Below are 56,665 nucleotides of genomic sequence, written 5' to 3'. Positions count from 1 at the left end.
CCGCCCGGCGTACCCGTCGAGGAGCCCGTCGTCCAGGACTGAGGACGGGGTCGCCGGCGGGGCTGTCGACGGGCCGCGTCCGAATCGTGACCATCCCGGCGGTTCACCCCCTTCCGTCGTCGGGATCCGCGGGTAGGGTCGCGGCACACGAGGAGGTGCGCCGATGACATCCGACATCCCCAGCTCGGGCAGCCGCGCTCAGGACGGTCCCAGCCCGGAGGAGCTCGCGAGCCACGTCCGGTTCCTGGAGGCCGAGGTCACCGACCTCAGGCGCCGCCTGAGCGACTCGCCCTCGCACAGCCGCGGCCTCGAGCTCCGGCTCGCCGACGCGCAGCGCTCGCTCGCCGCGGTGACGTCCCAGAACGAGCGGCTCGCCAGCACGCTGCGCGAGGCCCGCGACCAGATCATGAAGCTCAAGGAGGAGGTCGACCGGCTCGCCCAGCCGCCCGCCGGCTTCGGCACCTTCCTGGCCCGCAACGACGACGACTCGGTCGACGTCTTCACCGGCGGCCGCAAGCTCCGGGTCAACGTCAGCCCGAGCGTCGACCTCGACACCCTGCGCCGCGGCCAGGAGGTCATGCTCAACGAGGCGCTGAACGTCGTCGCCGCGCTCGAGTTCGAGCAGGTCGGCGAGGTCGTGATGTTCAAGGAGGTGCTCGCCGACGGCGACCGCGCCCTGGTCATCGCCAACGCCGACGAGGAGCGCATCGTGCGGCTGGCCGAGCCGCTGCGCGGCGAGACGATCCGCGCCGGCGACAGCCTGCTGCTGGACTCCCGCGCCGGCTACGTCTACGAGAAGGTCCCGAAGTCGGAGGTCGAGGAGCTCGTCCTCGAGGAGGTCCCCGACATCGCCTACGAGTCGATCGGCGGCCTCGGCGGCCAGATCGAGCAGATCCAGGACGCGGTCGAGCTGCCGTACCTCTACCCCGAGCTCTTCCGCGAGCACCAGCTCAAGCCGCCCAAGGGCGTGCTGCTCTACGGCCCTCCCGGCTGCGGCAAGACGCTCATCGCCAAGGCGGTCGCGAACTCGCTGGCCAAGAAGGTCGCGGCGCGGCACGGCACGGACGGGGCGGGCCAGGAGGTGAAGTCGTACTTCCTGAACATCAAGGGTCCCGAGCTGCTCAACAAGTACGTCGGCGAGACCGAGCGCCACATCCGCCTGGTCTTCCAGCGGGCGCGGGAGAAGGCCAGCACCGGCACGCCGGTCATCGTGTTCTTCGACGAGATGGACTCGCTGTTCCGCACCCGTGGGTCCGGCGTCTCCTCCGACGTCGAGAACACCATCGTCCCGCAGCTGCTCAGCGAGATCGACGGCGTCGAGCTGCTGGAGAACGTCCTGGTCATCGGTGCCTCGAACCGCGAGGACATGATCGACCCGGCGATCCTGCGACCCGGTCGCCTCGACGTGAAGATCAAGATCGAGCGCCCGGACGCCGAGTCCGCGCGCGACATCTTCTCCAAGTACCTCACGCCGAGCCTGCCGCTCCACGCCGACGACCTCGCCGAGTTCGGCGGGGACCGCGAGGCGACCGTCGCAGGGATGATCCGCGCCACCGTCGAGCGGATGTACGCCGAGACCGAGGAGAACCGCTTCCTCGAGGTCACCTACGCGAACGGCGACAAGGAGGTCCTCTACTTCAAGGACTTCAACTCCGGCGCGATGATCCAGAACATCGTCGACCGCGCGAAGAAGATGGCCATCAAGGACTTCCTCGAACAGCAGCAGCGCGGTCTCCGGGTCGCCCACCTCCTGCAGGCGTGCGTCGACGAGTTCAAGGAGAACGAGGACCTCCCGAACACCACCAACCCCGACGACTGGGCGCGGATCTCGGGCAAGAAGGGGGAGCGGATCGTCTTCATCCGCACCCTCATCAGCGGCAAGCAGGGCACCGAGCCCGGCCGGTCCATCGACACCGTCGCCAACACCGGTCAGTACCTCTGATCCGTTCGCGCCGGGGCTGTTGCGGGTAACGGTCCCGGCGCGGCGGCCACCCCCGAGGCCGCCCGGACAAAGGAGACCCCTGTGCTCAAGATCCTGCTGATCGTCCTCGTCGTCCTGGCGATCCTGTACGTCGGCTCGATGCTGCTGCGCCGCCGCTGAGGAGTCCCTAACCCGACGGCACGACGTCGGTGACGTCGGCGACCTCCGCGCCCAGCGCGACGAGGAGGTCGCCGGCCTCGACGGTCACCCCGACTCCGTGCTCACCGCCGCCGACCGAGATCCGTCCGGCGACGGACGCGTCGGCGACGACCGGGAGGGCGGTCCGGCTGCCCAGCGGCGTGATCGTGCCCCGCTCGTAGCCGGTCACCCGCAGGGCCTCGTCCGCGGACGCCATCGTCAGGCGGTTGACGCCGAGCAGCGCCCGCAGCTTGGGCCAGGCGATCTCCCGGTCGCCGGGCACCAGGACGAACCGGTGGTTCCCCTCGGCCACCCGCACCACCATCGTCTTGACGAGCCGGCGGGGCTCCACCCCGCGCGCAGCGGCCGCCTCCGCCAAGGATCGCACCGGTCCGTGCCGGGTCACCTCGACGTCGAGCCCGAGCTCGCGGGCCGCCGCGACGACCCGCTCGTGACCGCTCACCGAGCCACCGCTCGACCGACGAAGCCGTGGGTCCACGGCCGGGAGACGGCCGGGCCGGGGAGGTAGGACTCCCGGAGCTCCTCGACGACCAGCCCGGCGGCGGCGACCAGCGCGGGCACGTCGCGGCTGAGGTGGCAGCCGCCGCACACGACGCGTTGCACGGGGTCGAGCCGTCGCTGCCAGGCGGCCACCCGGGCGACCGGCGCCAGGCCGTGCTCGAGGAAGTGGAACGACCCGCCGGAGCGCAGCACCCGGCGTACCTCCGCCAGCGCGAGCGAGGGGTCCGGGATGGTGCAGAGGGTGAATGTCGACAGCACGGCGTCGTACGACGCGTCCCCGGCGTCGAGCCGCTGGCCGTCCAGCCCCGTCCGGCGCACCGGCACGCGGGCCGCCGCACGTCGGCCCGCGGACATCCGCCAGCCGACGTCGGAGGGCTCGACGGCGTCGACGGTGACCACCTCGGGCGGGTAGCAGGGGAGGTTCGCCCCGCTGCCGAACCCGATCTCCAGCACCCGCCCGGCCAGGCCTTCGCAGGCGGCCTCCCGCAGCGCGGTGACCTCCCGGCCGGCCAGCGCACGGTCGGTGAGGTGGGGGACGACCCGTTCGGTCCACAGACCCATCCGCCCAGCGTAGGCGCGTCGCCCCCGTAGGCTCGGAGCATGAGCGTCCGCCGAGTGATGGGCACCGAGGTCGAGTACGGGATCTCGGTGACCGGCCAGCCACTGGCCAACCCGATGGTCGCCTCCTCGCAGGTGGTCAACGCCTACGCCTCGGCGACGGCCAAGGCGCGCCGGGCGCGGTGGGACTTCGAGGAGGAGTCGCCGCTGCGCGACGCCCGCGGCTTCGACATGTCCCGCCAGGTCGCCGACGCCAGCCAGCTCACCGACGAGGACCTGGGGCTGGCCAACGTCATCCTGACCAACGGCGCCCGGCTCTACGTCGACCACGCCCACCCGGAGTACTCCACCCCCGAGGTCACCACGCCGCTCGACGTCGTGCGCTGGGACAAGGCGGGGGAGCAGGTGATGCTCGACGCCCAGCGCCGCGCCGCGCTGCTGCCGGGCGGGTCACCGATCGCGCTGTACAAGAACAACACCGACGGCAAGGGCGCGTCCTACGGGGCGCACGAGAACTACCTGATGCGGCGGTCCACCCCGTTCGCGGAGATCGTCAAGCACCTGACGCCGTTCTTCGTCAGCCGCCAGGTCGTCACCGGCGCGGGCCGGGTCGGGATCGGCCAGGACGGCCGCGAGCACGGTTACCAGGTGAGCCAGCGCGCGGACTTCTTCGAGGTCGAGGTGGGCCTCGAGACGACGCTCAAGCGCCCGATCATCAACACCCGCGACGAGCCGCACGCCGACCCGGACAAGTACCGCCGGCTCCACGTGATCATCGGCGACGCCAACCTCGCGGAGGTGTCGACGTACCTCAAGGTCGGCACGACCGCGCTGGTGCTGGCGATGATCGAGGACCGCTTCATCAACGTCGACCTCTCCGTCGACGGACCGGTCTCCGCGCTGCGCGCCGTGTCCCACGACCCGACCCTCGAGCAGACGGTCACCCTGCGCGACGGCCGCCGGTTGACGGGCGTCCAGCTGCAGCTCGAGTACCTCGACCTGGCCCGCAAGTACGTCGAGGACCGGTATGGCGCCGACGCCGACCCCCAGACCGTCGACGTGCTCGCCCGCTGGGAGTCGGTCCTCGACCGCCTCGAGCGCGACCCGATGCTGTGCGCCGGTGAGCTCGACTGGGTCGCCAAGCTCAAGCTGCTGGAGTCCTACCGCTCCCGCGACGGGCTGGACTGGGACGACGCGAAGCTGGCGCTGATCGACCTGCAGTACTCCGACATCCGCCCCGAGAAGGGCCTCTACGCCAGGCTCGCCGCCGCGGGTCGCATCGAGCGGCTGCTCGACGACGCCGTCGTCGAGTCGGCGATGCACGACCCGCCGGAGGACACCCGCGCCTACTTCCGCGGCCGCTGCCTGGAGAAGTACGCCGAGCACGTCGCCGCCGCGTCCTGGGACTCGGTGATCTTCGACCTGCCCGGCCGCGACTCGCTCCAGCGCGTGCCGACCCTCGACCCGTTGCGCGGCAGCAAGGCGTCGGTCGGCGAGCTGATCGACCGGTGCCGGACGGCCGAGGACTTGTTCACCGCACTCACCCGGTGACTGAGTAGGTTGGGTTTCGACCCGCCCGTCACGCGCTCGCAAGCTCGCCCGCGGGGCTCGCTCAACCTCGCGTCCCACGCCGCGCGCTCCTTCGTCGCGCTCGGCTAGGGTCGTGACATGGCACAGGAGCAGAAGCAGCCGAAGCGGTCCTCGGAGACCGAGGAGGTCGTCGAGACGGCCCCCGAGACGGACGTGGCCGAGCGCAAGGAAGCCCTGGACAGCGACGTCGACGACCTCCTCGACGAGATCGACGACGTCCTCGAGACCAACGCCGAGGACTTCGTGAAGTCCTTCATCCAGAAGGGCGGGCAGTAGGCCTTGTCCGATCCCCGTCTGCCCGCTGCCTACCTGCAGCCGGGCGTCTCGTCGTTCGCCGACTTCCTCGCCGACCAGGCTCCTGACCTGCTGCCGGCGCGCCGGGCCGTCCCGCAGGGCAACGCCGGCGACCTGGCCCCGCACGGCACCACGATCGTTGCGGCCACCTTCCCCGGCGGCGTGGTGATGGCCGGCGACCGCCGCGCCACGATGGGCAACATCATCGCCCAGCGCGACATCGAGAAGGTCTTCCCGGCCGACGAGTTCTCCGCTGTCGGCATCGCCGGCACCGCGGGCCTTGCGGTCGAGATGGTCCGCCTGTTCCAGACCGAGCTCGAGCACTACGAGAAGATCGAGGGCACCACGCTGTCGATGGACGGCAAGGCCAACCGCCTGGCCGCCCTCATCCGCGGCAACCTCGGCATGGCGATGCAGGGCCTGGCCGTCGTGCCGCTCTTCGCCGGCTACGACCTCGCGGCCGGCCAGGGCCGGATCTTCAGCTACGACGTCACCGGCGGCCGCTACGAGGAGACCGCCTTCCACTCGGTCGGCTCCGGCTCGCTGTTCGCCCGCGGCGCGCTCAAGAAGCTCTACCGCGAGGACCTCAGTCCCGAGGACTGCGTCACCGTCGTCGTCCAGGCGCTGTACGACGCCGCGGACGACGACTCCGCGACGGGCGGCCCCGACCTGGCTCGCCGCATCTTCCCGGTGGTCCAGGTGATCACCGCGGAGGGCGGCCGCCGGATGCGCGACGAGGAGGTCGCCGAGATCGCCGACCGCGTCGTCGCCGGCCGGATGGTCCGTCCCGACGGCCCGGCCGCACCGTTGACCGGCCCCTCGACCGGAGGTGACGCGCGATGAGCACGCCGTTCTACGTCTCGCCCGAGCAGCTGATGAAGGACCGGGCGGACTTCGCCCGCAAGGGCATCGCCCGCGGCCGGTCCGTGGTGGCGGTGCAGTACGCCGACGGCGTCCTCTTCGTCTCCGAGAACCCCTCGCAGGCGCTGCACAAGGTCTCCGAGATCTACGACCGGATCGCCTTCGCCGCGGTCGGGCGCTACAACGAGTTCGAGAACCTCCGCATCGCCGGCGTCCGGCTCGCCGACATGCGCGGCTACGCCTACGACCGACGCGACGTCACCGGCCGCGGCCTCGCCAACGCCTACGCGCAGACCCTCGGCACCATCTTCTCCAGCGGGGGCGAGAAGCCCTACGAGGTCGAGCTGTTCGTGGCCGAGATCGGCGACAAGGCCGCGTCCGACCAGATCTACCGGCTGACGTACGACGGGCAGGTCGCCGACGAGCACGGGTACGCCGTCATGGGCGGCGCCGCCGAGGCCGTCACGGCCCACCTCAAGGAGCACTACCGCTCGGGTGCCGCCCTCGAGGAGGCCCTCAAGACGGCCGTCGCCGCGTTGGGCCACACCGAGACCGAGGACCGCGTCATCGCGGTCGACGACCTCGAGGTGGCCGTGCTGGACCGCACGCGCATCCAGCCGCGGAAGTTCTCGCGCCTGGCGCCGGCCCGGCTCGAGGTGCTGCTCGGCGGTCGGGGCGAGACCTCGCCGTCGCAGGTGCACCCCGATCCCGAGCCGCCCGCCGCGGACCCCGAGCCTCCGGTGGCCCCGCCGATGTCCTGAGCCGACCGCTGTCGAGCGGCGGGTGCCGCGGGTCGGCCCCGCGACACCCATCCGGTGCGTAGTGTTCAGTCATGGACCGCCGGATCTTCGGGATCGAGAACGAGTACGGCGTCACGTGCACGTTCAAGGGCCAGCGTCGGCTCTCGCCCGACGAGGTCGCGCGCTACCTGTTCCGCAAGGTCGTGAGCTGGGGGCGCTCGAGCAACGTCTTCCTCCGCAACGGCGCCCGGCTCTACCTCGACGTCGGCAGCCACCCGGAGTACGCGACGCCCGAGTGCGACGACGTCGTGGAGCTGGTGACCCACGACAAGGCGGGGGAGCGGGTCCTCGAGGGCCTGCTGCTCGACGCCGAGCAGCGGCTGCACGACGAGGGCATCGCCGGCGAGATCTATCTGTTCAAGAACAACACCGACTCCGCCGGCAACTCCTACGGCTGCCACGAGAACTACCTGGTCGGGCGCAGTGGTGAGTTCTCCCGCCTCGCGGACGTGCTCATCCCGTTCCTGGTGACCCGGCAGATCGTCGTGGGCGCCGGCAAGGTCACGCACACGCCGCGCGGCGCCGGCTACAGCGTGAGCCAGCGCGCGGAGCACATATGGGAGGGCGTCTCGAGCGCCACCACCCGAAGCCGACCGATCATCAACACCCGCGACGAGCCGCACGCGGACGCGGAGAAGTACCGCCGCCTCCACGTCATCGTCGGCGACTCCAACATGAGCGAGACCACGACCATGCTGAAGGTCGCCAGCTGCGACCTGGTGCTGCGCATGATCGAAGAGGGGGTCGTCATGCGCGACCTCACGATGGAGAACCCGATCCGGGCGATCCGCGAGATCTCCCACGACGTGACCGGCACCCGCAAGGTCCGGCTGGCCAACGGGCGCGAGGCCAGTGCCCTGGAGATCCAGGGGGAGTACCTGTCGAAGGCACGCGACTTCGTCGACCGCCGCGGCATCAGCACCCCGGTCATCGAGCAGGCTCTGGACCTGTGGGAGCGCGGTCTCAAGGCGATCGAGTCCGACGACCTCGGCCTGGTGGACACCGAGATCGACTGGGTCATCAAGTGGAAGCTCATCGACGCCTACCGCGCCAAGCACGGGCTGCCGCTGGGCCACCCCCGCATCGCGCAGCTGGACCTGGCGTACCACGACATCCACCGCGGCCGCGGGCTCTACTACCTGCTCGAGAAGCGGGGCAAGGTCGCCCGGGTGACCACGGACCTGAAGATCTTCGAGGCCAAGTCCGTGCCGCCGCAGACCACGCGCGCCCGGCTGCGCGGCGAGTTCATCCGCAAGGCCCAGGAGCGCCGGCGCGACTTCACCGTCGACTGGGTGCACCTCAAGCTCAACGACCAGGCCCAGCGCACGGTGCTGTGCAAGGACCCGTTCCGGGCGTACGACGAGCGGGTGCAGCGCCTCATCGACGGCATGTGAGCCTCCCAGGACGCTCTCAGGGACCGCTTGTAGGGTGAGCGCCGCTCCGACCCCAGAATCCCGAAGGTGAACCCCGTGCTCCGACGCCCCCGTCGAACCCGTCGCCCCGCCCTTGCCCTGGTCCCGCTCCTCCTGGCCGCCTCGCTGACCGCGTGCGGCGACGACGAGGGCGACAGTGGCGTCAGTGGTGACGAGGAGCGCCTCGACGCCGTGGAGATCACCGGCGACGTCGGCAAGCAGCCGAAGGTCGAGTGGAAGGGCGTCATGGAGGCCGGCGACATCGAGGCCGAGACGGTCGTCGAGGGCGACGGCGAGGAGCTCGCCGACGGCGACCAGGTCGTCACCCACATCTGGATCGGCAACGGCTTCACCAAGACCCAGGCCTACAGCACCTACGACGAGGGCGGCCAGCCGCAGACGCTCACCGTCGGCGACGACCTCGCCCCGATCTTCGAGGACGCCCTCGAGGGGCGGACGATCGGCTCCCGCGTCGCGGTCACCGCGTCCGCGGACGAGGCCTTCGGCGAGGTCGGCAACCCGCAGCTCAACATCGCCAACAAGGACACCGTCCTCGTCCTGGTCGACCTCGTCGAGGAGTTCGTGCCGCCGAAGCCGGAGGACGTCGGCGCCGACGAGATGCCCGGCATCGTCTTCGGCGAGGGCGACGACCCGGTCCGCCTGCGGTTCAAGGGGCTGCCGAAGCCGACGGCCGACGACGACCTGAAGCGGTACGTCGTCCGCGAGGGCAAGGGCGAGACCCTCACCCAGGACAGCACCGTCAAGGCCGACTACCTCGGCATGGTCTACGGCGCCGGCAAGCCGTTTGACGAGTCGTTCTCGAAGAAGCCCGCGGAGTTCTCCCTGCAGCAGGTCGTGCAGGGCTGGACCTACGGCCTCGCCGGGGTCAAGGTCGGCAGCCGCGTCCTGCTCTCCATCCCGCCGGACCTCGGCTACGGTGACCAGGCACAGGCTGCGATCCCGGCCGGCAGCACCCTGTACTTCGTCGTCGACATCGTCTCGGCGAAGTGACGCGGCGCCCCGGCCGCGCGCCGGGGCGCACCCACGTGACGACGGGAGAGCGATGAGCGGGTCGACGGGCAAGAAGACCGAGCGCCTGCTCAACCTCCTCATCATGCTGCTGGTCCAGCGCCGGTTCGTGCCCAAGGAGCGGATCCGCTCGATCCTCTACCCGGGGGCCAGCGACGAGGCGTTCGAGAAGATGTTCGAGCGCGACAAGGACGAGCTGCGCTCGCTCGGCGTACCGATCGAGGTCGGGCAGATCGACGCCTACTTCGACGACGAGCCGGGCTACCGCATCCGGCCCGACGAGTTCGCGCTGCCGGCGATCGACCTCGAGGCCGACGAGGCGTCGGTGATCGCGCTGGCGACCAAGGTGTGGGAGCACGCCCGGCTCGCCGACGCCACGACCGAGGCGGTCCGCAAGCTGGTCGCCCTCGGCGTACCGGTCGACGTCAGCGCCCTCGACATCGTCGAGCCGCGGCTCACGGCGGACGAGCCGTCCTTCGACGTCTTCCTCGAGGCGACCACCGAGCGCACCCCGGTCGAGTTCGACTACCTCCGCAGCGGCGGGACCGCCCCCACGCGCCGCCACCTGCAGCCGTGGGGCGTCGTGCGCTACTCCGGCCGGTGGTACGTCGTCGGGCTCGACACCGACCGCGGCGCGGAGCGGGTCTTCCGGCTCTCCCGCGTGCAGGGCGAGGCGACCAAGGCCGGCGAGCCCGGGTCGTACGACGTCCCGCCGGGCACCGACGTGCGCGAGGTGGCTCGCCGGCTGGCGCCACCTCCGACGAGCGACCGCACCGTCGTGCTGGTGCGCGCAGGCTCCGGGTACGCGCTGCGCCGCAACGCCGACGAGACCCAGGCCGGCGTCCCCGGCCCGGACGAGCGGACCGCGTGGGACCGGCTGGTGCTGACCCGCGGCATCCCCGGCGCCGCCGACGAGATCCTCGCCCACGGCGCCGACGTCGTCGTCGAGGAGCCGGCCTGGCTGCGCGAGCAGGTGGTCCAGCGGCTCTCCGCGGCCATCGGCCTGACGGCGGGGCGGGCGTCGTGAGCGCGCGGCGTGCTCCTTCCGACGAGCAGCCGGCCAAGCAGCCCACCAAGCAGCCGGCGAGCGGGGCCAAGGACCAGGTGGCCCGGCTGCTGGCGCTCGTGCCGTACCTCCACGCCCACGGGCAGGTCCGCGTCGACGACGCTGCCGCGGCGCTGGGCGTCGCGCCCGACCAGGTCGTCAAGGACCTCAAGGTGCTGCTCATGGTCGGCCTGCCCGGCGGCTACCCCGACGACCTCATCGACGTCGACCTCGACTCGCTCGAGGGGCCGGAGGCCGACGGCGTCATCCGGGTCTCCAACGCCGACTACCTGGCCCGGCCGCTGCGGCTCACGCCCACCGAGGCGACCGCGATCATCGTGGCGCTCCGGGCGCTGCGCGAGGGCGCGGGGGAGGAGACCCGCGGCATCGTCGACCGGGCGCTCGCCAAGCTGGAGGCGGCCGCCGCCGAGGCCGCGCCCCAGGTGGACCCGGGTCTCGACGCCGCCGACGTCGACCTGGCGCTGCGCGCGACGCGGCTGCAGCAGGCCGCCGACGAGCGCCGCCAGGTGCGGATGACCTACTGGGTGCCGAGCCGGGACGAGCAGTCGGTCCGGGTCGTCGACCCGCGCGGCGTGGTCAACCACCACGGCTTCTCCTACCTCGACGCCTGGGACCACGGTGCCGAGGCGCCGCGGCTGTTCCGGCTGGACCGGATCCACGAGCTCGAGGTGCTGGACCGGCCGATCGAGACCGAGCCGGCTGCCCCGCGCGACCTCAGCGAGGGGATCTTCAGCCAGTCCGAGGAGACCCGGCGGGTGACGCTGCGCCTCGAGCCGCCCGCGCGGTGGGTGACCGAGTACTACCCGGTCGAGGAGGTCCGGCCCGCCGCCGACGGCTCGCTCGAGGTCGACCTCGTCGTGGCCGACGACCGCTGGCTGCTGCGCCTGCTGCTCCGGCTGGCCCCGCACGCGAGGGTGCTCGTTCCCGAGGAGTTCACCGAGGTGTTCACCGCCACGGCCGCGGAGGCCCTCGGGCACTACCGGGCACCCGGCGTAGGATGGTCCGAGCACGACCACCCAGCACCCCAGCACCCGTGAGGACCCTCATGCTTCCGCTCGTCGCAGGTCTCGGCACCACCGAGCTGCTCATCATCCTGGCCGTGCTGATCCTGCTCTTCGGTGCCTCCAAGCTCCCCGAGCTCGCTCGGGGCAGCGGTCGCGCGCTGCGCATCTTCAAGGCCGAGACCAAGGGCCTGATGGACGACGACGCCACGGACGGCGGCAGCGACAGCTCGAAGACGACCGAGCAGCGCGAGATCGAGGCCCGTCAGCAGGCGCAGCTCGACGCCGAGACCGAGCGCCAGCGCCGCGGCGACACCGCCTGACCCGCCCGGCTTGTCCATCTCCGGGGTCCTCGACCTCTTCCGGGGTCGACCGCACCACCCGGTGGGCGCGGACGGCCGCATGGCGCTCTCGGACCACCTGCGTGAGCTGCGCGCCCGCCTGCTCAAGGCGACGGTCTTCCTCCTCATCGCCTTCGTCGTCGGGCTCGTGGTCTACGACCCGTGGCTGCTCGACCTGATCCTCGACCCCTACAACGACGCCCAGGCCGCGCTCGAGGGGCAGGCCGAGACCAAGGCCTACATCGCCTCGGCCGGTGGCCCGCTGCTGCTGCAGCTCAAGCTCGCCGGGGTCGCGGCGATCGTGGCGAGCAGCCCGTTCTGGCTCTACCAGATCTGGGCGTTCATCGTGCCCGGCCTGCACGCCCACGAGCGCCGCTGGACCCGGGTCTTCGCCGCCATCGCCGGCCCGATCTTCTTCCTTGGCGTCGCCACCGGCTACTACGTGCTGCCCAAGGGCCTCGAGGTCCTCATCGGGTTCACCCCCGACGGGCTGGAGAACCTCGTCGAGTTCGGCGAGTACTTCGGCTTCTTCACCCGCATGCTGCTGGTCTTCGGCATCGCCTTCGAGATCCCGCTGTTCGTGATCATGCTCAACCTCGCCGGCGTGGTCAGCGGCAAGGCGCTGGGCCGCTACCGGCCCTGGATCATCATCAGCACCTTCGTCTTCGCCGCCGTCGCCACCCCCTCGACCGACCCCTTCTCCATGCTCATGCTCGCCCTGCCGATGCTCGCGCTCTTCGTGGTCGCCGAGGTCATCGCCCGGCTCGTGGACCGCTCCCGCGGCCGGGGCGCGCACAGCACCGACCAGTGGGACGACGACACCACCTCACCGCTGTGACGCCGCAGGGGGAGCAGGACGACCAGCACGGGCTGGACCCGGTCGACCCGTTCGACCTGCCCGAGTGGCTCGGCACCGGCGAGGTGACGTGGCACCCGGAGTCCGGGGTGCGCACCGGCCACCTGGTCCGCGGCCGGCTGACCGGCGAGCCCGCTCACGGCTCGGAGGAGCTCGCCTGTGACCTGCTCGCCGTCGACGAGGCCTGGCCCGCGCCGGTCGCCGACGAGGCCGCCCGCCGCCGGGCGCACCAGGCCTGGCGGCACGGCCAGGTCGACGTCGTACGTCGTGGAGAGCGGCTGACACTGGCCGTGCCGGGGACGTCGTTCACCGCCGACCGCGTGCTCGACGCCCTGGAGCGGCTGGCCCGGTCGGTGGGTGCGGACCCGGAGCGGTACGCCGCGCACCTGCGGATCGGCACCGAACGCCGCTCGCGGTAGGCCGCGCGCCGGTAGGGTCCGCCCGTGGCCGGCAGCTCCCGCGAGATCGCGCTCCTGACGAACCCGACCGCCGGCCAGGGCCGGGGCGCCCGGCACCGCGCCGCCGCGCTCGGCCGGTTCCGCGACGCCGGCCTGCTGGTGCGGGACCTCGTCGGCCGCGACGCCGACGAGGCGCTCGACCTCGCCCGGGACGCCGTCGCCGACGGCGTCGAGGCGCTGGTCGTCTGCGGCGGCGACGGCATGGCGCACCTGGGCGCGCAGGCGCTCGCCGGCACCGGCACCCCGCTCGGCCTCGTGCCCGCCGGCACCGGCAACGACGTCGCCCGCTACTTCGACGTCCCGCGCGCGGACCCGCTCGCGGCCGCGGACCGGGTCATCGCCGGCCGCACCCGCAGGATCGACCTGGCCCGGTCCGGCTCACGGTGGTTCGTGACGGTGCTCGCCGCCGGCTTCGACGCCATCGTCAACGAGCGGGCCAACGCGATGACCTGGCCGCGCGGCCAGATGCGCTACAACCTCGCGACCCTCGCCGAGCTGCGGGTCTTCGAGCCGCTGCCGTACACGATCGAGGTCGACGGCCGGCGGATCCGCACCGACGCGATGCTCGTCGCGGTCGGCAACGGCCCGTCGTTCGGCGGCGGCCTGCGCATCGCCGAGGGCGCCTTGCTCGACGACGGCATGCTGGACGTCGTGATCATCAAGCCGCTGAGCAAGGCGGGGCTCGTGCGGGCCTACCCGCGTCTGTTCAAGGGCACCCACACCGAGCTTCCCCAGTACGAGCACCACCGCGCCCGGACCGTCACCGTGGCGGCACCGGGGATCGTGTCGTACGCCGACGGCGAACGGTTCGGCCCGCTGCCCCTGACCGTCGAGGCCGTGCCCGGCGCGCTTACCGTTCTCGCATGAGCACCGCTGACGAGACCGACGACCAGCAGCTCACCCCCGCGCAGCGCTACGCGGCGTACCGCGCCACCAAGCAGCACCCGGTCCTCAAGGACTTCCGCGCGCTCCACGACTTCCCGCTCGACGACTTCCAGGTCCGTGCCTGCGAGCACATCGAGGAGGGCCGCGGCGTGCTCGTCGCGGCGCCCACCGGGTCGGGCAAGACCATCGTCGGCGAGTTCGCCATCCACCTCGCGCTCGCGACCGGCCGCAAGGCGTTCTACACGACGCCGATCAAGGCGCTGTCGAACCAGAAGTACAACGACCTGGTCCGGCGCTACGGCCCCGAGCAGGTCGGCCTGCTCACCGGCGACAACGTCGTCAACGGCGAGGCGCCGATCGTGGTGATGACCACCGAGGTCCTGCGCAACATGCTCTACGCCGGCTCGCGCACCCTGATCGGGCTCGGGTTCGTCGTCATGGACGAGGTCCACTACCTCGCCGACCGGGCCCGCGGCGCGGTCTGGGAGGAGGTCATCATCCACCTCCCCGAGTCGGTCTCCCTGGTCTCGCTGTCGGCGACGGTCTCCAACGCCGAGGAGTTCGGCGAGTGGCTCGAGACCGTCCGCGGCGACACCGCCACGATCGTCGAGGAGAAGCGGCCCGTCCCGCTCTACCAGCACGTCATGGTCGGACGACGGCTGCTCGACCTCTTCGCCTCCTCCGACGTCGACGCCGCCGCCGGCTTCGTCAAGGAGGGCGCACCGGTCAACGACGAGCTGATGAAGGTCGCCCGCGACGACTGGGCCGCCTCCCGGATCAAGGACCGCCGCTCGCCCCGCGGCTCAGGTGCGCGGGGTGCCCGGCAGGTCGGCAACGGCCGGCGGGTGTGGATCCCCAGCCGGTACGACGTCATCGACCGCCTCGAGCGGGAGAACCTGCTCCCGGCGATCGTCTTCATCTTCAGCCGGGTCGGCTGCGACGCGGCCGTCACGCAGTGCCTCAACGCAGGAGTCCGGCTCACCACCCCGGCCGAGCGCGACGAGATCCACACCTACGTCGAGGAGGCCACCCGCCACCTGGCCAAGGAGGACCTCCACGTCCTCGGCTACCACGACTTCCTCGAGGCGCTGAGCCGCGGCGTCGCCGCCCACCACGCGGGCATGCTGCCGGCGTTCAAGCAGTGCGTCGAGGAGCTGTTCCTCCGCGGGCTGTGCAAGGTGGTCTTCGCGACCGAGACGCTCGCGCTGGGCATCAACATGCCGGCCCGCACGGTCGTGATCGAGAAGCTGAGCAAGTGGAACGGCGAGACGCACGCCGACATCACGCCGGGGGAGTACACCCAGCTCACCGGCCGCGCCGGCCGTCGTGGGCTCGACGTCGAGGGCCACGGCGTCGTCATGTGGCAGCCGGGCATGAACCCGCGCGAGCTGGCCGGCCTGGCCTCGACCCGCACCTACCCGCTCCGCTCGTCGTTCCGCCCGTCGTACAACATGGCGGTCAACCTGGTGAACCAGTTCGGCCGGGCGCGGTCCCGCGAGCTGCTCGAGCAGTCCTTCGCGCAGTTCCAGGCCGACAAGGCCGTCGTCGGGCTCGCCCGGCAGCTGCGCAAGAGCGAGGACGCCCTGCAGGGCTACCGCGACGCCGCGCAGTGCCACCTCGGCGACTTCATGGAGTACGCCGCGCTCCGCCGTCGGATCTCCGACGTCGAGAAGGAGGCCAGCCGGTCGCGCCGGCAGGACCGCCGCGACGAGGTGATCGCCTCGCTGGCGCGGCTCAAGGTCGGCGACGTCATCGACGTGCCGTCCGGCAAGTTCGCCGGGTACGCCGTCGTGGTCGACCCCGGCTACAGCGACGAGGGGCCGCGGCCGTACGTCGTCACGCTGGACCGCCAGGCGCGTCGCCTCGCGATGATGGACTTCCAGACGCCGGTCGAGTCGCTGACCCGGCTCCGGGTGCCGCGGAGCTTCAACGGCCGCAACCCGCAGATGCGCCGGGACCTGGCGTCGGCGCTGCGGGACCGGACGCGCGACCTCCCGCCCACGGCGGTGCGCCGCCGCAAGGGCTCCCCGGACGCCGACGTCGACCCCGAGGTGGCCGAGCTGCGTCGTCGGCTCACGGCGCACCCCTGCCACGCGTGCCCGGAGCGCGAGGACCACAGCCGGTGGGCCGAGCGGTACTTCAAGCTCGAGCGGGACGCCGCCACGCTCGCGCGCCGGGTCGAGAACCGCACCAACACCGTCGCCCGTCAGTTCGACCGGGTCTGCGACGTGCTGGCCGACCTGGACTACCTGCACGGCGAGGAGGTCACCGACCGCGGCCGGCACCTGATGCGGCTCTACTCCGACATGGACCTGCTCGCCGCCGAGTGCATGCGGCACGGTCTCTGGGACGACCTCACGGCCTCCGAGCTCGCCGCCGTGCTGTCGGTGCTGGTCTTCGAGGCGCGTCGCGCCGACGACCAGTCCTCGCCGCGGATCCCGGGCGGGCGGGTGCGGCCGGTGGTCGAGGAGATGATGCGGCTCTGGGCCGACCTCGACCGGCTGGAGAAGGAGCACCGGCTCGACTTCCTCCGCCAGCCCGACCTCGGCTTCGCCTGGATGGCCTACCGCTGGGCCGAGGGCGACGAGCTCGACGACGTCCTCGGTGCCTCCGAGCTCGCCGCCGGTGACTTCGTCCGCTGGATGAAGCAGCTCCTCGACCTCGCCGGTCAGGTCGCCGACGCCGCCGGCGACTCACCCGTCCGCGCCACCGCCCGCGACGTCGTCAAGCGCCTGCGCCGCGGCGTCGTCGCCTACTCCGCCATCGCCGACTGATCCCGTCCCCGCCGAAGTGGCACTCCCACAGGTCCGAGGTGGCGCTCCCGCAGGTCCGAGGTGGCGCTCCCGCAGGTCCGAGGTGGCGCTCCCGCAGGTCCGAGGTGGCACTGCCGCAGCTCACGACCTGCGGGGGTGCCACTTCGACCCTGCCGGGGTGCCACTTCGACCCTGCCGGGGTGCCACTTCGGCCGGGAGGGTCAGGCGGAGGTGACGGCGTCGGCGACGGGCGTGTCGCCGCCGACGAGCTCCCACTGCTTGCCGATCGAGGCGTCCTCGTCGAGGCACACCGCGAGGACGGCGGCGACGTCGGCGCGGGTGACCGCGCCCCGCTCGACGGACTCGCCGAGCGTGACCAGGCCGGTGCCGGGGTCGTCGGTGAGGGCGCCGGGGCGGATGATCGTCCAGGCCAGCCCGCTGTCCCGCAGCGCGGCGTCGGCGTCGCGCTTCGCCTCGACGTACGCCTGCCAGACGTCCTCGGTGTCGTCGGGCAGCGGCGCGTCGACGCCGATGGCGGAGACCTGGACGAAGCGCTCGATGCCGGCCTGCTTCGCGCCCTCGATCGACTTCAGCGAGCCCTCGAGGTCGACGGTGCGCTTGCGCTCGATGTTGCCGTCGGCGCCACCACCGGCCGCGAACACGACGGCGTCGCAGTCCTCGAACGCCTCGGCGTACGCCGCGCCGTCCTGCGCCTCGATGTCGAGCATCCGCACGAGGGCGCCCTTCCCCTCGAGCTCGTCGCGGTACTCCTCCTTGCGGACGAGTGCGACCGGCGTGTGACCTCGGGCAACGAGGGTGGTGATGAGGTGCTGGGCCACCTTGCCGTGGCCCCCGACGATCGCGATCTGGCTCATGGCCCCACCGTACGGACGGGTCGGTGAGGCCCCAGGTGTCGCGCGCGTCAGCCGGAGAGGACGGCGGTCAGCCGCTCGACCGGGCTGGTCAGTGCCCACTGCTCGGCCAGCGCCGCGAGCCGCTCGGGGTCGCGCGGGGTGCGGGGGAGCGCGGTGCCCGACCGGTCGAGGTCGATGTCGCGAGCGACGGCGACGACGCGGGGCGCGACCTCGAGGTAGTCCGCGGCCGCCTTCAGCTTGGCCCGCGGGCCCGGCCCCATGCCCGACTCCGGGTCGAGCGCGGCCGCACGGATGCCGGCCATGTCGCCGTGCCGGCCGAGCAGGCTGGCCGCGGTCTTGTCGCCCACTCCGGCCACGCCGGGCAGCCCGTCGGAGGCGTCCCCGCGGAGCGTGGCGAAGTCGGCGTACTGCCGGGCGTCGATGCCGTACTTCTCCCGCACCCAGTCGTTGGTCACGCGCTCGTGCCGCCCCACGCCGCGGGCGATGTAGAGGACGCGGACGTCCAGCTCGTCGTCGACGAGCTGGAACAGGTCCCGGTCGCCGGTGACCACGTCGACCGGCTGGCCGGCACCGGTGGCGAGGGTGCCGATGACGTCGTCGGCCTCGTAGCCGTCGGCGCCCACGACGAGGATCCCGAACGCGTCCAGCACGTCGCGGATGATCGGCACCTGCACCTCGAGCGGGTCGGGCACCTCCTCGACGTCCGGCGAGCCGGCGACCTCCTCGACGACGCGGTGCGCCTTGTACGACGGCAGCAGGTCGACCCGCCACTGCGGCCGCCAGTCGTTGTCCCAGCAGCAGACCAGGTCGGTGGGGCGGTACTCGTCGACCAGCCGGCTGATGAAGTCCAGCAGCCCGCGCACGGCGTTCACCGGCGTCCCGTCGGGCGCCTTGATCTCCGGGACGCCGAAGAAGGCCCGGAAGTACATCGAGGCGGTGTCGAGGAGCATCAGGCGGCCGGGCTCGGAGGTCACGCGCCGCATCCTGTCAGAACGATCGCGGACGGCGACGTCGGCCGATCCGCAGGTCCGCGTCCGGTCGCCCCAGCCGGTGGCTAGGGTGACCGGCGTGAGCACCGGTGACGTCGAGACAACCGACCGACACATCCTCGAGCTGCTCGCGACCGACGGGCGGATGTCCTTCACCGACCTCGGCAAGGCGACCGGCCTCTCGACCTCCGCGGTGCACCAGCGCGTCAAGCGCCTCGAGCAGCGCGGGCTGATCCTGGGCTACGGCGCGACGATCGACCACGAGCAGGTCGGCCTGCCGCTGACCGCGTTCATCTCGATCCGCCCGATCGACCCCTCCCAGCCCGACGACTCCCCGGAGCGGCTCAGCACGATCACCGAGATCGAGTCGTGCTGGTCGGTCGCGGGGGAGGAGTCCTACATCCTCAAGGTCCGCACCGAGACGCCGTCCGCGCTCGAGGGCCTGCTCGCCCGGATCCGTGCCGCCGCGAACGTCAACACCCGGACCACCATCGTCCTCAACACCTTCTACGAGAACCGGCCCGTCAGCGCCGCCGAGCCCGACGCCGGCTGACCGAGCGCGGCGCAGTCACCCAGGTCCGTCGACGGACGGGCAGAACTGCGCGTTCGGACAGGCCCGCCTGCGGAGACGTCACTGCGATCCACGTTCTGCCCGTTCGACGACGGCGCCGCAGACACCGGCGGGTTTCGAGACAGGCGCTAGCGCGCATTCCTCAACCGGCCGGTGGACGCTCGCGCGCCTTCCTCGACCAGCCGGAGCGGTCAGGTGAGGGCGAGCTGAGCGTCGAGGCCGGCGCGGCGACGCCACCAGTCCTGGCCGGACTCGGGGAGGGTGTGGATCGGGTCGTAGTACTCGTAGGTGCGGGTGAGGGCCTCGGGGTCGGTGGCCTCGATCGAGGTGCGGTAGTTCTTGGTCCAGCCCGACACGCCGCGCTCGGTGTCGTACGACGTCACCTGGTGCACCCACCGCTTGCCGACGAACGGGACGTCGCAGACGATCCGCGGGGTCGCGAAGCCGGGCAGGTAGCCCATGATCGCGGTCTGCAACCGCTGGGCGTCGGCGAGCGAGACCCGCCAGTGCTCAGCGGCGGGGATCATGTCGCACATGTAGAAGTAGTAGGGCATCACGCCGGCACCGTCGAGGAGCGCGAAGCACAGGTCGAGCAGCGCGTGCGGGTCGGCGTTGACACCGTCGAGCAGGACGCCCTGGTTGCGCACGTCGCGCACGCCGGCCTCGAGCATCGCCCGCGCCGCGTCGGCGACCAGCGGGGTGACCGAGTGTGCGTGGTTGGCGTGGGTGTGGGTCGCCAGCGAGACCCCGCGCGCGCGGGCCAGTCCGGCGACGCGCTCCATGCCGGCACGCACGTCGTCCTGCAGCCAGTGCTGCGGCAGCCCGACCAGCGCCTTGGTCGCGAGCCGGATGTCGCGGATGTTCTCGACCTCGAGCAGGGCGGTCACGAACGCCTCGAGCCGCGGCCACGGCATGTTCGCGACGTCGCCACCGGAGACCACGACGTCCCGCACGGCGGGCGTGCGGCGCAGGTAGTCCAGCATCGCCTCGAGCCGGTCGTTCGGCTTGGCCAGGAACTTCAGCTTGTCGACAACCGGGGTGGAGTTGCCGACGAGGTCCATCCGGGTGCAGTGGCCGCAGTACTGCGGGCAGGTCGGCAGCAGCTCGGCGAGCACCTTGGTCGGGTAGCGGTGGGTGAGCCCCTCGGCGACCCACATGTCGTGCTCGTGCAGCGAGTCGCGGCTCGCGTAGGGGTGCGAGGGCCAGTCGGTGCGGCGGTCGGAGAAGACCGGGACCATGTAGTGGCGCAGCGGGTCGCCGTAGAACGCGTCCGTGAAGGAGCCGGGACCTGCGGGCACGGCGTGGGGGACCATCGTGTTGAGCATCTGCGGCGGCACGAGCATCGACATGGTCGCGCGCTCGCGCTGGTCGCGCTCGAGGTCGGCGTAGAAGCGCTCGTCGAGCAGGTCGCCCATGAGGTCGCGCAGCTGCTTGACGTTCTTGACGCAGTGGGCGCGCTGCCACTGGACCGACTCCCACTCGGCGCGCGTCACGTCGCGCCAGCCCGGGAAGCGGGTCCAGTCGGGCTCGACCAGCTCGACCCGCCGGTAGGGGTAGGGCTGCCCGGTCTCCAGGCCGATCGACGTCTCGATGCTCATGCGACCACGCTAACGGATGATCTGCGTCATATCCACGACCACGCCGCAGGATCTTCGGCTCACGCCAGACCGCTGGCCTCCAACGTCCGGCGGACGACCGGGTCCGACGCGGTCCGCCCGTACCGCCACCGGAACACCGCCTCGACCACGTCCCGCAGCGGCGCCTCGTCGCCCGACCCCAGCGGCACGTCCATGAGGAGCAGCCGGGGCGCGTGCCCGTCGTCGTGCGGCGGCTCGTAGTCGCGCACGGGCAGCAGCCGGCCGCCGAGCCGCTCGTAGAAGACGATGCGCCGGCGGTGCTCCTCGACGAGTGCGGGGGAGAGGCCGGGCTCGTCGGGGTCCTCGACGTCCCAGACCAGACGGGTGCGTCCCTCCTCCGCGAGCAGCGCGGCCAGGTCGGCCCACATCGCCGAGCCGGTGCCGCGGCCGCGTCGGCCGACGGCGTAGTAGCGCAGGAATGTCCACGACGTCGGGCCGAGGTCTCGCACGAGCGCGAGACCGGCCGGGCCGTCCGCGTCGACGTGCACCAGCAGCCGGTCGACCAGGAGGTCCTCGAACGGCGCCTGCAGCTCGTCCGGGAAGGCACCCTCGTAGATCGCCCGGACCGCGGCGAGCTCGCCGGCCGGCAGCGAGCCGGCCTCGACCAGCCGACCTCCCGGCGCGCTCATCCGTGCACCAGCCGACCGCCGAGCACCGTGCGCAGCACCTCGATGTCGCGGATCCGCGACGGGTCCACGGTCGCCGGGTCGTCGGAGAGCACCGCCAGGTCCGCCAACCGCCCGGGCAGCACCTGCCCGCGCTCGTGCTCCTGGTGCGAGGCGTACGCCGACCCGAGCGTGTACGCCGTCAGCGCCTCCAGCCCCGTCATCGCCTCCTCGCGGCCCAGCGGCCGCCCGCCTTCGGTGGTGCGGTTGACCAGGTCGTGGATGCCCAGCAGCGGGCGGCCGTCGACCACCGGCCGGTCCGAGCTGCCGGGGACCACGATCCCCGCGTCCAGCAGCGACCGGCCGCGGTAGGCCCAGCCGGCCCGCTCCGGCCCGAGCGCCCGCAGCATCCCGTCGCCGATCTCACCGACGAACCGCCCCTGCGGCACGGGCACGACGCCGAGCGCGGCGGCCCGCGCGACCTGGTCGGGCCGGGCCACTCCGAAGTGCTCGACCCGGTGGCGCACGTCCGGGCGCGGCCAGCGGCGCTGCGCCTCGGCGTACGCGTCGAGGACGAGGTCGATCGCGGCGTCGCCGATCGCGTGGGCGGCCACCCGCCACCCGGACCGGTGCGCGTCGAGGATGCGGGTGCGCAGCGCGTCGGCGTCGCCCTGCAGGTAGCCGCGCGAACCGGGTGTGTCCGCGAAGTCCTCGGTCAGCGCGCAGGTGTGCCCGATCAGCGACCCGTCCGAGAAGACCTTGACCGGGCCGAGCCGCAGCCGGTCGTCGCCGAGGCCGGTCCTGATGCCGAGGTCGAGCCCGAGCGGCATCCCGTCCGCCTCGTGGGCCGGCACGGGGTGCAGCACGTCCGCGGCGACCATCAGCTCCACGCGGACCGGCAGCCGGTCGGCGTCGCGGGCGGCCTGGTAGGCCGCGACCTCCACCGGGCTCTTGCCGATCCAGCCGCCGCCGACGCCGGCCTCGACGACGCTGGTGATGCCCTCGGCGAGGTAGGCGCGCCCGGCCCGCTCGATCGCGTCGACGAGGGTGGCGACGGGGTAGGGGAGGACCAGCCGGGAGAGCAGCGACTGCGCCTGCTCCTGCAGGAGCCCGGTCGGACGGCCCCCCTCGCCCACCACGACCAGCCCGCCCGGCACGTCGACGGGCGCGTCGGCCAGGCCCAGGTCGGCCAGGACCGCGGAGGAGACCACGCACATGTGGCCGGAGGTGTGCTTGAGCCAGACCCGCCGGCCACCCGCTGCCCGGTCGAGCGCGTCCCGGTCGGGGTGCGCGCCGATCTTGTTCTCGTCGTAGCCCGACCCGACGACCCACTCGTCGGGGCCGAGCGTCGCTGCCCGGGCGGCGACGGCCTCGTAGAGGTGGTCGAGCGACGGCACGCGCAGGTCCACCTCGGCGAGCGCCAGCCCGTGCCAGGCCATGTGGTTGTGCGCGTCGTGGAAGCCCGGCACCACGACCGCGCCGTCGAGGTCGACCACCCGTCGGGCCGGCACGCCCTCGAGCGCCACGACGCGGCCGCCGAGCACCGCCACCGACGAGGCCGTCACGGAGTGGTCCGGCCCGCCGAGCGTACGCACCCGGGCGTTGGTCAGCAGCAGGTCGGCCTGCAGCGTGCCGCTCACGCGAGCTGCGCCTTCGCGACCCGGTGCGAGGCGGTCAGCGGCAGCTCGTCGCGCACGGCCCACCGCGACGGGACCTTGAACGCCGCGAGCCGCTCGGAGCACCACGAGCCGAGCACCGCCGGCACGTCCGCCTCGGGGAGTCCCGGCGCGACGACGTACGCCATGACCTCCTCGCCGCGCACCTCGTCGGGCACGCCGACGACGGCCGCGAGCCGCACCTCGGGATGGCTCATCAGCACCTCCTCGACCTCGTGCGCGGCGACGTTCTCGCCACTGCGCCGGATCATGTCCTTGAGCCGGCCCTGGAGGAAGACCCGACCGTCCTCGTCGATCCGCGCCAGGTCACCGGTGGGGAACCAGCCGTGACGGAACGGGCTCGGGTGGCCCAGGTAGCCGGTCATCATCCCCGGCCCGCGCAGCCACAGCTCGCCGTCGACGACCCGCGCCTCCCGGTGCCCGGCGGGGCGCCCGAGGCTGCCGGTGCCCACCAGCGCGTCGTGGTCCTCGGCGGTCACGCGGATGTCGGCGCCGGTCTCGGTCATGCCGAAGGCCTCGTACCACCCCACGCCCCACCGCTCCTCGAGCCGGGCGTGCAGCGAGGGCGGGATCGCCGAGCACTGCACCGCGCGCACCCGGTGGTCGCGGTCGGCCGGGTCCGGCGGCATCTTGTGCAGCAGCACCGGCATCGAGGCCAGGCAGTAGAAGTACGTCACGCCGTGCGCGCGCACCCGCTCCCAGAACGTCGAGGGATGGAAGCCGTCGAGCACGACCAGGTGCGCACCCGAGAGCAGCGCGGCCACGACGTTCCACTGCGGGTCGACGTAGTGGAACGGCTGCGCGGTGAGCATGACGTCGTCGCGCGTCAGGTGCGGGAACTCGCTCAGCATGGAGCCGCCGAGCGTCGTCCAGTACTCGTGGGTGAGCAGGCAGCCCTTCGGCCTGCCGGTCGTGCCGGAGGTGTACTGCACGTTCACCACCGCCTCGCGGTCCACCGGCCCCTGCTCGTACGCCGCCGGCGACTCGTGCCCCGCGGCGAGCTCGTCGAGCAGCACCACGCGCGGCGGCCGGGCGAGCCCGTCGAGGACGGCCCGGTGCTCGGCCGTCGTGACGGCCAGCCGCACGCCGGCGTCGTCGACGAGGTGCTGGGCGTCGGCGGAGCGGTAGCGGACGTTCAGCGGCACGATCGCCGCGCCCAGCCGCGCCAGCGCCAGCCAGGTCAGCGGGAAGCCGGGCTCGTTGCCGACCATCACCGCGACGTGGTCGCCCGGAGCGACGCCCAGCGCCCGCAACCCCGCGGCGTACGCCGCCGTCCGGTCCGCCACCTCGGCGAAGGTCAGCACGGTGGTGCTCCCGTCGGCGGCCTCGAACGTCCACGCCGGCCGGTCCGGCCAGGCAGCGGCCGCGTGCTCGACCGCCGCGACCAGGTCGGTGGGCAGCTGCCCGGGAACCCGCTCAGCCACGGACGAACTCCGTGCGCGGCGCCTCGCCCTCGCCCGACAGCGACGTGAGGACGGCGTGGTCGACCTCGCGGGCCAGCGCCTCGCCGAAGGTCGCGTCGAGCCCCTGGTCGAGGACCTGCTTGGCCAGGCTGACCGCCAGCGGCGGCCGGTCGGCCAGCCGGTGGGCCAGGTCGAGCGCGGCCGTCTCGTGCTCGCCGGCAGGAACCGCCCGGGCGACCATGCCGATCCGAGCGGCCTCGGCGCCCGACACCCGCTCGCCGAGCAGCAGCAGCTCCTTGGCGCGGGCCCAGCCGACGAGGTGGGGGAGCAGCCGCGAGATCCCGCCGGTCACCGACAGCCCGACGCTGACCTCGGGGAAGCCGAACGCGGCGTCCTCGGTCGCGACCACCACGTCGCAGGCGAGCGCGAACTCGCAGCCCGCTCCGAGCGCGTAGCCGTGCACCGCCGCCACCACCGGCGCGGGCAGCTCCCGCACCAGCCGCGTGACGTCCTGGATCGCCTCGAGCCGGCCGCGGGTCTGGAGCACGGTCTCGACCGGCGGCTCCTCCTTGAGGTCGTGGCCGGCGCAGAACGCCCGGCCGCGGCCGCTGAGCACCACCGCGCGCACCTCCTCGACGAGCGCGCGCCGCAGCGCGGCGACCAGCCCGTCGGTCAGCTCGGCGGTGACGGCGTTGAGCCGGTCCGGCCGGTCCAGGACGATCCGGGCGACCGCCCCGTCGCGCTCGTAGTGGACGACCACCGTCCGCCTCCCTCACCTCTCGCCATCAGCACCGGCACCGCGCCGGCACTTCCGATCGATCGATCGATCGGGCATCCTGACGGTAGGCCGCGACCGGTGGCCGGCACAAGCAGGTGGGAGGAAGCGGCGTGGCGGGAGCGGCCGACCGGGTGCGCGAGGCGGCGCTCGACCTCTTCGCCGAGCGCGGCTTCCATGGCGTCGGCATCCGCCAGCTCGCCGAGCGCGCCGGGCTCTCCTCGGCCTCGCTCTACCACTACATGGGGACCAAGACCGATCTGCTCGCCGCGATCATGCGCGAGTGCCTCGGCCGCCTGGTGACCGAGGCCGAGGCGGCCGCCGCCGAGCACGCGGACCCGACGGCCCGTGTCGAGGCGCTGGTCCGCGCGCACGTGGTCAGCCACGCCGAGCAGCCCCGGGAGACCCGGGTCGTCGACGGCGAGCTGTCCGCGCTGACGGGGGAGGCGCGGGCCGAGGTCGTGGCGCTGCGCGACCGCTACGAGCGCGTCTGGCAGGACGCGATCGACGCCGGCACGGCCGCCGGCGCGTTCACGGTCGGCTCGCCCGCGGTCGCCCGGCGGGCGCTGCTGGAGATGTGCAGCGGCGTCGCCCGGTGGTACGACGCCGCCGGCCCGATGCCGCTGGCCGAGCTGGCCGACACCTACGCCGCGCTCGCCCGCCAGCTGCTCGGCGTACCGCCGGCACCTGCGGGCAGTAGGAGCGACGCCCCGGCGTAGCGTGGTCAGGTCCGGCACCCGACCTCCAGGAGGACCTTCGTTGAGTACCGACGCACCGCCGTGGGCAGGCTCGTACGCACCCGGGGTGCCGCTCCACCTGGACTACCCGGACCACTCGCTGGTCGACCAGCTCGAGCGGGCCGTCGAGCGGCACGCGGACCGCGTGGCGCTGGACTTCCTGGGCCGGACGACGACGTACGCCGAGCTGGCCGACCAGGTCGAGCGGGCTGCGGAGGGCCTGCGCCGGCTGGGGGTCGGTCCGGGCGACCCGGTCGCGCTGCTGATGCCGAACTGCCCGCAGCACGTCGTCGCCTTCCACGCCGTCGTGCGCCTCGGCGCAGTCGTGGTCGAGCACAACCCGCTCTACACGAGCGAGGAGCTGCGCGCGCCGTTCGCCGACCACGGCGCCCGCGTGGCCGTCGTCTGGGACAAGGTCGTGCCGGTGGTCGACGCGCTGCGGGAGGGGTCCGCGCTCGAGCACGTCGTCGCGGTCGACCTGACCGCCGCGCTGCCGCTGGCCAAGCGGGTAGCCCTGCGGCTGCCGATCGCGAAGGCCCGACGCGCCCGCGCCGAGCTGACCGCCCCCGCGCCGGGCGCCGTGCCGTGGGCCGAGCTGGTCGCCGCGCCGCCGGTCGCTCGCGACCACCCGCGTCCCACGGCGGACGACGTCGCCCTGGTGCTCTACACCTCCGGGACCACGGGTACCCCGAAGGGCGCCGAGCTGCGCCACCGCAACCTGGTCGCGAACTGCGCGCAGGGCCGCGCGTGGGTCTCCGGCCTGCGCGAGGGCGAGGAGACGTTCCTCGTGGCGCTGCCGCTGTTCCACGCCTACGGCGTCACCGTGTCGGTCCTGCTCGGCGTGATGCTGGGCGCCCGGCTGGTGCTGCTGCCCAAGCCCGACGTCGACCTGGTGCTCGACGCCGTCGGCCGCCGCGTCCCGACCTTCGTCCCGGCCGTGCCGCCGCTCTACCGGAGGATCGCCGAGGAGGCGCAGCGGCGGGGCGTCTCGCTGCAGGGCATCCGGTACGGACTGTCGGGCGCGATGCCGCTGCCGGCCGAGCTGGTCGAGCGCTGGGAGGCGACGACCGGCGGGCTGCTGGTCGAGGGCTACGGGCTGACCGAGACCTCGCCGGTCATCGTCGGCAACCCGATGTCGACCGGGCGCCGACCGGGCGCGATCGGCGTGCCGTTCCCCGACACCGAGGTCCGCGTCGCCGACCGTGACGACCTGGACCGCGACGTGGCGCTGGGCGAGCCCGGCGAGCTGCTCGTTCGCGGCCCGCAGGTCTTCGACGGCTACCGCGGCCGCCCGGAGGAGACCGGGGCCGCCTTCCACGACGGCTGGTTCCGCACCGGTGACGTCGTGACCATGAGCGAGGACGGCTTCCTCACCGTCGTCGACCGGGTCAAGGAGCTGATCATCACCGGGGGCTTCAACGTCTACCCCAGCGAGGTCGAGGCCGCGCTGCGCACCCACCCCGACGTGGCGGACGCCGCCGTTGTCGGCGTGCCCGACGGATCGGGCAGCGAGCAGGTCGTCGCCGCGGTCGTGGCCGCGCCCGGTCGCACCCCCGGACCCGCGGCCCTGGACGAGCACGCCCGCGCCGCGCTTACGGCGTACAAGGTGCCGCGGCGCTACGTCGTCCTCGACGAGCTGCCCACCAACCCGATGGGCAAGGTGCTGCGCCGCGAGGTGCTCACCCTCGTGCAGGAGCGCGAGGCGGCTGGACCCGCGGTCTAGCCAGCGGGTCGGGTCGTCTGGACCGGTCATCGGCGGGTCGCGGGCGCGACACGCCGCGCACCGGGAGAAATTCTCACCCGGATGGGCGGTCCGGGCACCGCCCTGACCTGCTGCTTTGCGCGTCGCCGCAGGTCAGCCGCGCGTTGACAGTGGCCGCCGCCGCCGGTGAAGGTGTCCCGTCCGCCCAGGCAGATCGTGGCCGCGGACCGACGTCCGAGTGACCGGGCCGGGGGGTGTGGTGCCCAACGCCGCTCCAGCCCTGTTCGCGGAGGTCGGTCCGCCCCACGAGGACGGACGCGGAGCAGCCCCCGACCCCCCTAGACAACTTCCCGGCGCCGGCACCCAGCAGCGGCCGGGATGGCCCGAAGGGGTTCGGGGGCGCTCCGGTGCCCCAGGGGCGGCCGGATACGGTCGTCCTCGTGCTGAAGCGGTGCCTCGCCGCCCTCGTGGCCGGCCTCCTCCTGGCGCTCGCCTTCGAGCCCGTCGCCGTGGCGTACGTCGTGCCCGTCGCCGTCGCGGGCTTCGCCCTCGCCACGCGCGGCCTGCGCGCCCGGTCCGGGTTCCTGGTGGGACTGGTCTTCGGCGTGGCGTTCTACTTCCCGCACATCCACTGGATGACCGCCGTCGGCACCGACGCGTGGCTGGCGCTGGCCGGGGTCGAGTCCGTGTTCTACGGCCTGCTCGGCGCCGCGGCCGCGTACCTCCACCGCCTGCCCGCCTGGCCGCTCTGGCTCGCGGCGGCGTGGACCACGATGGAGCTCTGGCGCAGCGGCTGGCCGTTCAGCGGCATGCCCTGGGGGCGGCTCGCGTTCGCCGCCGCCGACACCCCCGTCGCGCCGGCTCTGGCGTACGTCGGCATGGTCGGCCTCAGCGCGCTGCTGGCGCTCCTCGGCTGCCTCCTCGCGGCGCTCGTGCTCGCGATGGTGCGGGCGCGTGGTGGCGCCCCAGGACGGGGGAGCCTCGTGGCCGGTGCCGTGCTCGCCGCGGTCGCGGTGGTGACGGTGCTGCCGGCGCTGGTGCCCTTCGAGCCGGGCGACGACGGCGACGTGACCGTCGCGGCCGTCCAGGGCGACGTGCCGGGTCCGGGCAACGACATCCTCTACGACTACCGCGGCGTGACCGACAACCACGTCGACGCGACCGTCGCGCTCGCCGACGAGGTGGCCGCGGGACGGTCGCCCCGCCCGGACTTCGTGGTCTGGCCGGAGAACTCGACCGCCGTCGACCCCTTCGCCGACGCCGCGACGAACGCCGGCATCCGACGCGCGGTCGAGGCGGTCGGCGTACCGGTCCTGGTGGGCGCGATCGTCGACGCCGGCGAGACCAACGTGCTCAACCAGGGCATCGTGTGGGACCCGGTGACGGGGCCGGGGGAGCGGTACACCAAGTGGCACCCGGTGCCCTACGGCGAGTACATCCCGTTCCGCGAGTTCTTCACCGGGCAGTTCGGCCGGCTCGCGATGATCCCGCGCGACATGATGAGCGGCACCCGCGAGACGCCGCTGACGATCGCCGGCACCGCCGTCGGCGACGCGATCTGCTTCGACGTCGCCTACGACGACGGCATCCACGCGCAGGTGCGCAACGGCGCCGAGCTGCTGGCCGTGCAGACCAGCAACGCGACGTTCATCGAGACCGACCAGATCGACCAGCAGTTCGCGATCACCCGGCTGCGGGCGATCGAGACCGGCCGCACCGTCGTGGTCGCCGCGACGAACGGCGTCTCGGGGATCATCACGCCCGACGGCGAGGTCGTCACCAGCGCGGCGCCGCGCACGCAGGAGGTGCTCCTCGCGGAGGTCGGGCTGTGGTCGGGCACCACGCCGGGCGTCCTCGTCGGGCCGTGGGTCGGCCGGCTCGCCGCCGTGCTCACGGGCGTCGGGCTGCTGTGGTCCGTGCTCACGTATCGTCGGCGCCGGGAGACGCCCGAGCCGGCCGTTGGTCCGGCGGCCCGGGGGAGCGAGGAGCAGGAGAGCGTGCGGTGAGCGAGCCACGGGGCCGGGTCGTGATGGTCGTGCCGACCTACGACGAGGCCGAGAACATCGCCTGGATCATCGGGCGGCTGCGCACCGCCGAGCCGGAGGTCGACGTGCTCGTCGTGGACGACTCCTCGCCCGACGGGACCGGCGAGATCGCCGACCGGATCGCGGCCGAGGACGCCCACGTGCACGTGCTGCACCGCACCGCCAAGGGCGGCCTCGGCGCGGCGTACCTCCACGGCTTCGCCTGGTCGCTCGAGCACGGCTACGACGTCATCGGCGAGATGGACGCCGACGGCTCCCACCAGCCCGAGCAGCTCCACCTGCTGCTCGACGCGCTGGCCGACGCCGACCTGGTCATCGGGTCGCGGTGGGTCCGCGGCGGGTCGGTGGTCAACTGGCCACGGCGCCGGGAGGCGCTGTCGCGCGGCGGCAACCTCTACGTCCGGCTGCTGCTCGGCGTCTCGGTGCGCGACGCGACCGCGGGCTACCGCGTGTTCCGTCGCGAGACCCTGGAGAAGATCGACCTGTCCGACGTGCGGTCGACCGGCTACGTCTTCCAGACCGACCTCGTCGCCCGCACGCTCGCCGCCGGCCTGCGCGTCGTGGAGGTGCCCATCGAGTTCGTCGAGCGCGAGCGCGGGGACTCCAAGATGAGCGGCGCGGTCGCCACCGAGTCGCTCAAGCGGATCACGCAGTGGGGGCTCGCGGAGCGACGAGCCCAGGCCGGCCGGGCGTGGCGGAGGTGGATGTCGTGAGCGGTCTCGGTGCATCGAGGCGTACGCCGCGGCGCCGGCGCTGGACATGGGTCCTGCTGGTCGCCTTCGTCGTGATGCCGCTGGTCGAGATCTTCGCCCTGGTGCAGGTCGGCCAGGTCATCGGCGCGTGGTGGACGATCCTGCTGCTGGTCCTCAACAGCGCCGTCGGCGCCTGGCTGGTGCGCCGGGAGGGCGCCCGCGCCTGGACCGCGCTGAGCACGACCCTGGCCTCCGGGCGGCTGCCCGCCCGCGAGATCGCCGACGGCGCGCTGGTCCTCATCGGCGGCACGCTGCTGCTGACGCCGGGCTTCGTCACCGACGCCCTCGGCGTCCTGCTGATCCTGCCGGTGACCCGCCCGCTGTTCCGCGGCCTGCTCACCTCGGCGGTCACCCGACGGCTCGTCGTCCTCGGCCCCGGCATGCCGGGCTTCGGGACGCCGGGAACGCGGCGTCCCGGGCCCGGGAACGACGAACGCCCCGGACCTGACGTGGTCCGGGGCAACGTGGCCGACGAGCCGTAGGGCTCAGCCGGCCTTGCGCTTCTTCGCGTTCGCGCGGTGCAGGTGGGCGGGGCCGATCTCGCCCCCGCGGAGCAGCTCGAGCCGCTCCTTGAGGATGTCCTCGAGCTCCTTCTCCGAGCGACGCTCGAGGAGCATGTCCCAGTGCGTGCGGGCCGGCTTCTCGGCCTTCTCCTCGGGGAGGATGCCGGCGGTGCTCAGCGCCTCGGCGCCGCAGCGCGGGCACTCCCAGACCGCTGGGATGTCGGCCTCGACCGACATCGTGATCTCGAACTCGTGGCCCTGCTTGCACCTGTAGCCGACCTGCTGGCGGGCGGCGAACTCGATGCCACGCTCGTCCTCGAAGCTCTGGCCCCCGAGCCGGGCTCCCCGCAGTGTGCGCTCTGCCATGAGACGCCTCCCAAAATCTGATGCTCGATGCCTGGTACGGCCGTTGACACTCGAAGTGTTCAACGGTACTGAGCCGCCCAAGATTCCGACAATCGAGCGGCGTCCGTCACTCCGGTGCCCCGCACCGGAGGGCTCCACACGGCGGCGGCGGGAGCGAGGTTCATCGGCTGGCCGATGAAGCTGTCGCCGGTCCGCCCACACGCCGCGCGTCAGACCACGGCGGGCATCTCGTTGCCGGCGTCACGGATGCCCTTGGCGGTGTCGACGCGGAGCAGCAGCAGGCCACCGACGACGAAGAAGAGGATCAGCGCGAAGATCGCCGGCCGGTAGGAGTCGGTGAACTGGTAGACGAGGCCGAAGACGAGCGCGCCGAGCCAGGAGGTGCCGCGCTCCATCGCGTGGTAGAAGCTGAAGTACTCCGCCTCCTTGCCGCGCGGGACGAACAGCGAGAAGTACGACCGGGCGAGCGCCTGCGTGCCGCCGAGGACCACGCCGATCGCGGCGCCCAGGAGCAGGAACGGCACCAGCGCGCCGTCGGGGATGAACAGCGCCGCGGTGACGATCAGGCACCAGATGACCAGCCCGACGAGGATCACCTTCTTCGCGCCGTACCGCCCGGCGGCCCGGCCGAAGGACAGCGCCCCGCCGATCGCGACGAGCTGCACGAGCAGGTAGGTGCCGAGGACCGTGCCGGTCTCGAAGCCGAGCTCCTTCTCGCCGTACACCGCGGCCTGCCCGATCACGGTCTGGATGCCGTCGTTGAAGAACAGGTAGGCCAGCAGGAACGTCAGCGCGACCGGGTAGTTGCGCAGCTCGCGCAGCGTCACCCACAGCTGGCCGAAGCTGCGCTGCACCACCCCGCCCTCGACGTGCTCGACGTCCGTCGGCGGGTGGTTGCGCAGCCGCCGCCAGGGGATGATCGTGAACCCCGCCCACCAGACGACGGCCGACAGCATGCTCAGCCGCACCGCCATCCCCTCGGAGAGGCCGAAGGTGTCGTGCGCGCTGACCACGACGAAGTTGACGGCCAGCAGCAGACCCCCGCCGGCGTACCCGAACGCCCAGCCGCGGGAGGAGACCCGGTCGCGCTCGTGCTCGTCGGAGATCTGCACGAGGATCGCGTCGTTGAAGACCGCCGCCGCGCCGAAGCAGACGTTGGCGACCAGGAACGCCGCCACACCGAGCTGCCAGTTGTCCTCGGTGACGAAGAAGAGCAAGGCCCCCGCCGCGGCGCCGGCCCACGCGAAGCCCGCCAGCAGGTCCTTCTTGCGGGCCGTCCGGTCGGCCACCGCCCCGAGGAGCGGCAGCAGGACGGCGGCGATGAGGGTCGAGGCGGTGATCACGTACGCCGGCAGCGACCCCGGCGCCAGGCTGAGGCCGAGCAGCGAGACCCGGTCGCCGACCGCGTCCTCCTCGGCGACCGCGATCAGGTACGGCCCGAACAGCACGCCGGCGACCGTCGTGGCGAACGCGCTGTTGGCCCAGTCGTACCAGTACCAGGCGCGTTGCTCGCGGACCCGGTTCAGCGGCTTCAGGTCGGCGATCGGCGCGGGGCCGGGGGTCTGGTCGCTCGGGGTCTGGTTGCTCGGGGTCTGGGTCATGCGCGTTCCCTCCACTGTCCTCGCCGGACGAGGACGTCCTTGAGCAGGTCGGTGCGGTCGGTCATCAGCCCGTCGACCCCGCGGTCCAGCAGGACCGCCATCTCCTCGGGGTCGTCGATGGTCCACACGTGGACGTGCTTCCCGGCTGCGTGCGCGCGCCGGACCAGGCCGGGCGTCGCCACCCGCAACCAGCCACGCCGGTGCGGCACCTGCAGCGCCGCGACCCGGCGACGGGTCAGCCGGTCGGCCAGGCGGCCGCTGGGCAGCAGCCGGAACGCCAGGATCTCCGCCGGGGTCGCGGCGGTCGGCACGCGTCCGCCGGTCAGCTCCCGGAACCGGTCGGTGCGCCGCTGCACGAACGACCCGACGAGCACCCGGTCGTGGGCGTCGTGCTCCGCGACGAACGCGGCCAGCGCGTCCACCGCGCCGTCGGACTTCAGGTCGATGTTGAAGCGCGCGTCCGGGAACGCGTCGAGCAGCGACGCCAGGGTGGGGACCTCCTCGCGACCGCCGACCATCGCGCGGCGCACCTCGGCGTACGTCGTGTGCTCGATCGCCCCGCGGGCGTCGGTCACCCGGTCGAGCACCGCGTCGTGGAACGCGAGCAGCACGCCGTCGGCGGTCACGTGCACGTCGGTCTCGAGGTAGTCGTAGCCGAGCCCGACCGCGTGGGCGAACGCGGCCCGGGTGTTCTCGAGCCCCTCGATCTCCGGGTGGTACGCCCCGCCGCGGTGCGCGAAGGCCAGCACCGCCCCCGGCGTCGCCAGCACCTCGTCGAGGAAGGCGAACCCGGTCCGAGGTGCGGTCACCGGAGCAGTATGGCTGCCCCCGGTGACCGTCCGTCGGTCAGATGTCGCGGAAGGACTCGATGTTGGCGCCGAGGAGGTTGAGCCGCTCGGCGAGGTCCTCGTAGCCGCGGTGGATGACGTAGGTGCTGCGCAGCACCGAGGTGCCCTTGGAGGCGAGCATCGCCAGCAGGATGACGACGGCCGGGCGCAGCGCCGGGGGGCACATGAGCTCGGCGCCGGAGAACGACGTCGGGCCCTCGATCATCACCCGGTGCGGGTCGAGCAGCTTGACCCGGCCGCCGAGCTTGTTGAGGTCGGTGAGGTAGATCGCGCGGTTCTCGTAGACCCAGTCGTGCAGCAGCGTCTGGCCGGTCGCGACCGCGGCGATCACCGCGAAGAACGGCAGGTTGTCGATGTTGAGGCCGGGGAACGGCATCGGGTGGATCTTGTCCAGCGGGGCGTGCAGCACCGAGGGGTGGGTGGTGATGTCGACCAGGCGGGTCTGGCCGTTGAGAGCGACGTACTCCTCGGAGCGGTCGTAGGAGAAGCCCATCTCCTCCAGCAGCGCCAGCTCGATCTCGAGGAACTCGATCGGGACCCGCTCGATGGTGATCTCCGACTGGGTGACGATGGCAGCCGCCAGCAGCGACATCGCCTCGATCGGGTCCTCGCTGGGGGCGTAGTCGACGTCGACGTCGATCTCGCTGACGCCGGTGACGGTCAGCGTGGTGGTGCCGATGCCGTCGACGCGGACGCCGAGCTTCTGCAGGTAGAAGCAGAGGTCCTGGACCATGTAGTTGGACGAGGCGTTGCGGATGACGGTCGTGCCGGGGTGCAGCGCGGCGGCCATCAGCGCGTTCTCGGTCACGGTGTCGCCGCGCTCGGTCAGCACGATCGGGCGGCCCGGCTCGATCGCCCGGTTGACCTGCGCGTGGTACGACCCGTCGGTCGCCTTCACCTCGAGGCCGAAGGGGCGCAGCGCGGCCATGTGCGGCTCCACGGTGCGCGTGCCGAGGTCGCACCCGCCGGCGTACGGCAGCTCGAAGGTCTCGGCCCGGTGCAGCAGCGGACCGAGGAACATGATGATCGAGCGGGTACGCCGGGCGGCGACCTCGTCGACCGCGCCGAGCTCGAGCTCGCGCGGCGGGACGATCTCCAGGTCGTTGTCCTCGTTGAGCCAGGTCGTCTGCACGCCGAGGCTGCCGAGCACCTCGAGCAGGCGGTTGACCTCCTCGATCCGGGCGACCTTGCGCAGCGTGGTGCGGCCGCGGTTGAGCAGCGAGGCGCACAGCAGCGCGACGCCGGCGTTCTTCGACGTCTTCACGTCGATGCGGCCCGACAGGGTGGTCGGGCCGGTGACGCGCAGGTGCGTCGGACCGGCGCCGAGGGCGACGATCTCGGAGTCGAGGGCCGCGCCGATGCGGGCGATCATCTCCAGCGAGAGGTTCTGCTGGCCCTTCTCGATCCGGTTGATCGCGCTCTGGCTGGTCGAGAGCAGGTCGGCCAGCTGGTGCTGGGTGAGTCCCCGGTGCTTGCGGGCGTCGCGGATGAGGTTCCCGATCCGGCCCTTGTAGTCCAGGGTCTGCGTCTGCGTCATGCCGTCCACGGTAACTCACATGTGAGATAACGACGATCTCGTCGGCAGCGGCGTGTCGACGGCGTCGCTCGCTGACCGGGGGAGGTGCAGGATGAGCGGCATGCGCGCGACGACGATCCACGGCCCCGGTGACATCCGCCTCTCCGAGGTCCCCGACCCCACCCTCCTCGAGCCGACCGACGCGATCGTGCGCGTCACCTCGTCCTGCATCTGTGGGTCGGACCTGTGGCCCTACCGCGGGGAGAACCCGATCACCGAGGGCGCCACGATCGGCCACGAGTGCATCGGCGTCGTCGAGGAGGTCGGGAGCGAGGTCCGCGACATCCGCGTCGGGGACTTCGTCGTCGTGCCCTTCGACCACTGCGACGGCACCTGCGTCCACTGCCTGGCCGGCGTGCACTCCGCGTGCGTCAACCTCGGGATGACCACCAGCGGCCAGGGGGAGTACGCCCGGGTCGTCCACGCCGACGGCAGCCTCGTGCGCGTCGACGGGGTCGGGGACGGCGGCGTGCCGGACCCGGCCCTCGTGCCGTCGCTCATGGCGCTCTCCGACGTGATGCCGACCGGGTGGCACGCCGCCGTGGCGGCCGGGGTGAAGGCCGGTGACACCGTGGTCGTCGTCGGCGACGGCGCCGTCGGGCTCTGCGGCGTGCTGGCCGCGTCGACCATGGGCGCCGAGAAGGTCGTGGTCATGTCCCGCCACGAGCCGCGCCAGCGCATCGCCCGCGACTTCGGCGCGACGCACGTCGTCGCCGAGCGCGGCAAGGAGGGCGCGGCCGCGATCAAGGAGATCACCGGTGGCATCGGCGCTGACGCGGTGCTCGAGTGCGTCGGCACCGGCCAAGCGGTGGGCACCGCGTTCGCGGTCGCCCGGCCCGGCTCGACCGTCGGGTTCGTCGGCGTCCCGCACGGCGTCGAGCTGCCGGTGGGACGGATGTTCTCCAAGAACGTCGGCCTCGCCGGCGGCATGGCGCCCGTCCGCCGCTACCTGCCCGACCTGCTCGACCTCGTGCTCGCCGGCACCATCGACCCGGGGCGTGTCTTCGACCTGACCCTGCCGCTCGACGAGGTGGCCGAGGGCTACCGGGCGATGGACGAGCGCCGCGCGATCAAGGTGCTGCTGCAACCGTGAGCGACCTCCGGCTCGGACCCCTGCTGCGGTTCGTCGACGAGACCAGCGCGACGCTCTGGGTGGAGACCGAGCGCGCCGCCCTGGTCACGGTCCGGGCGGGCGACGCGACGGGGCAGGCGCGCACCTTCGCCGTCCACGGCCACCACTACGCGCTCGTCGAGGTCACCGGCCTCGCACCCGGCACCCGCACGGCGTACGTCGTGGAGCTGGACGGCACGCAGGTGTGGCCACCGGCGGACAGCCCCTACCCGGCGCCGGTGATCGGGACCCTCGAGGCGGGCCGGCCGCTGCGGATGCTCTTCGGCTCGTGCCGGGTGAGCGTCTCCCACGACCGGGCGGGCAACGAGCAGCACGGCGTCGACGCCCTGCGCGCCTACGCCCTGCACCTGGCCGGCGACACCAGCGCCGGCGTGGCCGACGACGAGTGGCCGGACCTGGTGCTGTTCCTCGGCGACCAGGTCTACGCCGACGACACCAGCGAGGAGATGAAGGCGTTCATCGACCAGCGGCGCGACCCGGAGCAGGCGCCCTGGCACGAGCTGAAGGACTACGAGGAGTACGCCCACCTCTACCGGCTCGCGTGGGGCGAACCCGCCAACCGCTGGCTGCTCTCGACGCTGCCCAGCGCGATGATCTTCGACGACCACGACATCCGCGACGACTGGAACACCAGCGCCGACTGGCGGGCCCAGATGGAGGCCACCGACTGGTGGCACGACCGCGTCGTCGGCGGCCTGGCGTCGTACTGGGTCCACCAGCACCTGGGCAACCTGAGCCCGGCCGAGCGCGCCGAGGACGCGCTGTGGCAGCGGATCCGGTCCCACGACGGCGCGGACGAGCTCGACGTCACCGCCGAGGTCGACGCGCTGGCCGACCGGGCGGACCGGGAGCCCGACAGCTACCGCTGGAGCTTCTGCCGCGACTTCGACACCCAGGCACGGCTCGTGGTCGTGGACTCCCGCGCCGCGCGGGTGCTCACCCCCGACCGGCGCTGCATGCTCGACGACGCCGAGATGGCGTGGCTCGACGAGCGGATGCGCGGCGACGTCGACCACCTGCTGGTCGGCACCTCGTTGCCGTTCCTGCTCGCCCCGGCGCTGCACCACGCCGAGGCGTTCGGCGAGGCCCTGGCCCAGGGCCGGCTCGGTCGGCTCCTCAAGCCGTTCGGGGAGTGGGCGCGCCAGGCTGCGGACCTCGAGCACTGGGCGGCCTTCCAGGACGGCTTCCAGAAGGTCGGCCGGATGGTCGTCGAGGTGGCCGCGGGGGAGCGGGGAAGACCGCCCGGCACGGTCACGTTCCTCTCCGGCGACGTGCACCACAGCTACGTCGCGCTGGCCGAGCCGGACCCCGCGAGCGGTCGCACCGCGCACAGCAGCATCGTGCAGGCGGTGTGCTCGCCGATCCGCAACCCGCTGCCGCGGGTCATGCAGCTGGCGACCGCGCTGGCGGCCTACGGCGCGGCGCGGCCGACCGGGCGCCTGCTCGGCGGGCGCGTGCCCCGCAGCCCGCTGCGGTGGCGGCTGCCGCGCGGGCCCTGGTACGACAACAACCTGGCCGTCCTCGAGCTGCGCGACCAGGCGCTGCACCTGGCGTGGTCGCGCGGGGTCGACCACGGCGAGGCCGAGCGGCCGGTGCTCGAGGAGGTCGCCGCGGTGGACGTGCCGTTGCGCCGCTGAGCGGGGTCGGCGGGCTCGGACGGGGTTGCTCGGTCAGCTGCGGACGAGGTCCCGGGCCGGCTGGCAGTCGCAGGTGTCGGAGCAGGCGAGGTAGGTGTGCGCGGCGTGCCCGCAGTGCCCGCACGGCAGGTCGTGCGAGATCGGTCGGGCGTTGGTCTGGACGGTGTCCCACATGGTGATGACCCCCAAAAAGTCGTCCCTGCGACGGTAGGCCGTGGGGGACCGGTGTGCGGTGCAACACACCGGAGATGACCCAGATGGGTCACACGGGCCGACCGGTCGGGCTCGACCGCAGCCGGGCCACCTAGGCTGCGGGCGTGACCACGGAGCAGGACCGCACGATCCACGACACCGAGGTCGGCGGTCCCGACGGCGAGCGGACGGTCTTCCTGCACGGGCTCTTCGGGCAGGGCAAGAACTTCACGCAGGCCGCCAAGGCGCTCGTGCCGGACCTGCACTCGCTGCTCGTCGACCTGCCGAACCACGGCCGCTCGGGGTGGACCGACTCGGTCGACTACGTCGACGTGGCCGACGCGGTGGCCGAGCACCTGCACGGAGGCTTCGCCGCCGACGGCCCGGTGAACGTGGTGGGCCACTCGATGGGCGGCAAGATCGCCATGGTGCTGGCGCTGCGGCACCCCGACCTGGTCGACCGGCTGGTCGTCGTCGACATCTCGCCGGTCGACACCGCGTCGGGCGGTGGCACGGGGGAGTTCGAGCACCTGCTGGACAGCCTCGCGCGGCTCGACCTGGCCGCCGTCGTACGCCGTGCGGACGCGGACCGCCTCCTCGCCGAGGACATCCCCGACGAACGGGTCCGCGGGTTCCTGCTGCAGAACCTCCGCTCGCACGGCTCGGACTTCCGCTGGCAGGCCAACCTGTCGCTGCTGCGCGCCGAGCTGGCGACCATCGGCGGGTTCCCCGAGCTGGGCGCGACCTTCGACCGTCCGGTGCTGTGGCTCGCGGGCGAGCGCTCGCCGTACGTCCGTCCCGAGCACGACGTCACGATGCGCCGGCTCTTCCCGCGCACCCGGCTCGTCACGATCAAGGGCGCCGGCCACTGGGTGCACTCCGAGGCGCCGGAGGCGTTCATCTCCGCGCTGCGGGTGTTCCTGACCGCCTGAGCCGAGCGGGCCCAGGCGGCCAGGGGAGCAGCCCCGCCGGAGTCACGCCGGGGGGCTGGGCCGTGGGTCAGGGCCGTGGGTCAGGGCTGGAAGACCACCTTGACCATGCCCTCCTCCTTCTTCTGGAAGTGCTCGTAGGCCTGCGGGGCCTCGGCGAGGGGGAGGTGGTGGGTGGCGAAGGCGTCGACGCCGAACGGGTCGTCCTCGACCAGCATCGCGAGCAGCTCGTCGGTGTGGGCGCGCACGTTGGCCTGGCCCATCCGCAGCTGGACCTGCTTGTCGAAGAGCTGGAACATCGGCATCGGGTCGACCGCGCCGCCGTAGACGCCGGAGATCGAGACCGTGCCGCCGCGGCGGACGGACTCGATGGCGGTGTGGAGGGCGGCCAGCCGGTCCAGGCCGGCGTTCTTGAGCATCGGCTCGGCGATCGCGTCGGGCATCAGCCCCACGAGCTTCTGGACGCCCTGGGCGCTCGGCGACCCGTGGGCCTCCATGCCGACCGCGTCGATGACCGAGTCCGCACCGCGGCCCCCGGTCAGCTCGCGGACGATCGACGCGACCCCGCCGGCCTCGGCCGCCTCGTCGAAGTCCAGCGGCTCGGCGCCGAACGCCTCGACGCGGGCGAGCCGCTCGGGGACCCGGTCGACGCTGATGACGCGGTGGCCGGCCCGGACACCCATCCGCGCGGCCATGTCGCCGATGGGACCGGCGCCCATGACGAGCAGCGTGCCGCCGTCGGGGACGTCGGCGTACTCCAGGCCCTGCCAGGCGGTCGGCAGGACGTCGGACAGGAAGAGGAACCGGTCGTCGGCGTGCTCGTGCGGCACCTTGACCGGCAGGAAGTTGCCGAACGGCACCCGCATGTACTCCGCCTGGCCTCCCGGCACCTGGCCGTAGAGCTTGGAGTAGCCGAAGAAGCTCGCGCCGGTGCCGTGCTCGGGGTTCTGCGTGGTCTCGCACTGGCTGTAGAGGTGCCGGTCGCACATCCAGCACGAGCCGCACGAGACGTTGAACGGCACGACGACGCGGTCGCCGACGGCCAGCTCGGTGACCGCCGAGCCGATCTCCTCGACGATGCCCATCGGCTCGTGGCCCACGATGTCGCCGGGCTCCATGAACGCCGCCAGCGTCTCGTAGAGGTGCAGGTCCGAGCCGCACAGACCGGTCGAGGTGACCTTGATGATCACGTCGGTGGGCTCCTCGATGCGCGGGTCCGGGACCTCGGTGACCTGCATGTCGTGCTTGCCCTGCCACGTGACTGCCTTCATGGACGACCATCCTTCGGTGCTCGGGACTGCTGAGAGCGGTTGCTCCGTCCACCCGGTGCCCAGCAGCACCTCCGGGACACGGACCACCCCGCCTCGACACCGCCGATAACTGACATTATGTCGGGTTATGTTCGTGGAGGGCCGGCTCCTGGCTCCCCTGGCAGGATCGGCGCATGAGCGAGCGCCTGCATCTGCCGGGACCCGACGGCCGGACCATCGAGGTGCTGGTCGGCGGCGCCGACGCCGGTCCGTGGCTGTTGTTCCACGGCGGCTCGCCGTCGGCGGTCGCCGAGTGGCCGCGGTTCGACGACGCCGTCCGGGACGCCGGGCTGCGGTCGGTGACGTACTCACGTCCCGGGTACGGCGCGTCCACGCCGCGCCCCGCGCCCGGGACGTACGTCGACGACGTGGTCGAGTCGGTCGCCGTCCTGGACCACCTGGAGGTCGACGAGTTCCTCACCGCCGGCTGGTCCGGCGGCGGGCCGCGGGCGCTCGCCTGCGCGGCACTCCTGCCCGACCGGTGCCTGGCGGCGGCGACGATCGCCGGCGTGGCGCCCTACGACGCTGCGGGCCTGGACTGGTTCGCCGGCATGGCGGAGGAGAACCACGAGGAGTACCACGCCGCCGAGCAGGGTCCCGAGGTCTACGGTGCCTTCCTCGAGGCCGGCGCCCTCGATCTGCTGCAGGCGTCCCCCGACGACGTCGTCGCAAGCATGGGCGGGCTCGTGACGGCCGTCGACGAGGCAGCGCTCGACGCGTCGTTCGCCGACTGGATGAGCCGCACCTTCCGCAACGCCGGCGCGCAGGGCGTGGTCGGCATGCGCGACGACGGGCTCGCCGCGGTCGCCCCGTGGGGCTTCGCCCTGGCCGACATCCGCGTCCCGGTCGCGGTCTGGCAGGGCCGGCAGGACGCGATGGTCCCCTACGAGCACGGCGCCTGGCTCGCCGAGCACGTGCCGACCGCCGAGGCGCACCTGTTCGAGGACGAGGGCCACCTCTCCCTCGTCACGCAGCTCGACCGGGTCCTCGCGGACCTGCGTCGTCTCGGCGGCCTCGCCTGACGCGCCCAGCGCTCCGGCCCGGCGTGACGTCGTCGAGCTTCTCGTCGGCCCTGCCACCCGGTCGGCGTCAGAGACGTCGGCGACGTGGTTCGACGCGCCCACGCCCACCGCCCGGACCGCCGCGGCGGTCTCCTCGAGACCCGCCCGGTTCACGTCGACCAGCGCCAAGTGGCAGCCGCGCCCGGCGAGCCGCTCGGCGGTCACCCGCCCGATGCCGCTCCCCGCGCCCGTGACGACCGCGACTTGCCGCTTAGCTGACGCATCCGCCCCCCATGTGCTCGTCCGACCTGCGAACTAGAACGTGTTACTCCACCCGTCCCGGCCTCGACCGGCGGTCGTGTGCCCCGGGCCGCGTGTCGGCGCGTCCTCGAGCACACGACCCCGGGACGCAGCCCGGCGAACGCCCGCCGGGTCAGCCGCGACGCCGTCGGCGGGCAGCGGCGAACTGGTCAGCCGTGCGCCGCGCCAGCCGCTCGACCGCCGCCGGGTCCGCGTCGTACGCCGCCACGAGCGCCTGCGCGCCCGCGGCGAGCGCGTCGTCGACAACCGCCGGGGGCGGGTCGGCGGCGAGCAGGGCGGACTGGAGCGCGTTGCGCACCGCCTCCTTGGCGACCGCCAGGCGGCACTCGTCGGAACCCCGGCCGGACAGACGCAGCACGAGCTCGCCGCGGCCCTCGTCGTACGACAGCCGCTCCCCCGTCGCCCGTCGCAGGCGGCCGTCGAGCTCGTCCACCGTCAGCCTCCGGGGTCGTGATGGTCGTGATGGTCGTGATCGGTCGTGATGGGTCGTGATGGGTGCGCGGAGCCAGACGGTACGACGCGCGGCCGGCGCGCGGTGCGCAACGCGCTCACTGGGCCCGCAGGACCAGAGCGGTCCGCGGCGCGAGCCGCACCACCCGGCCGGCCGCCGGGACCTCCCGCGTGCGAGCGGTCGGGTTCACCAGCACCGTCCCGCCGGTGTAGGCGCGTCGGTGCACGCCTCCGGCGACCACCCTCCGCGGCCCCGACGGGCGCCCCAGCGGCACGTTGGCCCGGGGCTGCCGGTGACTGGCAGCGGGCTCCTGCGGGACGTAGACGCTCGCGCCGGTGGCGCCGTTCCATGTGAGCAGCCAGGTCGCGCGGTGGTACACCTGCGCCGTCCGGTCGCGCCGGGAGCCGTAGGTCACCGCGAGGAGCGGCACCCGCCGGCGGGCGCACCACGCAGCCATCCGCACCTTCCACCGCCAGTCGGCGCCGCCGAACCGTGGGCCGGGACCGAGGCCCCACTTGACGAAGTACTCGTTCTCCCAGCCCGACACGTGCCGCGACCAGTCCGCGAGGGTGCTGCGCCAGGTCTCCCGGTCGACGGTGACGTTGGGGACGGCGAGGTAGCCGGCGCCGCGGAGCCGGGGCGCGACCCGGGACAGGAACGAGTCCGTGGCGGTGTACATCGCCTCGTCGGTCGGCAGCTGGGTCGACACCCGGTCCCCGACGGTCGGGTGCGAGAGCGTGGTCAGCGTGTCGTCGAGCAGCACCCCGTCCCACGAGTGCCGGCGCAGCTCCGCGAGGACGTTCGCCACCCAGGCGTCCTGGTAGGCGCGACGGCCGACGTCCACCGGGTACAGGCCCCGCCAGTCCGACCACTCCAGCACCCGGCCGCGCTCGTCGGTCAGCAACCACCCGCGCCGCTTCGCCTGCGCGTGGCTGACCCCGGTCGCGAAGAGCCCGGACTCGTGCGGCTCGCGCACCACGGCCGAGACGTCCTTGTACACCAGCACCCGCAGGCGCGGGTTCGCCTGGTGCAGCGCCCGCAGCCGCTGGTGCTCCCAGGACTGGACGACGACGTAGTCGCCGCGTGCGACCGCCTCGACCGGCGTGCGGTCCAGGTCGCCCCAGTCCAGGGCGACCGTGCCGGTGCCGGACGGTCGCTGCGCCGGGGGCGCGGGCGCGGTGGACAGCGGCGGGTCCGCGAGCCGTCCGGCGCACCCGAGCGCCGCGACGAGCGCCACCGCCGAGAGGACGACAGTGCTCGCCGCCCGCAGGCTGGTCCTGGCTCCACCTGGCACGGCCGCTCCCGGGACGTCGTCCGTCGAGCGTGCGCCTGCCCGTCGCTGCCCGGGGCCGTCTGCGCCGGTATTAGCCGAGGTTGGGTACGCCCGGCCGCTGCCTAGACTCGACGGCGCACCCGACCCCGCAGGAGGACCTGTGCCCGTCACCCGAGGCTTCTTCCGCAAGCGCGCGCAGGGCCCGGAGGGGCGGATCCCGCCGGGTCAGTACGACACCGGCAGCAGCTGGCCCGTGCTCACCGCCGAGGCGACGCCACGGATCGATCCGGCCGACTGGTCGATCACCGTCGACGGTCTCGTCGAGGAGCCGACCACGTGGACGTGGGACGAGGCGCACCGACTGCCGTCGGCGACGTACTCCGGCGACATCCACTGCGTGACGACCTGGACGAAGCTGGACATGGTCTTCCGCGGGATCAGCGTCGACGACCTGCTGGCAGCGGCGCGGCCGCGGCCGGAGGCGCGGTTCGTGCTGGCGCACTCCAGCACCGGTTACACCACCAACCTGCCGCTCGAGGACGTCACCGGCGGCCAGGCGTGGGTGGTGTGGGAGGCCGAGAGCAAGCCGCTCACCCCCGAGCACGGCGGACCGGCCCGACTGCTGGTCCCCCACCTCTACTTCTGGAAGTCGGCCAAGTGGGTCTCGCGACTGGAGCTGCTCGAGGAGGACCAGCAGGGGTTCTGGGAGCGCAACGGTTACCACGACCGCGGCGACCCGTGGCGCGAGCAGCGCTACCAGGGCGACGCGTGAGCGCGGACCGGTCCATCGACGACGTCGTCCCGCGCGAGACGGCCTGGACCACCGGCACGATCATCACCAAGGAGCAGCCGACGCCCGACCAGGTGCTGCTGCGCCTCCACGTCGACGACCGGCACCACCACGACCCCGGCCAGCACTACGTCGTGCGGCTCCGCGCGCCCGACGACTACACCGCGCAGCGCTCCTACTCGGTCGCCTCGGACGACGAGGACCCGCTGCTCGAGCTGCTCGTCGAGCGGTTCCCCGATGGCGAGGTCTCCGGCCACCTGGCCGACGTGGCCGAGGTGGGCGACGTGCTGGAGGTGCGGGGGCCGATCGGGCGCTGGTTCCGGTGGGACGCCCGCACCCCGGCGGTCTGCCTGGTCGGGGGCACCGGCGTCGTCCCGGCTGTCTCGATGCTGCGCACCGCCCGCCGGCTGCGTCGCAGCGACCTGCTGCGCATCGCCGCCGTCGGCCGCGACCCCGAGCACCTGCCGTACGCCGCCGAGCTGGCCCGCGGCGGGGCGCTGGTCGCCTACACCCGCCACGACGAGGGCGACCGTGCCCGCGGGGTGCCGACGGCGGCGGAGCTGGCGCCGCTGGCGGCGGGGGCCGAGGTGGCCTTCGTCTGCGGGTCACCACGGTTCGTCTCGCTCGCCACTCCCCTGCTGATCGAGGCCGGCGTCGACCCGACGACGATCCGCGTGGAGCAGTTCGGCGCGACCGGCTGAGCCGTCGCGCGACCGGCAGGGTCTCGAGACAGGCGCCGGGGCACCTTCCTCGACCAGCCGGGCTCCCCCCGTTCACCGACCACCCCCGGCGGGCAACGGTCCACCGACCGACATCCCGACGGAAGGTGAGCATGCACGTGAACCCCAAGGACGCCGCGAAGGCCGCGAAGGACAAGCTGGAGGGCCTGCTCGACGTCACGGTCCCCGGAGTGCCCGGACCCGCGCCGGCCACGGTCGAGGAGCCGACCACCCCGAAGCCGCCGCTGCCGCCGAAGCCCGACCAGGGAGCGCCTGCCACCGGCGCGACCGGCGCCCGGACCGGCGCGCCGCCGACCGCCCGCGCCCAGCAGTCGGCGTACCTCACCAACTCGACCGGCACCCGGCTGCGCGACACCGACCACTCGCTGAAGGCCGGCAGCCGCGGGCCGACGCTGCTGCAGGACCACCACCTGCGCGAGAAGATCACCCACTTCGACCACGAGCGCATCCCCGAGCGCGTCGTCCACGCGCGCGGCGCCGGCGCGCACGGCGTCTTCGAGGGCTACGGCACCGCGGAGTCGGTGTCGATGGCAGGCCTGTTCGCCAAGGGCAAGCAGACCCCGGTCTTCACGCGCTTCTCGACCGTGCTGGGCTCGCGCGGCTCGGCCGACACCGTCCGCGACACCCGCGGGTTCGCGACGAAGTTCTACACCGACGAGGGCAACTGGGACCTCGTCGCCAACAACATCCCGGTCTTCTTCATCCAGGACGGCATCAAGTTCCCCGACGTCATCCACGCCGGCAAGCCGCACCCGGACCGGGAGATCCCGCAGGCGCAGAGCGCGCACGACACGTTCTGGGACTTCGTCTCCCTGCACACCGAGGCCCAGCACCACACGATGTGGAACATGTCCGACCGCGGCATCCCGCGCTCCTACCGGATGATGGAGGGCTTCGGCGTCCACACCTTCCGGTGCATCAACGCCGAGGGCGCGACGTCGCTGGTGAAGTTCCACTGGAAGCCCAAGCTCGGCGTCCACTCCCTGACCTGGGAGGAGGCGCAGATGGTGGGCGGCATCGACCCCGACTTCCACCGCCGCGACCTCTACGACGCCATCGAGGCCGGCGCGCACCCGGAGTGGGAGCTCGGCATCCAGGTCTTCCCCGACGAGCCGGACCAGATGTTCGCCGCCATCGACCTCCTCGACCCGACCAAGATCGTGCCGGAGGAGATCGCGCCGGTGCAGCCGATCGGCAAGCTGACGCTCAACGCCAACCCGACGAACTTCTTCGCCGAGGTCGAGCAGGTCGCCTTCCACGTCGGCCACCTCGTCCCGGGCATCGACGTCACCGACGACCCGCTGCTCCAGACGCGGCTCTTCTCCTACGTCGACACGCAGCTGTCCCGGCTCGGCGGCCCGAACTACAACCAGATCCCGGTCAACCGGCCGCACGTGCCGACCAACGACATGTTCCGCGACGGGTTCCACCAGCACGCGGTGCACTCCGGCGTGGCGCCCTACAAGCCGAACTCGCTGGACGGCGGCTGCCCCTTCGCCGCGGGCGCGGACCTCTCCGACGAGGAGACCCGCGCGTTCGTCGAAGCGGCGGTCAAGGTCTCCGAGGCGACCAAGGTGCGCGCCAACCCGGCGTCGTACGACGACCACTACAGCCAGGTGCGCCAGTTCTGGTTGTCGATGACGCCGGTGAAGAAGGAGCACATCATCCGGGCCTACACCTTCGAGCTCGGCAAGTGCTACGAGCAGGCGGTCAAGGAGCGCCAGCTGCAGAGCCTGGCCAACATCGACCCGGTGCTGTGCCAGGAGGTGGCCACCGGCCTGGGCCTGCCCGCCCCGGAGCCGACGGTGCCGCTCGAGGACCTCGAGCCGAGCCCGGCGCTGTCGCAGGTCAAGGGACCGTTCCCACCCGACGGCCGGATGGTCGGCATCGTCGTGGACCCCGACGGCGACCTCAGCGGCGTCGACGCGCTGCGCCGCACGATCCACGGCGCCGGGATGGTGCCCCTGGTCTTCGGTCCCCACGGCGGCACCATCGAGGGCATGCCGGTGCAGCGCACCTTCGCCACCGGCCGCTCGGTCGAGGTGGACGTGCTGCTGCTGGCCGGGGCCCCGAAGCCGGCGCCGGACGCGCTCACCAACCGCGACGCCAAGGCCGGGGCGCCCGGCTCCCCCGCGCTCGACCCGCGCGTCGCGCTGCTCGTCCAGGAGTGCCACCGCCACGCGAAGGTGATCGGCGCCTGGGGCGAGGGCGTCACCGCACTCGGCGGCGCCGGTGTCGCGGCCGACGACGCGGGCATCGTGACCGGCGACTCCCCCGCCGACGTCTTCGCGGGCGTCTCGGAGCAGATGGCCTTCCACCGGGTCTGGGACCGGTTCCCGACCGCGGTCTGAGGCGGCCGGGTGGGGCGCTGGGGTCACCGGTTCACCGGTGACCCCAGCGCTTACCACCGCAGATCTTCCGTGGTGAGCGAGGGACTCCCCTGACAAGTGGGTGCGGCCGGGGTCACACCGGGGGTACTTGGTTGTCGAGAGCAATCATCTTTACGGTAGGCACCTCACTACCGAAGAGGAACACCTGTGCCGAGCCCCACCCGGACGCCGAACCCGCGTCTCGCGATCGCCGTCCTCTGCGCCGGCGGCCTCACCGCCGCGCTGACCCAGACGCTGGTCATCCCGATCCAGAGCGACCTGCCGCGCCTGCTCGACACCTCGGCCGCGAACGCCGCGTGGGTCGTCACGGTCACCCTGCTCGCCGGCGCGGTGGCGATGCCGATCGCCGGCCGGCTCGCGGACCTCTTCGGCAAGAAGCGGGTGATGGTCGCGAGCGCGGCCCTCCTCGTCGTCGGCTCGGCACTCGTCGCGCTCTCCTCGACCCTCGTCCCCGTCCTCGCCGGCCGGGCGCTGCAGGGCCTGGCGATGGGCTTCATCCCGGTCGGCATCTCGCTGATCCGGCAGGTCGTGCCGCCGCAGATGGCCGGCAGCGCGGTGGCGGCGATGAGCGCGACGCTCGGCGTCGGCGGTGCGATCGGCCTGCCGTTGTCCGCCTGGATCGTCGAGGTCGGCGACTGGCACGCGCTGTTCTGGGTCTCCACCGGGCTCGCCGCGCTCATCGCGGTGCTCACCGCCCTGGCCATCCCGCACGTCCACGACGGGGCGCCCGGCCGCTTCGACTGGGTCGGAGCGATCGGCCTCGCCGTCGGTCTCGTGTCGCTCCTCGTCGGCGTCTCCAAGGCGACCACCTGGGGCTGGGGCGACGCCCGCACCCTCGGCGCGATGGTCGCCGGCGTGGTCGTCCTCCTCGTCTGGGGCGCCTTCGAGATGCGGCAGGCCGAGCCGCTGGTCGACCTGCGCGCGACGGCGAAGCTTCCGGTGCTGATGACGAACGTCGCCGCGGTGGCGATCGGCTTCGGCATGATGGCGCAGGCGATCGTCGTGCCCCAGCTGCTCCAGCTGCCCGAGGCCACCGGCTACGGCCTGGGCCAGTCGATCCTCGCCGCCGGCCTGTGGATGGCCCCCGGCGGCCTGGTGATGATGCTGTTCGCGCCGGTCTCCGGCCGGCTCATCGCCACCATCGGCGCCCGAATCACGTTGATGATCGGCGCGGCCGTGCTCGGTGCCGGCTACCTGGTGGCGTACGTCCTCATGGACGCGCCCTGGCAGCTCCTGCTCGTCTCCTGCATCCTCTCCGCCGGCGTCGGGATCGGGTACGCCGCGATGCCGACCCTCATCCTCGACGCGGTGCCGCCGCGCGAGGCCGGCGCCGCGGTCGGCCTGAACGCGCTCATGCGCTCGGTCGGCACCACCGTCTCGGCCGCCGTCATGGGCACCCTGCTCACGAGCAACACGACGCCGATGGGCGGTGGCTTCGAGATCCCGACCGAGGGCGCGTTCCGGCTGTGCTTCCTCGTCGGGGCGATCGCCGCGTTCGTCGGTGTCGGCATCGCGGCGACGATCCCGCGGCGCCGGGCCGCCGACCAGGCCGACGCCGAGCCGCAGGCCGCAGGGGTCGCCGCCCGGTGACCGCCGGCCGCCCGAGGCACGTTCAGCCGCGGGCGGCCCGGGCCAGCGGTCGGCTGCGCACGAGCACGCCGACCTTGTCGATGCGGTGCTCGGGGTTGCCGAACCGGTCCGACCAGTAGTTGCCGACGGCGTGGTCCTCGGGCGTCGCGCACGTCGACAGCGTGATCATCGGCCGCGTGGCCCGCTCCCCCGGCCGTCCCGGCACGGGGGCCCGCTGGGCCCGCAGCGACGAGGCCGATCGGAACGACGTCTCCCGGGTCGTGGTGACCCGGTAGGTGTAGCGCACCCCGCCCGCCTCGACGTGCACCACGTCCCCGCGCCGGAGCTCGGGCAGCCGCTCGAAGGCGCGGGTCGACGAGAGCCGGTGGGCGGTGACCTGGTAGTTGCCGATCCCGCCGGGGCCGGTGCCGCCACGCGGCCCGTGCGGGCTGGCCGCGTCACCCGCGTCCTGGATCGCCGTGCCCGGGGCGTCGTCGGTCCAGCCGCGGTAGGGCACGACCGCGAGGCCGGCGAGCCCGATCGCCGGCACCGACAGGGTCGCCGCACGAGGCCGGCCGTCGCTCGCGACGTACGGCTCCGGCGTCGGGCTGGGCGTCCGGCTGGGCGCCCGGCTGGGCGCTGGACCGGGCGTCGCGCTCGAGGACGAGGAGGCGGACGTCGCCGCCGGAGCCGCCGTGCCCGCCGACGTGCTGCCGGAGCATGCGGTCAGGGCGCCGGCGCCGAGGACGAGCGCACCGACGAGCGCACCGCCGAGCCCTGGGACGCTCGGTCGGGCGGTGGCCATGCACCGAGCGTAGGTGCGTGGCGAGCAGGTGGGTACAGGTGGCGCATGACTGACGAGAACGCCGCCGAGAAGAACGAAGCCGTCCAGATCATCGTCGACCGGGTCTCCTCCTGGCAGGACGGCGCGACCGAGGGCACCGTCGCCGAGGAGCTCCGCAAGGGCGCCGACGAGGTCGGCATCGAGCTCAGCGACGACGACATCGCCAAGCTCGCCGACGCCATCGAGTCCCGCCACGGGGTGGTCGACGCGAAGAGCGTCCTGTCTTGAGCAGCGGCCCCGACGAGCGGCACACCCGGCCGGACGGCGTCACCGACGCCACCGTCGAGGCGCTCGGGAAGCTGTCCGAGGCGCTCGAGGCGGTCGAGGCCGCCCGTGGGTTCCTCTACAACTTCCACCGGATGAGCGGCACGGCCGACCTCACCGCCGGCGACGCCGTGGAGCTGCTGCAGAAGGCCGGGCACACCGAGCTGGCCGAGAAGGTCCGCACGGAGATCATCGGCCGCAACGTCATCGAGGGCCGCTGGACCTTCCAGATCGTCGAGGCGTACGACGACACCTACTACTCGGCGTTCAAGGACGTCGAGCGGGAGGCCCGCGAGGCGCTCGTCGGCGGTCGCCGGCACCTGTACGAGGCCGAGATGAAGGAGGAGCGCCGCACCCACGGCGCGACCCACCACGAGGCCACCCCCGCCGAGACCCCTCCCGACAAGTGAGCGGCCTCCTGGTGCACACGCTGAACGACGGCACGACGCTGCCGGCGATCGGCTTCGGCACCTACCCGCTGAAGGGCGAGGAGTGCGTGACCGCCGTGCAGTCGGCGATCGAGGCCGGCTACCGCCTGGTCGACACGGCGGTGAACTACGGCAACGAGCGCGAGGTCGGCGAGGCGATCCGCCGCTCGGGCGTGCCCCGGGAGGAGCTGGTGGTGACCAGCAAGCTGCCGGGGCGGGCGCACGCGTACGACGACGCGGTCGCCAGCGTGCGCGGGTCGCTGGAGGCGCTCGGGCTGGACCGGATCGACCTGCACCTCATCCACTGGCCCAACCCGCGCGTGGGCAGGTACGCCGACGCCTACCGCGCGCTGGTCGACCTGCGGGCCGAGGGTCTCGTGCGCACCGTCGGGGTCTCCAACTTCACCGAGGAACACCTGCTCCGCGTCATCGACGCCACGGGGGTCGCCCCGGCGGTCAACCAGGTCGAGCTGCACCCGTACTTCCCGCAGGTCGGGATGCGCGCGGTGCACGAGCGGCTCGGGATCCGCACCGAGTCGTGGAGCCCGCTCGGCAAGCGGCAGGCGCCGTTCGACGAGCCCCCGGTCGCGGAGGCGGCCGAGCGCCACGGCGTGACGCCGGGGCAGGTGATCCTGCGCTGGCAGCTCCAGCTCGGGAACGTCCCGATCCCCAAGTCGGCCACGCCCGCGCGGCAGCGGCAGAACCTCGACGTCCTCGGCTTCGAGCTCGCCGACGACGAGGTCGAGGCGATCACCGCGCTCGGCCGGCCCGACGGGCGGCTCTTCGACGGCGACCCGGACACGCACGAGGAGATGTGACGTGCCGGCGGCGACCCCGTACCTCTGTGTCGACCTCGACCGGTTGCGGCGCAACGTGCGGGTCGTCGCCGAACGGGCCGCGGCCCAGCAGGTCGCGCTGCGGCCGCACGTCAAGACGCACAAGAGCCCGGAGATCGCCCGGCTGCAGCTGGTCCACGGCGCCGCCGGCATCACCGTCGCCACCATCGGCGAGGCCGAGCTGTTCGCCCGGCACGGCTGCGAGGACGTCTTCATCGCCTATCCGCTGTGGCTCGACGAGCGCGCCGCCGGCCGGGTCCGCGAGCTGACCGAGAAGGCGCGCGTCGCCTTCGCGGTCGACTCGGCCGCGGCGGCGGCCAACGCCGGCCGGCTCCTCGGCCGCACGCCGGTCGAGGTCCTGGTCGAGGTCGACAGCGGCCAGCACCGCACGGGCGTCGCCCCGCAGGAGGCCGGCGCGGTCGCGACGACCGCGGCCCGCGCCGGGCTCGAGGTGCGGGGGGTGTTCACGTTCCCCGGCCACTCCTATGCGCCCGGCGCCGCGGAGTCCGCCGCCCGGGACGAGGCCGCCGCGCTCGCCGCCGCCCGGTCGTCGGTGGAGGCCGCCGGGATCGAGGTGCGGGTGGTGAGCGGCGGGTCGACCCCGACCTTCGCGCACACCGACACCTCGGTCGTCACCGAGCTACGGCCGGGCGTCTACGTCTTCGGCGACGCCCAGCAGTGGGAGCTCGGTACGACGACGCCCGACCGGATCGCGCTGACCTGCCGGTCGACCGTGGTCAGCCACAGCGGCGGGCGGGCCGTGCTGGACGCCGGCAGCAAGCTGCTCGGTGCCGACCGGGCGAGCTGGTCGACCGGGCACGGCCGGCTGCCGGCGTACCCCGACGCCCGCATCGTGCTTGTCGCCGAGCACCGCGCCGTCGTCGACATGGCCGGCGCCCCGCTCCCCCGGCTCGGCACCCAGGTCGACGTCGTGCCCAACCACGTGTGCTCCGCGGTCAACCTCGTCGACGACCTGTGGGTCGAGGAGGCCGGAGCGCTGCGCGCCTGGCCGGTCGCGGCCCGTGGGATGAATTGCTGAGGCCGCCGCCTACGATCGGCGCCATGCTGAAGCGCCCTCTCGCCGTCCTGGCCACGCTCGCCGCCGTCTCGCTGCTCGCCTCCTGCGGCGACGACGAGGGATCCACCGCCTCCGACGCGCCCGAGGGCGACGGCCCGAGCTGCACCTACCGCGAGGACGGCCAGGAGGCGGCCAAGGAGGTCGAGCTCCCGCCGAGCAACGCGACCGTCAGCGGCACCGTGTCCGGGACGATCGCGACCAACATCGGCGACATCGGCCTCGAGCTCGACGCCGAGGGCGCGCCGTGCACCGTCAACAGCTTCGTGTCGCTCGCCGAGCAGGGCTACTACGACGACACCACCTGCCACCGGCTCACCACCGCGGCCGCCGGCATCCAGGTCCTGCAGTGCGGCGACCCGACCGCGACCGGCATGGGCGGCCCCGGCTACACCATCGACGACGAGGTCACCGGCGACGAGACCTACCCCGACGGCACGCTCGCCATGGCGAAGACGGCCGCCCCCGACTCCGGCGGCTCGCAGTTCTTCATCGTGTACGGCGAGACCCCGCTGCCCCCGGAGTACACCGTCTTCGGCACCGTCGACCAGGCCGGACTGGAGGCCGTCCAGCAGGTCGCCAAGGCCGGCAACGGCCCCGACGGCGTCACCCCCGCGGAGCCCGTCGACATCTCCGCCGTCACGATCGCGGACTGAGCAGCGACGCACCCGCCGCCGGTCGAGCAGCGAAGGCCGTCTGGCGGCCAGAGCGTGTCGAAACCCCCCGTGAGAGGCGCCGGGCCGCAACCACAGTCACCGGGTTTCGACACGGCTCGCTGGCGCTCGCCCGCTCGACCAGCGGATCCCGCCGCTCGCTGCTCGGCCAGCGGCAGAACGCTCAGAACGGGAACGGCACGCCGGTCAGCTGCTCGGAGCGCTCCCAGAGCCTGCGGGCCAGGTCGGGGTCGAGGGCGGCGGGGGCGCGGCGGGCGGTGGTCGGCCAGCCCTGCATCTCGCCGGGGCCGTGCGGCCCGACGTAGGTGTTGCCCGGGACGTCCATGGTGGCGGCGTACAGCGTCGGCAGTGCGCCCTGCCGCGGCTGCATGCCGGCGAGGCGGTGGCCCCAGGAGCCGACCCAGGCGAGCACGGCGTTGCCGGAGCTCGCGGTGATCGCCGTCGCCGTCGAGCCGGGGTGGGCGCCGGTCGCGCGAAGGGTCGAGCCGGCCGCGGTCAACCGCCGTTGGAGCTCGGCGAGGAAGAGCAGGTTCGCGAGCTTCGAGGCGGCGTACGCCGCGTAGGGGCGGTAGGTGCGCCGCTCCCAGTCGAGGTCGTCGGGGTCGAGGTGGCCGTGGAGGTGGGCGCGCGAGCCGGTGACGACGACGCGGTCGGTGAGCCGCGGCAGCAGCAGGTTGGTCAGCGCGAAGTGGCCGAGGTGGTTGGTGGCCAGCGTCGTCTCGAAGCCGTCGGCGGTGCGGCCGTACGGCATGCCCAGCACCCCGGCGTTGTTGACGAGCACGTCGACGCGGTCCAGGTCGTCGGCGAACGCCCGCACCGACGCCAGGTCGGACACGTCGAGCACCCGCACCTCGACGCGGCCCTCGTCCCGGCCGGGCAGGTCGGCGGCCACCCGCTCCCCCTTGGCGCGGTCGCGCACCGCGAGCACGACCTGGGCACCGGCCCCTGCCAGCGCTCGCGCGACTTCCAGCCCGATCCCGCTGCTCGCCCCCGTCACCGCGAACCGCCGACCGTCCTGCGGCGGCACCTCCTGCCAGCGGGGCACGCGGGTCCGGTGGATCTCGGGCAGCTTCGGCACGGGCGCCAGCCTGCCACGACACGCCCGGGCCCCGGGCTCGACTTGTGCCGTCGGGACGTGTCAGGAACGGTGGGTCGGGACCTGCACACGATCTGGAGGAGGCGAGCTGTGCTCACCCTCACCGAGAACGCCAGCACCATCGTGAAGGACATCTCCACCCAGCCCGGGCAGCCCGAGACGGCCGGCCTGCGCATCACCTCCGAGAGCGCGACGGAGCCGACCTTCGCCGTCACCGCCGCCCCGGCCGCCGAGCCGGGCGACCAGGTGGTCGAGCAGTCGGGCGCGACGGTCTACCTCGACGAGGCGGCCGCCGTCATGCTCGACGACAAGGTGCTCGACGCCGCCGTGGACCCGACCGGCAAGGTGGAGTTCGCGCTGGGCCTCCAGCCCTGACGCGACCCGTGACACCCGGCAGGGCCCCGACCGCCACGGTCGGGGCCCTGCTGCATCCCTGGCGCGTTGCTGCTGCGTCCCTGGCTCGGCCGGGCGCCCACCCGGTTGGCAGGATCGGCGTCATGCCCACGACGACCCGAGAGATCCACCTCGCCTCCCGTCCCACCGGTTGGCCGGTGCCGGAGAACTTCCGCACCGTGACCACCGAGCTCGCCGACCCCGGGCCGGGCGAGGTCCTGGTCCGCAACACCGTCCTCTCGGTCGACCCCTACATGCGCGGGCGGATGAACGACGCGAAGTCCTACGTCCCGCCGTTCGCGCTCGACGCCCCGCTCGAGGGCGGCGCGGTCGGCGAGGTGCTCGCCTCCGGCGACGACCGCCTCTCCCCCGGCGACACCGTGCTGCACCAGGCCGGGTGGCGCGAGCACGCCCTGCTGCCGGCCGACCAGGTCCGCAGGGTCGACGTCTCCCAGGTCCCGGCCAGCGCCTACCTGGGCGTGCTCGGCATGCCCGGGCTCACGGCGTACGTCGGGCTCACCCGCATCGCCCCCGTCCAGGAGGGCGACACCGTCTTCGTCTCCGGCGCCGCGGGCGCGGTCGGCTCGGTGGCCGGCCAGGTGGCCCGCGAGCTGGGCGCGAGCAAGGTCGTCGGCTCGGCCGGGTCGCCGGAGAAGGTGCGCTGGCTGACCGAGGAGCTCGGCTTCGACGCGGCGTTCGACTACCACGACGGCCCGGTCGCCGCGCAGCTCAAGGAGCACGGGCCGGTCGACGTGTACTTCGACAACGTCGGCGGCGAGCACCTCGAGGCGGCGATCCAGCGGATGGCCGACTTCGGGCGGATCGCTGCCTGCGGCGCGATCGCGTCGTACAACGACACCGAGCCGACGCCGGGCCCCCGCAACATGTTCATGGTGGTGCAGAAGCGGATCAGCCTGCGCGGCTTCATCGTCACCGACCACGGCGACGCCGCCCGCGACTTCTACGCCCGGGCCGGCGCCTGGGTGGCCGAGGGCAAGGTGAAGCACCGCGAGACGTTCACCGAGGGGCTCGACAGCACCGTCGACGCGTTCCTCGGCCTGCACCGCGGCGACAACATCGGCAAGATGCTCGTCCGGCTCTGACCGGGCCGTCGGTCCATCCGGCTGGCCCTGCGGGCGCGGCGCCGGGGGCGTCGGTTCATCAAGGTATGTCGCTGAACCACCACTTCCCACGGTGAGGTTAGCGTGGGAAGTGACGGTTGGCCTGCATACCTTGATGAACCGACCGCAGTCGCAGGCGCTTCAGGCGCTGTCGAGCGGCCGACCGAGCATCGGCCCCACGAGCCGGCGGATGACCGGGGAGGGCGAGAGCCCGAGCTCGTCGGCGAGGAGCCGGCGGTAGTGGTCGTACTGCCGCAGGGCCTCCGCGTGGTTGCCCTCGGCCAGGTGCACCTCGACGACGCGGCGGTGCGCGCTCTCGCGCAGTGGCTCGGAGCGGACCGCCTCGAGCGCCGCGCCGAGGGCCTCCTCGTGCCGGCCGTCCACGCGCAGCACCTCCGAGGAGCGCTCGAGCGCGTGCAGCCGCAGCTGCCGGTAGCTCTCCCGCTCCACGTCGAGCCACTCGTCGCGCCAGCCCGGCAGCAGGTCCTCCCGCCACAACCGGGCCTGCGCGACGCCCGGCCGCAACCCCTCCCGCAGCTCCTGCGCGGCCTCCTCGGCCTCCCAGAGGTCGACCACGACGTCGTCGCTCAGCCGCACCGCGGTCGAGGTGCACTGCACGAGCATGCGGCCGCGCGGTCGCGGCAGCCGCCACAGCACCGTGCGGAGGCTGGCCGTCGCCCGGGCCGGCTCGGCGTCGGCCCACAGCCGCTCCGCCAGGGTCACGCGCGACACCTTCGCCCGCCGGTGCACGACCGCCAGGTGGACGAGCAGTCGCTGCGCCGGACGGGTGAGGTCCAGCTCGTCCTCGCCGAAGCGGAGGCAGAAGCCGCCGATCAGTGACAGCCGCAGCTGCGGGGCCGGCGCCAGGTCCATGCCCCGGCAGTTCCCCTGAGCACGGCTCTCATCCATACCCCGTGGGGCTTTTCGGGGCGTCGTTGACGCGGCGGAGACGCCACGGGGACGCGGTGTCGACGGGAGGGGGACGCGACGGCG

The 56,665-nt window shown here is 73.1% G+C and carries 56 protein-coding genes and 1 pseudogene (1 of these 57 cut by a window edge); 36 read left to right on the top strand and 21 right to left on the bottom strand.

Annotated elements, in window-relative coordinates; translation table 11 throughout:
- Both G6553_RS08445 and arc read left to right on the top strand, forming a co-directional pair.
- Positions 1-42, top strand: partial view of a tRNA (adenine-N1)-methyltransferase gene (locus G6553_RS08445; RefSeq protein WP_166191000.1) — the end only. 918 nt of this gene lie to the left of the window's left edge; only the last 42 of its 960 coding nucleotides appear in the window; its start codon lies beyond the left edge, outside the window; the stop codon is at positions 40-42.
- A 121-nt stretch (positions 43-163) separates the two neighbouring features.
- The gene (gene arc / locus G6553_RS08440; protein ID WP_166190998.1) at positions 164-1,942 is read left to right on the top strand and encodes a proteasome ATPase; all 1,779 of its coding nucleotides are present in this window, start codon (positions 164-166) and stop codon (positions 1,940-1,942) included.
- A 166-nt stretch (positions 1,943-2,108) separates the two neighbouring features.
- On the opposite strand, the gene G6553_RS08435 is transcribed toward arc, so the two are convergent.
- The gene (locus G6553_RS08435; RefSeq protein WP_166190996.1) at positions 2,109-2,582 is read right to left on the bottom strand and encodes a YbaK/EbsC family protein; all 474 of its coding nucleotides are present in this window, start codon (positions 2,580-2,582) and stop codon (positions 2,109-2,111) included.
- Entirely contained in the window at positions 2,579-3,202 is a 624-nt protein-coding gene (locus tag G6553_RS08430; RefSeq protein ID WP_166190994.1) for a class I SAM-dependent methyltransferase, read from the bottom strand. Before G6553_RS08430 ends, G6553_RS08435 begins: the two co-directional genes overlap by 4 nt.
- Before the next feature lie 39 nt (positions 3,203-3,241).
- Between G6553_RS08430 and dop the strand changes: the two genes are divergently transcribed.
- The 13 genes from dop to G6553_RS08365 all read left to right on the top strand — a co-directional run bounded on the left by dop (position 3,242) and on the right by G6553_RS08365 (position 16,566).
- The gene (gene dop / locus G6553_RS08425) at positions 3,242-4,750 is read left to right on the top strand and encodes a depupylase/deamidase Dop (protein ID WP_166190992.1); all 1,509 of its coding nucleotides are present in this window, start codon (positions 3,242-3,244) and stop codon (positions 4,748-4,750) included.
- A gap of 117 nt (positions 4,751-4,867) precedes the next feature.
- Positions 4,868-5,065 carry a ubiquitin-like protein Pup gene (locus G6553_RS08420; RefSeq protein WP_166190990.1) on the top strand — a complete coding sequence of 66 codons (198 nt, stop codon included), beginning with the start codon at positions 4,868-4,870 and terminating at the stop codon, positions 5,063-5,065.
- 3 nt (positions 5,066-5,068) lie between these two features.
- Positions 5,069-5,926: a proteasome subunit beta gene (prcB, locus tag G6553_RS08415; protein WP_166190988.1), complete on the top strand. Its 858-nt coding sequence runs from the start codon at positions 5,069-5,071 to the stop codon at positions 5,924-5,926.
- Entirely contained in the window at positions 5,923-6,705 is a 783-nt protein-coding gene (gene prcA, locus G6553_RS08410) for a proteasome subunit alpha (protein ID WP_166190986.1), read from the top strand. Before prcB ends, prcA begins: the two co-directional genes overlap by 4 nt.
- 71 nt (positions 6,706-6,776) lie before the next feature.
- Complete coding sequence (gene pafA / locus G6553_RS08405) at positions 6,777-8,138, top strand: Pup--protein ligase (protein WP_166190984.1); 1,362 nt, start codon at positions 6,777-6,779, stop codon at positions 8,136-8,138.
- A gap of 75 nt (positions 8,139-8,213) precedes the next feature.
- Positions 8,214-9,167, top strand: a complete 954-nt coding sequence (locus G6553_RS22105; RefSeq protein WP_166190982.1) for an FKBP-type peptidyl-prolyl cis-trans isomerase — start codon at positions 8,214-8,216, stop codon at positions 9,165-9,167.
- Between the two features lie 52 nt (positions 9,168-9,219).
- The gene (locus G6553_RS08395; RefSeq protein WP_166190980.1) at positions 9,220-10,212 is read left to right on the top strand and encodes a WYL domain-containing protein; all 993 of its coding nucleotides are present in this window, start codon (positions 9,220-9,222) and stop codon (positions 10,210-10,212) included.
- Positions 10,209-11,288, top strand: coding sequence for a WYL domain-containing protein (locus G6553_RS08390; protein WP_166190978.1), 1,080 nt, complete (start codon positions 10,209-10,211; stop codon positions 11,286-11,288). Before G6553_RS08395 ends, G6553_RS08390 begins: the two co-directional genes overlap by 4 nt.
- Positions 11,289-11,296: 8 nt before the next feature.
- Positions 11,297-11,575: a twin-arginine translocase TatA/TatE family subunit gene (gene tatA, locus G6553_RS21710; RefSeq protein WP_166190976.1), complete on the top strand. Its 279-nt coding sequence runs from the start codon at positions 11,297-11,299 to the stop codon at positions 11,573-11,575.
- A 79-nt stretch (positions 11,576-11,654) separates the two neighbouring features.
- Positions 11,655-12,431, top strand: a complete 777-nt coding sequence (gene tatC / locus G6553_RS08380) for a twin-arginine translocase subunit TatC (RefSeq protein ID WP_242680162.1) — start codon at positions 11,655-11,657, stop codon at positions 12,429-12,431.
- Entirely contained in the window at positions 12,428-12,868 is a 441-nt protein-coding gene (locus G6553_RS08375; RefSeq protein WP_166190971.1) for a hypothetical protein, read from the top strand. The genes tatC and G6553_RS08375 overlap by 4 nt, the downstream gene beginning before the upstream one ends.
- A 24-nt stretch (positions 12,869-12,892) precedes the next feature.
- A complete protein-coding gene (locus G6553_RS08370) occupies positions 12,893-13,774 on the top strand; it encodes a diacylglycerol kinase (RefSeq protein WP_166190969.1) in 882 nt (293 codons plus the stop codon).
- The gene (locus G6553_RS08365) at positions 13,771-16,566 is read left to right on the top strand and encodes a DEAD/DEAH box helicase (protein WP_166190967.1); all 2,796 of its coding nucleotides are present in this window, start codon (positions 13,771-13,773) and stop codon (positions 16,564-16,566) included. Before G6553_RS08370 ends, G6553_RS08365 begins: the two co-directional genes overlap by 4 nt.
- Before the next feature lie 200 nt (positions 16,567-16,766).
- On the opposite strand, the gene G6553_RS08360 is transcribed toward G6553_RS08365, so the two are convergent.
- Both G6553_RS08360 and G6553_RS08355 read right to left on the bottom strand, forming a co-directional pair.
- Positions 16,767-17,420: an SDR family oxidoreductase gene (locus G6553_RS08360; RefSeq protein WP_166190965.1), complete on the bottom strand. Its 654-nt coding sequence runs from the start codon at positions 17,418-17,420 to the stop codon at positions 16,767-16,769.
- A 47-nt stretch (positions 17,421-17,467) separates the two neighbouring features.
- A complete protein-coding gene (locus tag G6553_RS08355; protein ID WP_166191056.1) occupies positions 17,468-18,370 on the bottom strand; it encodes a 5'-3' exonuclease in 903 nt (300 codons plus the stop codon).
- 118 nt (positions 18,371-18,488) lie between these two features.
- On the opposite strand from G6553_RS08355, the gene G6553_RS21705 reads away from it, so the two are divergent.
- Positions 18,489-18,962: an Lrp/AsnC family transcriptional regulator gene (locus G6553_RS21705; protein ID WP_166190963.1), complete on the top strand. Its 474-nt coding sequence runs from the start codon at positions 18,489-18,491 to the stop codon at positions 18,960-18,962.
- Between the two features lie 209 nt (positions 18,963-19,171).
- Here the strand turns inward: G6553_RS21705 and G6553_RS08345 are convergent, their stop codons facing one another.
- The 5 genes from G6553_RS08345 to G6553_RS08325 are packed head-to-tail and all read right to left on the bottom strand — an operon-like array spanning position 19,172 to position 25,061.
- A complete protein-coding gene (locus G6553_RS08345; RefSeq protein ID WP_166190961.1) occupies positions 19,172-20,578 on the bottom strand; it encodes a lysine 2,3-aminomutase in 1,407 nt (468 codons plus the stop codon).
- A gap of 59 nt (positions 20,579-20,637) precedes the next feature.
- A complete protein-coding gene (locus G6553_RS08340; protein ID WP_166190959.1) occupies positions 20,638-21,246 on the bottom strand; it encodes a GNAT family N-acetyltransferase in 609 nt (202 codons plus the stop codon).
- Complete coding sequence (locus tag G6553_RS08335) at positions 21,243-22,862, bottom strand: amidohydrolase (protein ID WP_207619512.1); 1,620 nt, start codon at positions 22,860-22,862, stop codon at positions 21,243-21,245. The genes G6553_RS08340 and G6553_RS08335 overlap by 4 nt, the downstream gene beginning before the upstream one ends.
- Entirely contained in the window at positions 22,859-24,322 is a 1,464-nt protein-coding gene (locus tag G6553_RS08330; RefSeq protein WP_347565595.1) for an AMP-binding protein, read from the bottom strand. Before G6553_RS08330 ends, G6553_RS08335 begins: the two co-directional genes overlap by 4 nt.
- Complete coding sequence (locus G6553_RS08325) at positions 24,315-25,061, bottom strand: enoyl-CoA hydratase/isomerase family protein (protein WP_166190957.1); 747 nt, start codon at positions 25,059-25,061, stop codon at positions 24,315-24,317. The genes G6553_RS08330 and G6553_RS08325 overlap by 8 nt, the downstream gene beginning before the upstream one ends.
- 128 nt (positions 25,062-25,189) lie before the next feature.
- On the opposite strand from G6553_RS08325, the gene G6553_RS08320 reads away from it, so the two are divergent.
- From G6553_RS08320 to G6553_RS08300, 5 genes are all read left to right on the top strand, one after another.
- A complete protein-coding gene (locus G6553_RS08320) occupies positions 25,190-25,795 on the top strand; it encodes a TetR/AcrR family transcriptional regulator (RefSeq protein ID WP_166190955.1) in 606 nt (201 codons plus the stop codon).
- Position 25,796: 1 nt separating this feature from the next.
- Positions 25,797-27,536 (top strand): long-chain-fatty-acid--CoA ligase, encoded by a 1,740-nt coding sequence (locus tag G6553_RS08315; protein WP_347565594.1) that lies wholly within the window; start codon positions 25,797-25,799, stop codon positions 27,534-27,536.
- A gap of 419 nt (positions 27,537-27,955) precedes the next feature.
- Entirely contained in the window at positions 27,956-29,521 is a 1,566-nt protein-coding gene (gene lnt / locus G6553_RS08310; protein ID WP_166190951.1) for an apolipoprotein N-acyltransferase, read from the top strand.
- Positions 29,518-30,273: a polyprenol monophosphomannose synthase gene (locus G6553_RS08305; protein WP_347565593.1), complete on the top strand. Its 756-nt coding sequence runs from the start codon at positions 29,518-29,520 to the stop codon at positions 30,271-30,273. Before lnt ends, G6553_RS08305 begins: the two co-directional genes overlap by 4 nt.
- Positions 30,270-30,794, top strand: coding sequence for an FxsA family protein (locus G6553_RS08300; protein WP_347565592.1), 525 nt, complete (start codon positions 30,270-30,272; stop codon positions 30,792-30,794). Before G6553_RS08305 ends, G6553_RS08300 begins: the two co-directional genes overlap by 4 nt.
- Positions 30,795-30,797: 3 nt before the next feature.
- Here the strand turns inward: G6553_RS08300 and G6553_RS08295 are convergent, their stop codons facing one another.
- The 4 genes from G6553_RS08295 to G6553_RS08280 form a co-directional block, all read right to left on the bottom strand.
- Complete coding sequence (locus tag G6553_RS08295; protein ID WP_166190949.1) at positions 30,798-31,181, bottom strand: RNA polymerase-binding protein RbpA; 384 nt, start codon at positions 31,179-31,181, stop codon at positions 30,798-30,800.
- Positions 31,182-31,390: 209 nt separating this feature from the next.
- Positions 31,391-32,782, bottom strand: coding sequence for an MFS transporter (locus G6553_RS08290; RefSeq protein WP_166190947.1), 1,392 nt, complete (start codon positions 32,780-32,782; stop codon positions 31,391-31,393).
- Positions 32,779-33,591 (bottom strand): glycerophosphodiester phosphodiesterase, encoded by an 813-nt coding sequence (locus G6553_RS08285; RefSeq protein ID WP_166190945.1) that lies wholly within the window; start codon positions 33,589-33,591, stop codon positions 32,779-32,781. Before G6553_RS08285 ends, G6553_RS08290 begins: the two co-directional genes overlap by 4 nt.
- A gap of 37 nt (positions 33,592-33,628) precedes the next feature.
- A complete protein-coding gene (locus G6553_RS08280; protein WP_166190943.1) occupies positions 33,629-35,167 on the bottom strand; it encodes a UDP-N-acetylglucosamine 1-carboxyvinyltransferase in 1,539 nt (512 codons plus the stop codon).
- 100 nt (positions 35,168-35,267) lie between these two features.
- On the opposite strand from G6553_RS08280, the gene G6553_RS08275 reads away from it, so the two are divergent.
- Positions 35,268-36,299, top strand: coding sequence for a zinc-dependent alcohol dehydrogenase family protein (locus G6553_RS08275; protein ID WP_166190940.1), 1,032 nt, complete (start codon positions 35,268-35,270; stop codon positions 36,297-36,299).
- Positions 36,296-37,975, top strand: a complete 1,680-nt coding sequence (locus G6553_RS08270) for an alkaline phosphatase D family protein (RefSeq protein ID WP_166190938.1) — start codon at positions 36,296-36,298, stop codon at positions 37,973-37,975. Before G6553_RS08275 ends, G6553_RS08270 begins: the two co-directional genes overlap by 4 nt.
- A gap of 33 nt (positions 37,976-38,008) precedes the next feature.
- Here G6553_RS08270 and G6553_RS08265 read toward each other — a convergent pair whose 3' ends face one another.
- Positions 38,009-38,149, bottom strand: a complete 141-nt coding sequence (locus G6553_RS08265; RefSeq protein ID WP_166190936.1) for a hypothetical protein — start codon at positions 38,147-38,149, stop codon at positions 38,009-38,011.
- A 143-nt stretch (positions 38,150-38,292) separates the two neighbouring features.
- Here G6553_RS08265 and G6553_RS08260 point away from each other — a divergent pair, with 143 nt between their 5' ends.
- Complete coding sequence (locus G6553_RS08260; RefSeq protein WP_166190934.1) at positions 38,293-39,099, top strand: alpha/beta fold hydrolase; 807 nt, start codon at positions 38,293-38,295, stop codon at positions 39,097-39,099.
- A gap of 80 nt (positions 39,100-39,179) precedes the next feature.
- Here the strand turns inward: G6553_RS08260 and G6553_RS08255 are convergent, their stop codons facing one another.
- Entirely contained in the window at positions 39,180-40,367 is a 1,188-nt protein-coding gene (locus G6553_RS08255; protein ID WP_166190932.1) for an alcohol dehydrogenase catalytic domain-containing protein, read from the bottom strand.
- Between the two features lie 173 nt (positions 40,368-40,540).
- On the opposite strand from G6553_RS08255, the gene G6553_RS08250 reads away from it, so the two are divergent.
- A complete protein-coding gene (locus tag G6553_RS08250) occupies positions 40,541-41,428 on the top strand; it encodes an alpha/beta fold hydrolase (protein WP_166190930.1) in 888 nt (295 codons plus the stop codon).
- A gap of 63 nt (positions 41,429-41,491) precedes the next feature.
- Here the strand turns inward: G6553_RS08250 and G6553_RS21695 are convergent.
- The 3 genes and pseudogenes from G6553_RS21695 to G6553_RS08235 form a co-directional block, all read right to left on the bottom strand.
- Positions 41,492-41,662, bottom strand: a pseudogene (locus G6553_RS21695) (SDR family NAD(P)-dependent oxidoreductase); the annotation flags it as partial.
- Between the two features lie 178 nt (positions 41,663-41,840).
- Positions 41,841-42,161, bottom strand: a complete 321-nt coding sequence (locus G6553_RS08240) for a hypothetical protein (RefSeq protein ID WP_166190928.1) — start codon at positions 42,159-42,161, stop codon at positions 41,841-41,843.
- A gap of 115 nt (positions 42,162-42,276) precedes the next feature.
- Positions 42,277-43,473, bottom strand: coding sequence for a putative glycoside hydrolase (locus tag G6553_RS08235; protein WP_347565591.1), 1,197 nt, complete (start codon positions 43,471-43,473; stop codon positions 42,277-42,279).
- Between the two features lie 139 nt (positions 43,474-43,612).
- On the opposite strand from G6553_RS08235, the gene G6553_RS08230 reads away from it, so the two are divergent.
- The 4 genes from G6553_RS08230 to G6553_RS22100 all read left to right on the top strand — a co-directional run bounded on the left by G6553_RS08230 (position 43,613) and on the right by G6553_RS22100 (position 48,962).
- The gene (locus G6553_RS08230) at positions 43,613-44,224 is read left to right on the top strand and encodes a sulfite oxidase-like oxidoreductase (protein ID WP_166190924.1); all 612 of its coding nucleotides are present in this window, start codon (positions 43,613-43,615) and stop codon (positions 44,222-44,224) included.
- Positions 44,221-44,943, top strand: a complete 723-nt coding sequence (locus G6553_RS08225; protein ID WP_347565590.1) for an FAD-binding oxidoreductase — start codon at positions 44,221-44,223, stop codon at positions 44,941-44,943. Before G6553_RS08230 ends, G6553_RS08225 begins: the two co-directional genes overlap by 4 nt.
- A 131-nt stretch (positions 44,944-45,074) precedes the next feature.
- Positions 45,075-47,333 (top strand): catalase, encoded by a 2,259-nt coding sequence (locus tag G6553_RS08220; RefSeq protein WP_166191044.1) that lies wholly within the window; start codon positions 45,075-45,077, stop codon positions 47,331-47,333.
- 186 nt (positions 47,334-47,519) lie between these two features.
- The gene (locus G6553_RS22100; protein WP_166190922.1) at positions 47,520-48,962 is read left to right on the top strand and encodes an MFS transporter; all 1,443 of its coding nucleotides are present in this window, start codon (positions 47,520-47,522) and stop codon (positions 48,960-48,962) included.
- Positions 48,963-48,984: 22 nt separating this feature from the next.
- Here G6553_RS22100 and G6553_RS08210 read toward each other — a convergent pair whose 3' ends face one another.
- Entirely contained in the window at positions 48,985-49,746 is a 762-nt protein-coding gene (locus G6553_RS08210) for a sortase (protein ID WP_166190920.1), read from the bottom strand.
- A 45-nt stretch (positions 49,747-49,791) separates the two neighbouring features.
- On the opposite strand from G6553_RS08210, the gene G6553_RS08205 reads away from it, so the two are divergent.
- Genes G6553_RS08205 through G6553_RS08185 form a run of 5 tightly spaced genes read left to right on the top strand, consistent with a single transcriptional unit; the run spans position 49,792 to position 53,044 of the window.
- Positions 49,792-50,013 (top strand): hypothetical protein, encoded by a 222-nt coding sequence (locus G6553_RS08205; RefSeq protein ID WP_166190918.1) that lies wholly within the window; start codon positions 49,792-49,794, stop codon positions 50,011-50,013.
- Positions 50,010-50,459: a hypothetical protein gene (locus tag G6553_RS08200; RefSeq protein ID WP_166190916.1), complete on the top strand. Its 450-nt coding sequence runs from the start codon at positions 50,010-50,012 to the stop codon at positions 50,457-50,459. The genes G6553_RS08205 and G6553_RS08200 overlap by 4 nt, the downstream gene beginning before the upstream one ends.
- Before the next feature lie 11 nt (positions 50,460-50,470).
- A complete protein-coding gene (locus tag G6553_RS08195; RefSeq protein WP_347565589.1) occupies positions 50,471-51,295 on the top strand; it encodes an aldo/keto reductase in 825 nt (274 codons plus the stop codon).
- 1 nt (position 51,296) lies between these two features.
- The gene (locus G6553_RS08190; RefSeq protein WP_166190914.1) at positions 51,297-52,352 is read left to right on the top strand and encodes an alanine racemase; all 1,056 of its coding nucleotides are present in this window, start codon (positions 51,297-51,299) and stop codon (positions 52,350-52,352) included.
- 23 nt (positions 52,353-52,375) lie between these two features.
- Complete coding sequence (locus G6553_RS08185) at positions 52,376-53,044, top strand: peptidylprolyl isomerase (RefSeq protein ID WP_166190912.1); 669 nt, start codon at positions 52,376-52,378, stop codon at positions 53,042-53,044.
- Positions 53,045-53,225: 181 nt separating this feature from the next.
- Here the strand turns inward: G6553_RS08185 and G6553_RS08180 are convergent, their stop codons facing one another.
- Positions 53,226-54,140, bottom strand: coding sequence for an oxidoreductase (locus G6553_RS08180; protein WP_347565588.1), 915 nt, complete (start codon positions 54,138-54,140; stop codon positions 53,226-53,228).
- A 108-nt stretch (positions 54,141-54,248) separates the two neighbouring features.
- On the opposite strand from G6553_RS08180, the gene G6553_RS08175 reads away from it, so the two are divergent.
- Together G6553_RS08175 and G6553_RS08170 are read left to right on the top strand one after the other, a co-directional pair.
- Positions 54,249-54,533 (top strand): Fe-S cluster assembly protein HesB, encoded by a 285-nt coding sequence (locus tag G6553_RS08175; protein WP_166190910.1) that lies wholly within the window; start codon positions 54,249-54,251, stop codon positions 54,531-54,533.
- Between the two features lie 122 nt (positions 54,534-54,655).
- Complete coding sequence (locus tag G6553_RS08170) at positions 54,656-55,654, top strand: NADP-dependent oxidoreductase (protein ID WP_166190908.1); 999 nt, start codon at positions 54,656-54,658, stop codon at positions 55,652-55,654.
- 159 nt (positions 55,655-55,813) lie between these two features.
- On the opposite strand, the gene G6553_RS08165 is transcribed toward G6553_RS08170, so the two are convergent.
- Positions 55,814-56,545, bottom strand: a complete 732-nt coding sequence (locus G6553_RS08165) for a BTAD domain-containing putative transcriptional regulator (RefSeq protein ID WP_166190906.1) — start codon at positions 56,543-56,545, stop codon at positions 55,814-55,816.
- Between the last annotated feature and the right edge of the window lie 120 nt (positions 56,546-56,665).

It is taken from the genome of Nocardioides sp. IC4_145, assembly GCF_011250565.1.
Classification (GTDB): domain Bacteria; phylum Actinomycetota; class Actinomycetes; order Propionibacteriales; family Nocardioidaceae; genus Nocardioides.
The sequence above is the reverse complement of the archived record's forward strand: the minus strand, read 5'-3'. Positions and strand labels throughout refer to the sequence as shown.

Excerpts from the sequence above, each read along its gene's own strand:
- arc (WP_166190998.1), top strand. The coding sequence starts at position 164 with ATGACATCCGACATCCCCAGCTCGGGCAGCCGCGCTCAGGACGGTCCC.
- G6553_RS08430 (WP_166190994.1), bottom strand. The coding sequence starts at position 3,202 with ATGGGTCTGTGGACCGAACGGGTCGTCCCCCACCTCACCGACCGTGCG.
- dop (WP_166190992.1), top strand. The coding sequence starts at position 3,242 with ATGAGCGTCCGCCGAGTGATGGGCACCGAGGTCGAGTACGGGATCTCG.
- G6553_RS08420 (WP_166190990.1), top strand. The coding sequence starts at position 4,868 with ATGGCACAGGAGCAGAAGCAGCCGAAGCGGTCCTCGGAGACCGAGGAG.
- prcA (WP_166190986.1), top strand. The coding sequence starts at position 5,923 with ATGAGCACGCCGTTCTACGTCTCGCCCGAGCAGCTGATGAAGGACCGG.
- pafA (WP_166190984.1), top strand. The coding sequence starts at position 6,777 with ATGGACCGCCGGATCTTCGGGATCGAGAACGAGTACGGCGTCACGTGC.
- G6553_RS08395 (WP_166190980.1), top strand. The coding sequence starts at position 9,220 with ATGAGCGGGTCGACGGGCAAGAAGACCGAGCGCCTGCTCAACCTCCTC.
- tatA (WP_166190976.1), top strand. The coding sequence starts at position 11,297 with ATGCTTCCGCTCGTCGCAGGTCTCGGCACCACCGAGCTGCTCATCATC.
- tatC (WP_242680162.1), top strand. The coding sequence starts at position 11,655 with ATGGCGCTCTCGGACCACCTGCGTGAGCTGCGCGCCCGCCTGCTCAAG.
- G6553_RS08365 (WP_166190967.1), top strand. The coding sequence starts at position 13,771 with ATGAGCACCGCTGACGAGACCGACGACCAGCAGCTCACCCCCGCGCAG.
- G6553_RS08360 (WP_166190965.1), bottom strand. The coding sequence starts at position 17,420 with ATGAGCCAGATCGCGATCGTCGGGGGCCACGGCAAGGTGGCCCAGCAC.
- G6553_RS08355 (WP_166191056.1), bottom strand. The coding sequence starts at position 18,370 with ATGCTCCTCGACACCGCCTCGATGTACTTCCGGGCCTTCTTCGGCGTC.
- G6553_RS08345 (WP_166190961.1), bottom strand. The coding sequence starts at position 20,578 with ATGAGCATCGAGACGTCGATCGGCCTGGAGACCGGGCAGCCCTACCCC.
- G6553_RS08340 (WP_166190959.1), bottom strand. The coding sequence starts at position 21,246 with ATGAGCGCGCCGGGAGGTCGGCTGGTCGAGGCCGGCTCGCTGCCGGCC.
- G6553_RS08295 (WP_166190949.1), bottom strand. The coding sequence starts at position 31,181 with ATGGCAGAGCGCACACTGCGGGGAGCCCGGCTCGGGGGCCAGAGCTTC.
- G6553_RS08290 (WP_166190947.1), bottom strand. The coding sequence starts at position 32,782 with ATGACCCAGACCCCGAGCAACCAGACCCCGAGCGACCAGACCCCCGGC.
- G6553_RS08280 (WP_166190943.1), bottom strand. The coding sequence starts at position 35,167 with ATGACGCAGACGCAGACCCTGGACTACAAGGGCCGGATCGGGAACCTC.
- G6553_RS08275 (WP_166190940.1), top strand. The coding sequence starts at position 35,268 with ATGCGCGCGACGACGATCCACGGCCCCGGTGACATCCGCCTCTCCGAG.
- G6553_RS08265 (WP_166190936.1), bottom strand. The coding sequence starts at position 38,149 with ATGTGGGACACCGTCCAGACCAACGCCCGACCGATCTCGCACGACCTG.
- G6553_RS08255 (WP_166190932.1), bottom strand. The coding sequence starts at position 40,367 with ATGAAGGCAGTCACGTGGCAGGGCAAGCACGACATGCAGGTCACCGAG.
- G6553_RS08250 (WP_166190930.1), top strand. The coding sequence starts at position 40,541 with ATGAGCGAGCGCCTGCATCTGCCGGGACCCGACGGCCGGACCATCGAG.
- G6553_RS08220 (WP_166191044.1), top strand. The coding sequence starts at position 45,075 with ATGCACGTGAACCCCAAGGACGCCGCGAAGGCCGCGAAGGACAAGCTG.
- G6553_RS08210 (WP_166190920.1), bottom strand. The coding sequence starts at position 49,746 with ATGGCCACCGCCCGACCGAGCGTCCCAGGGCTCGGCGGTGCGCTCGTC.
- G6553_RS08205 (WP_166190918.1), top strand. The coding sequence starts at position 49,792 with ATGACTGACGAGAACGCCGCCGAGAAGAACGAAGCCGTCCAGATCATC.
- G6553_RS08185 (WP_166190912.1), top strand. The coding sequence starts at position 52,376 with ATGCTGAAGCGCCCTCTCGCCGTCCTGGCCACGCTCGCCGCCGTCTCG.
- G6553_RS08170 (WP_166190908.1), top strand. The coding sequence starts at position 54,656 with ATGCCCACGACGACCCGAGAGATCCACCTCGCCTCCCGTCCCACCGGT.
- G6553_RS08165 (WP_166190906.1), bottom strand. The coding sequence starts at position 56,545 with ATGGACCTGGCGCCGGCCCCGCAGCTGCGGCTGTCACTGATCGGCGGC.